The organism is Stenotrophomonas sp. SMYL20, from assembly GCF_036320045.1.
In the GTDB taxonomy this organism is placed as follows: domain Bacteria; phylum Pseudomonadota; class Gammaproteobacteria; order Xanthomonadales; family Xanthomonadaceae; genus Stenotrophomonas; species Stenotrophomonas maltophilia_A.
In genome coordinates, this window is sequence record NZ_JAWIRT010000009.1 from 56,994 (window position 1) to 114,664 (window position 57,671).

Here is a 57,671-nt window from a genome sequence, read left to right on the forward strand (position 1 = left end):
CAGCGGAACCTCGCGCAGCGGCGTGCGCTGGTACAGGTACTCGTAGTGGATCGGTTCGCCGGCAGGGATCCACCACGCGGTGGAATCCGGCGCGATGGCGAACTCGGTCAGCTCGTCATCGATGATGGCTTCGCGCAGGTTCGGCTGCTCGGGGAATACGTAGCGGAAGCCGAGGCCATCGTCGTAGACGCGGAACACCACATCCAGCCGGCGCTTGCTGCCGGTGGTCTCGGCCAGCTGCACGGTCAGTTCGTTGAAGTGGTTGCGGGTGAGCCGGCGTTCGCCCCAGGGCTGTTCCCAGTTGTCATCGACGCTGCGTTGCTGTTGGCCGAGCAGGGCGAAATCCCGGTCCAGGCGCCCATCGCGCAAGGCAAAGCCCAGCTTCGAATCTTCCACCACGGTCTCGCCGAAACGCTCGACGCGATAGCGCGCGGTGCCACCGTCCAGCACCAGGCTGACCTTGAGCACCTTTCCCGGTGATTCGACGCTGGCCACCTGCGGCGCGGCCTGCGCCAGCGTGGCCAGGCCCAGCAGAGCCAGACCGAGCAGGTGCGCGAACACCGCGCGTACAGCAGTGGGTGACATCGGCATTTCCCCTCCCAAGGCGCCGTTGGCAGACCCGGACCATAAGCCAGCGCGGCAGGCCCGCTACCGCGCAACGCCATGAATACGTATGCAGCTGGACGCAGCCGACAGCCCCGCGTCTACCATGGGGCCAAGGCACCTTGAGGGAGGGGCCGCGCCCGCCCGCCGGCAACGACGGTGCGGACCTACAACGCGTGCAGAGAGGGAGGGAGGCCGACGGGCGAAAGCCGGTCCGCCGCTTCGATGCTGAAGATCATTTGCCTGACCGCTGCCCTGGGGGCAGCGCTGGGATCGACCGCGCAGGCGGCCGACCTGCAATTCGACGGCCGCCATGCGCGCGCCGAAGCCGCTGCCAAGGGCAGCTACGTGCTGCATGCGCCGAAGGCTGAGGTGCGTATCGCGCCCATGCCGATGCGCAGCGAGACCGGCAGCGTGATGTTCGATGCACTGTTCGCGCTGGCCCAGCAGGAGATGGACCAGGACCGCGTGGATGCGATCCGCGATCCCGCGTTCGACGAAGGCCGGCCGGTGCCATGCGAGTGCTTCCAGACCGGCGCGCGCTGGCCCTACGTGTGGACCCGCGATGTCAGCTTCGCCGCCGATCTGGCGCTGGCGCGGCTGGACCCGCAGCGCACCCGGCAGTCGCTGCAGTTCAAGCTCTCGGCAGCGCGCGATGGCCATACGCCCGGCCTGTTCGTGGCGCAGGACACCGGTTCCGGCGGCAGCTGGCCAATCAGCAGCGACCGCGTGGTGTGGTTCCTGGCGGCACGTCACCTGTTGGAGGATCGCGCGTTTGCCGACGAGGTCTGGCAGGCGCTGCAGGGCACGCTGGCGCAGGACCGCGCGATGGTGTTCGACGCGCAGATGGGCCTGTACCGTGGCGAGACCTCGTTCCTGGACTGGCGCGAGCAGACCTATCCGGACTGGACCCGCGAGGACGTGCGCTTCATCGGTGATTCCTACGCACTGTCCACCAACGTGCTGCACTACCAGGCGCTGCGCCTGGCCGAACGCCTGGCTGGCCAACATGGTGATGCCCGCGCGGCTGACTACAAGGCGTGGGCCGATGCGTTGGCGCAGCAGATCGAAGCGCGCTTCTGGCGCGAGGACATGGGCCAGTACATGAGCTACATCGGCGAAGCCGCGCACCCGGTGCCGTACGCCAAGGTCGATCTGCTCGGCCTGTCGCTGGGCATCCTCGCCGAGGTGTTGCCGGCCGAGCGTGCGCGCCGTGCGCTGGCCGCTTACCCGATGGGGCCGGCCGGAAGCCCGGTGGTCTGGCCGCAGGAGTCGCAGCAGCCGATCTACCACAACCGCGCGATCTGGCCGTTCGTCAGCGCCTACTCGCTGCGTGCGGCGCGGCAGCTGGACGATGCGCCGCGCATCGCTGCCGAAATCCGCTCGCTGATGCAGGGCGCGGCGCTGGCCGGTTCCAACATGGAGAACTACGAGCTGGTCAGCCAGGCCGTGCATGTCGAGGAAGGTGCGCTGAGCGGCCCGGTGGTCAACTCCGAACGCCAGTTGTGGTCGGTGGCCGGCTACCTGTCGATGGTGCTTGAAGGTGTGTTCGGTGTGCAGGACGATGGCCGCGTGCAGCCCAAGCTGCCGGCCGTGCTGGTGCCGGAGCTGTTCGGCACGCACCCCCGCATCACGCTGGAAGCCAACGGCAGGCGCTATGTGCTGGAGCGCCCGCAGAACGTGGGCGATGGCCTGCTGGTGGCCGGCAGCACCATCACACGTGGCACGACTACCACGGTGCAGCTGGTCGCTGCCCCGGCAGCAACCGGTTTCGCTGCCACGACTGCGGATGCCAACGCGCGTGCGCCCGCAACACCGGCGGTACCGCAGGCCCTGCGCATGGGCACGGGCTGGAACGTTCCGGTGCAAGCCGAGCAGGTTCTGTGGAAGGACGGCAGGGCCCTCGTCGCCAGCAATGGCCCGGTGCACATCAGCGACGATGGCCTGCAGCACTGCCTCAGCCTGACCCTGCGCGAGGGTGCGCTGGAGTCGCTGCACAGCTCGACGCTCTGCGTCGGTCCGCAGCAGGTGCTGAAGGGCGAGGAACGCTGGCAGTTCACCGCGGCCCAGGCCGGGCAGGTGCGCCTGCGCCTGCAGTACCGCAACGCGAACGGGCCGATCAACACCGGCGTCACGGCTGCGGTCAAGCAGCTGGTTCTGCAGTGCCCGGGCCAGCCGTTGCAGCGGCATACGGTCACCCTGCCGCACAGCGTGGCGGTGCAGGATTCGACCTCGGCAACGTTCGCAGTGCCCAAGGGGCGGTGCACGGTCACGCTTGAAGATGGCTTCAATATGAGCGCGCTGCAGCACTTCGCGCACTACACCGGCGGCAAGGGGGGACGCGATGGCGTGCTCAACCAGGCCCAGGTGCAGGCGCTGAAGGTGGCGCCGGTGGCGATGGAAGAGGGCGCACGATGAGTCGTCCCGCCAAACCGCAGCTGTCGTTCTGGCAGATCTGGAACATGTGTTTCGGCTTCCTCGGCATTCAGTTCGGATTCGCCCTGCAGAACGCCAACGCCAGCCGCATCTTCGAGACACTGGGCGCGGACATGGATGCGGTGCCCGGGCTGTGGATCGCGGCGCCACTGACTGGCCTGCTGGTGCAGCCGGTGATCGGTTACCTGTCCGATCGCACCTGGACGCGCTGGGGCCGCCGCCGCCCGTTCTTCATGATCGGTGCGGTGCTGACCACGCTGGCGCTGCTGGTGATGCCGAATTCGCCGACGCTGTGGATCGCCGCCGGAACCTTGTGGGTGCTGGACGCCTCGATCAACGTGTCGATGGAACCGTTCCGTGCCTTCGTCGGTGATCAGCTGGCACCACGCCAGCGTCCGGCCGGCTATGCCATGCAGAGCTTCTTCATCGGCGTGGGCGCCATCGTCGCCAGCTTCCTGCCGTTCATCCTGGCCCACTTCGGCGTCGCCAATACGGCCGCCGCAGGGGAAGTGCCCGATACCGTGCGCTATGCGTTCTACTTTGGCGCGGTGGTGCTGCTGGCGGCGATCACCTGGACGGTGGTCAGCACCCGCGAGTACTCACCGACGGAGCTGGCTGGCTTCGATGATGCCGAGCCGCCGGCGCACCACGCAGGGGCTGCGATCAGTGGCCCCGCGCCGTGGACGCAGGTGGCGCTGTGGCTGGGGCTCGGCGTGGTGCTGGCGCTGTTGATCGCCTGGCGGCAGGGCGACAGGATGCTGTATGTGCTGGCAGGACTGTGCGCCGGCTACGGCCTGCTGCTGGCGGCCGCGCGTGCGTTGCCGGCCACGCATATGCTGGCCGCCATCGTCGGCGACCTGCGCGCGATGCCGGTGACCATGCGTCGTTTGGCGTGGGTGCAGTTCTTCTCGTGGTTCGCGCTGTTCGCGATGTGGATCTACACCACCGCCGCGGTGGCGGGTATCCACTTCGGCTCGACCGATCCGCAGTCGGCGGCCTACAACGAGGGAGCCAACTGGGTGGGGGTGCTGTTCGGTGCCTACAACGGCTTCGCCGCGTTGGCGGCAGTACTGATTCCGCCGATGGTGCGTGCGATCGGCCCGCGCTGGAGCCACCTGCTCAACCTGTGGCTGGGTGGCGCCGGCCTGGTCTCGCTGATGTTCATCCGCGACCCACACTGGCTGCTGCTGTCGATGGTCGGCGTCGGCTTCGCCTGGGCATCCATTCTTTCGCTGCCATACGCACTGCTGTCCGATAGTGTGCCGGCATCGAAGATGGGCGTGTACATGGGCATCTTCAATTTCTTCATCGTGATCCCGCAGCTGGTCGCGGCCAGTGCGCTCGGCTTCGCCCTGCGCGCCTGGCTGGGTGGCCAGCCGATGCATGTGCTGGTGCTGGGCGGCTGCAGCCTGTTCGTCGCCGGCCTGTGCGTGCTGCGGGTTCCGTCCCGTCCGGAGGTGGTGTGATGCGTGGTGCGCTGTCTGTTGCTGTTTCCCTGGTGCTGCTGGCCGGCCATGCGGCGGCCGCGCCGCGCCCGGACTACGTCGGCACCACTGAGCCGTTCGCCAGCGATGCGGTGTACTTCGTGGTCACCGACCGCTTCGTCAACGGCGACCCGTCCAACGACCATCGCGACCAGGGCGGCACGCACCGCACCTTCGATATCCCGGTGCCGTGCCCGGACAAGGTGGACGGCAATATCGGCTACCTCGGTGGCGACTTCCGCGGCGTGCTCGACAATGCGCAGTACATCCGCAACCTCGGCTTCGGCGCGGTATGGATCACGCCAATCATCGACAACCCGGACGAGGCGTTCACCGGCAGCAAGGCGATCAGCTGTACCAGCACGCTGACCGATCGCGGCAAGACCGGCTACCACGGCTACTGGGGCATCAACTTCTACAAGCTCGATGAGCACCTGCCCAGCAAGGACCTGGACTTCGCGGGGTTGACCAAGGGCCTGCACGGCGCAGGCCTGAAGGTGGTGCTGGACATCGTCGGCAACCACGGCTCGCCGGCCTGGACCATGCCGACACGGCAGCCGCAGTTCGGCCAGATCTTCGACAAGGACGGAACGTTGATCGCTGATCACCAGAATCTGCCACCGCAGAAGCTGGATCCGAAGCACAACCCGCTGCACGCGTTCTACAACAACATCGGTCCGGTCGACAGCAAGGACGGCTCGATCTTCGATGGCAACCTGGCTGAACTGTCCGACTTCAACCAGGACAATCCGGCGGTGATGGATTATCTGGTGGGCGCCTACCTGCAGTGGACTGCACAAGGGGTGGATGCGCTGCGCATCGATACCATCGGCTGGCTACCGCACCCGTGGTGGCATGCCTTCGTCAAGCGCATCCGCGCCGAGCACCCGGGCATGTTCATGTTCGGCGAAGCGTTCGATTACGATGCCGCGCGCATTGCCGAGCACACCTGGCCGTCCAATGCCAACGTAAGCGTGCTGGATTTCCCGTTGCGCGGCGCGCTGGAACAGACCTTCGGCACCGCCGGCAAGGGCTTTGAAACCCTGGCCGAGCCGCTGCACCTGAGCGGCGGCCCGTACGCCAATCCGTACGAGCTGATGAGCTTCTACGACAACCACGACATGCCGCGCCTGCAGGCCAGTGACAACGGCTTCATCGATGCGCACAACTGGCTGTTCACCGCACGCGGCATTCCGGTGGTCTATTACGGCTCGGAAACCGGCTTCATGCGCGGCCGCGCCGAGCATGCCGGCAATCGTGCCTACTTTGGCCAGCCGCGCGTGGACGTCGCACCGGAGAGTCCGATCTTCGCGCCGCTGCAGCGTATCGCGCGATTGCGCGAAGCCACGCCGGCGCTGCAGCGTGGCCTGCAGGTGAACGAGCGCCTGCAGGGTGATGAAGCGGTGTTCTTCCGCGTGCTGCAGCATGGCGACGTGGCGCAGACCGCGCTGGTGCTGCTGAACAAGGGCGACCGGACCAGGACCCTCACTGTGTCGCGTTACGTGCAGGCGGGCCGCTGGCGCGATGCACTGGACGGCGGTTCGTTGCAGGTGGATGCCTCCCTGAAGGCCGACGTGCCCGCGCACGGCGTGAAGGTCTACGTGCTGGACGCCGCCGTGCAGCAGCCGGCATTGCAGGCTGAGCTGGACAAGGCGATGGCCGACCAGAAGGCGCGGGATCAGCGGCTGGGGCGGTAGTGCCGGCCGCTGGCCGGCAACCCATGAATCCATGGCACCTTCAGGTGCCGGCCAGCGGCCGGCACTACCTGGTTTGCCTGCATCCGGCACAATAGGCACCCCTCACGCCCCGCCGTACCGCCATGACCGACCTCGCCCCGCAGACCCCGATCGAAACCCTGCTGAAGGCGGCGATGGACGGGGCGGTGCCGATCCGCGCCTTCATGGAGGCCTTCGTCGCCTCCGAAGTGGTGCTGCTGACCGGCAGCCTGGTCACCCCCGACGGCAGCGGCTTCGACCCGCTGCTGTTCGACAAGCAGGGCACCCTGCACGTGGCCGTGTTCACCGACCCGTCGCGGGTGGGCATCTACAGCCAGCAGGCCGAACACCAGATCCGCTGGCTGATGCTGGACGTGCTGCGCCGCGTGCCGGGTGGCTATGGCGTGGTGATCAATCCGGGCACTTCGCTGGGCTTTGAGATTTCGCCGAGCGGCGTGGGCGAGATCCTGAAGGACTTCGCCCAGGGCTGAACCGCCACCGCGCTATATTTGTAAAGTCGAGCCATGCTCGACTGCCTTTCGCACAGTGCCAGATCAGTCGAGCATGGCTCGACTCTACAGAACGCTTCCCCATCGAGGCATTGCCATGGAATTCAGGGTATTACCCGCCGATGCACCGGAACGGCAGCAGTTGGCCCGGTGGTACCACGCCGAATGGGGCCGCGACGCCGGCCTGTCGCTGGAACAGGAACTGCAGCGGCTGAACACACCTCAGGACGCCGAGGGTTTCCCGCACCAGATCGCCGCCTTCGATGGCGACCAGGTGGTCGGTGCCGTGCAGCTCAAGCGCCGGGAAATGCAGGCCTTCCCGCAGTACGAGCATTGGCTGGGCAGCGTGTTCGTGGCCGATAGTCATCGCGGGCGTGGGCTGGCTGGCGCGCTGGTCGAACAGGCCGCGGCGCAGGCGGTGCGGATGGGGGTTTCCGAACTGTACCTGCAGACCGAATCGTTGGATGGCGGCCTGTATGCGCGGTTGGGCTGGAAGCCGCTGCAGGAAGCCGACAACCGCAGCCACCGCGTGCTGGTGATGGTGCGCAGGTTGGCCGCATGAGCGCCGCAACGGCCCGGCACTCCCGCTCAGCACTGATCTTCCTGATCGCAGCCATCGTTGCCGCACTGGTCTCCATGCCCCTGCTGCGCGCGGTGGGCATGGTGCTGTGGCCGGTCTTCGTCATTGCCTGGCTGATCAACCTGGGCGCGGCCTGGCATCTGGCCCAGTGGGCGCGCCAGCAGGGCCGTTCGGCGTGGGCATTCGGGTTGCCGGCGGCGCTCGGCACCGTCGCCTCGATCGTGGTCTTCGTGCTGCTGGCGTTGCTGGGGCCGAAGGCGACGGTGCGCTGAAGCTTCGCGGTCACCGTGGGCAGTATGCCGAGCATGGCTCGGCACTACAGTAAGGCCGAGCCAAGCCCGCAGCTGTTGCGTGGAGCGCCGGCGGACAGGCCTGCGCCCCGTTGCCTCACATCGTCACCTTGCGCCTGTTGTCATCGCTTACCCGGTCGATCAGCTTGTTGTAGGGATCGAAGCCTGCTTCATCCGGCTTTTCATCCACCGTCACCGTGATCTTCGGCGCGGCACTGGTGATGTGGTGGCGCTGCAGATACAGCACCTTCTGGTCGCGTTCCTTGCCGGAGGGCCCGTTGGCGAACACGCCGATCTCGACCCAGTCATCCATCGTGCCGTCGCTCTCCTTGCCCTTGCCATCGGCGTACTGCTTGGCGGCGTGCAGGTCCAGGGTCACGTCGTAGCGACCGTCAGCACGCTTGCGGGCGCTGGCGGCCATCACCCGGTTGTCGTAGAAACTGATCTTCTCGAACAGGTCGGTGACCAGCTGCTGACGATCAGCCGGGGTCTCGGCACGGATGTAGCCCAGCAGTTCGCGTGAGGTGGTGTACGGCGGTTGCTGATAGCCCTTGTCCTGCAGGAAGCGCTTCAACGCGCGGTTCAGCGCCTGCTCGCCGATTTCCTCGCGCAGCCGGTAGAACACCAGCGAACCCTTCTGGTAGTGGATGTACTGCTGGTTCTCCACGCGCTCCAGCGGCTGCTCCTCGATGGCCTCGCCACCGCGTCCAGACAGGTAGCCGTCCAGCTCGCGCTTGAGGAACTGGCGCATGTGCTGGCGGCCGTACTCCTGCTCCATCACCATCAGCGCAGAGTACTGCGACAACGATTCGGAGAGCACCGTCGCGCCCTGCACGTTGGCACCGATCACCTGGTGCGCCCACCACTGGTGTGCGATCTCGTGCGCGGTCACGTAGAACACGTAGTCCACCTTGTCCGGATCGCGCAGGTCGGCGATGAAACCGATGGCCTCGGAGTAGGGGATGGTATTGGCGAACGACTGTGCGAAGCGCGCATAGCCCGGGAACTCGATGATGCGCACCTGGCGGTGCTGGTAGGGCGTGAAGTTCGCTTCGTAGTAGGCCAGCGACTTCTGCACCGCTTCGATCATCCGGTCCACGTTGTAGCCGTGCGCCGGGTCGAAGTAGACCTCGATCGGGATGTCCTTGTACTTCGCCCTGCGCACCTCCCAGCGTGCCGACAGGTAGGCGTAGAAGTTCAGCATCGGGCGGTCCATCGCGTAGCTGAAGCAACGCCGGCCGTTCACCGTGGTCTCGTGCTGCAGGTAGCCCGGGGCCAGCGCCACCTGGTCCGGCGCGGTGCAGACCGTGGTGCGGAAGTCGAGCCAATCGGCATCGTTGGAGATGTAAGTGTTGGCACGTGCGGCTTCGTCTTCCAGCTTGGGCATGCGCCGCGGCTCACCCAGGTCGCGCTTGCGCCGCTCGTTGCGGTCGCTGATCTCGGCGCCTTCGTTGTAGCCGAAGGAAGGCAGCACGCGGCTGTTGAAGAAGGTGCCGTTGTCGACGATGTTGCTTGGTGCCTGGCCCGCGGTGATGCCGTTGGGCTTCTGCACCACCCGGAAATGCACGCTGCGGGTTTCACCCGGTTGCAGCGGTTTCTGCAGGCGGTAGATGCGGTAGCCAAGGTCGGCGTCGTGCATCGACAAGGTCTGCCCACCCAGGTCAACCGCGACCAGCTGCTTGTCGTCGCCCATCGAGACATGCACGTCCTGGATCGGCGTGGCGTGGGTATTGCGCACCGTCCAGTTCGCATCGATCACCATCGACTGCGATTCCGGGAACAGGTCCACGCGGTTGTCCACCGCCACGATGCGAGGCTGCGGCAGAGTGCGGTACTTCGACAGCTCGCGCTCGTAGCGGGCCTGCAGATCCAGCTGCTGGTCGGGCGAGATGAACTCGTTGCGGATGTTGGTGCTCCAGTACAGCCAGCCGCCCACGCCGATGAAGGCCAAGGCCGCTACTCCAGCGAAGACGCCGGTCGGACCGCGCAGGCGGCGGCCGGCCAGGGCCAGTCGCTGGCGCAGCCCTTGGCTGACGCCACGTACCCAGAATGCCGATGCCAGGCACATCAACGTCAGCAGGAACAGGGCCCAGTAGCCCTGGAACGCCAGCTGCCCGGTCAGGAAGTGGCCGTAGCCGTTCATGTCCGAATAGGGCGCGTTGGGCCAGCTGCCGAAGTTGTACAGGTTCTGCGTGTAGTCGAGCAGGCCGAGCACGCCCTGGCCGATCATCACCACGATCAGCAGCGCATAACCGACGAACTTGTTGTTGGTGAGCACCTGCAGCACCAGCGCCAGGCCCCCCATCAGGATGTAGACCACCGAATCCAGGGCCAGGCTGCGCAGGTACAGCAGCGGCTCAAGATGCGTGTAGCCCTTGGCCAGCTGCACACCCATCGCCGCCAGCGCGCCGGCGGCCTGGAAGCAGACGATCACCGCCAGCAGTGCAGTGAACTTGGCCAGCAGCGGCACCCAGTTCGGCACCGGCATGGCATCGGTCACTTCATTGATGCGCGCGCTGCGTTCCTTCCAGACCAGCTCACCGGCGAAGAACAGCACGATGATCACCAGCAGCCAGCTGAAGGCGCCCTGCAGGCCCATGATCATCTGCGAGGTGACCGGCCAGATCGAGGTGCCGTACAGGGTCTGCCGGAACAGCGCGCTGGGCAGGAAGTTGGCCAGGCCCAGCACCAGCAGCACGATGAACGGCACGCTGCGCAGGACGCCACGTGTATCGAAGCGGACCTGGCGCAGGAACTGCTGCCACGCCGTGGTGGTAGTGAACGCCGGTACCACGCGCGGCAGCGTTGCGCGGGTGGGGCGGACGGCGCCGGCATCGGCATCGGCAACCGGTTGCGCCTGCCTGCGGCCCCAGCGCCGACGGCCACTGCCGCTGCGTTCGGTGCGGAACAGCGCGAAGGTGGCGGCGAACAGCGCGGCAGCCACGCCCAACCACAGGGCGCGATTGGCCAGCAGGTAACCGGCCAGCTCGGGAATCCCGTTGTTGCGTTCGGCGGTGGACCAGTAGCGGATCGTGCGGCCCAGTGCGCGCATGCCCAACGGTTCGCTCAGCACCGCGATCCACGTGTTGTCGATGTCGCGCAGCAGGGCCGCGCTGGCGCCGTACAGCACCAGGTAGGCCACCAGGCCGATGTAGACCCACAGGATCGAGCGCGTCAGCGCCGCCAGCAGCGACAGCAGCGCGGTGGTGAACAGCAGGTTCGGAATGACGATGACCGCGAACGTCCACGCATAGCCCTGCCAGCTGATCGGGCCCATGCGCTCGGGATCGACCCACGGCATGAACGGCGCCAGCCACAGGCCGAACGCGATCAGGACGTAGACCAGCAGCCCGGCCGCCAGGGCGGCAGCGATGCGCCCGGCCAGGTAATCGCGGCGCTTCACCGGACTGGCGAAGATCAGTTCGGCGGTGCCGAGTTCGAAGTCACGCAACAGCGCATTGCTGACGAACAGTGCGGTGACCAGCATGCCGAGCAGGGTGAAGATACCCAGCATCTGCGCGATCACGGTGGGCGCGTTGCTGTGCACGTTGCCGCTGCCGCCACCGATCTGCACGGCGTCGCTGGAGGCCGCGGCGAAGGCGAGCAGGGCGAACAGCCCGGCCAGCAGCCACAGCAGCGGGGAGCGCAGCTGCTCGCGCAGCTCGAAACGGAAGAAGTTGAGGATCATGGCGTGCTCCGCTCAGGCTGCCGCGCGGGCACGGGCCTGCAGGCGCAGGCGCTGGAAGTACACGTCCTCGAGGTCGGGAGCCACGGCTGCGAAGCCGTCGCCGGGGTCGTTGGCGCTGTGCACGTGGATCACCGGGCGACCACCGACCAGGCGGGTGGACAGCACCACGTAGCGTGCCTCGTGGTCGGCCAGTTCCGAAGGATCAACCTGCTTGCGCCAGACCTGGTGCTGCAGGGCGTCGATCGCTTCGGCAGGACGGCCGGTCAGCAGCACCTGGCCCTTGTTCATGATCGCCATCGTCGGGCACAGATCGGTTACGTCCTCGACGATGTGGGTGGACAGGATCACCGCCACGTTCTCGCCGATGGCGGCCAGCAGGTTGAGGAAGCGGTTGCGTTCTTCCGGGTCGAGGCCGGCGGTGGGTTCATCGACGATAACCAGCCGCGGGTCACCCAGCAACGCCTGGGCAATGCCGAAGCGCTGGCGCATGCCGCCGGAGTAGGTGCCCAGCTTGCGCTTGCGGGCGTCCCACAGGTTCACCTGCTGCAGCAGCCCATCGACCACCTCGCGGCGCTGCGCGCGCTGGGTCAGGCCCTTGAGCACCGCGAAATGCTCCAGCAGGTCCAGCGCGCTGACTTTCGGGTACACGCCGAAATCCTGCGGCAGGTAGCCGAGCCGGCGGCGCACCGCGTCCTTGTCGCGCAGCACGTCGATCGGTGTCTCGCCGGGGATGGTGAGCACGGCCGTGCCGCTGTCGGCCTCCTGCAGGGTGGACAGCGTGCGCATCAGCGACGATTTGCCGGCGCCGTTCGGGCCGAGCAGGCCGAACATGCCGCGCGGGATGTCCAGGTTGACGTTGTTGAGGGCATGCACGCCGTTGGCGTACGTCTTGGACAGCGAATCGATCTTCAGCATGCGACGTACACCTTTCAATGGGCGATGTCTGCGCGTTATCCGCGCATCAGCCTCCGTGCGCATCCGCCGTTGGTCATGGGGGGAGAATTCCGCCGTCGCACGTTGGGGCGTGGGGCGGTGGCCTGGCAGCGCTTACCCGCGCAGCGAAGATTCCCGCACCACCAGCTTCACCGGGATGCTCTGGCTCTCCACCGGTTGCCGGCCGATCAGTGCCAGCAGGCGCTCCACCAGCAGTTGCCCGGCCTGCTTGGTGTCCTGCTGCACGGTGGTCAGCGCGGGGGATACCGATGCTGCCAAGGGGATGTCGTCGAAGCCGGTCACCGCCACGTCCTGCGGCACCCGCAGGCCGGCTTCGCGCAGGGCCCGCATCGCGCCGATGGCGATCAGGTCGCTGGCCGCGCAGATCGCATCGATCGGTTCACCGCGCGCCAGCAGCGCCTGGCAGGCCTCCTGGCCGGAGGCTTCGGTGGTGATCGCATCGTGCTGCAGCGCCGGCTCCGCAGCCAGGCCGTGTTCCTGCAGGGCCGCGACATGGCCGCGGTAGCGCTCCTGGAACTCGGGGTAGTGGCTGGAGGCATGACCGAGGAAGGCGATGCGGCGGCAGCCCTGCTGCAGCAGGTGGGTGGTGATGTCGTGCCCACCCTGGAAGTTGTCGCTGCCGATCGAGACGCCGGGTTGGCCGGGCAGGGCGGCGCCCCAGCGCACGAAGTGCGTGCCCTGTTCGACCAGCCGCTGCAGGCGGTCGCGCGATTCGTGGTAGTCGCCGTAGCCGAGCAGGATGATGCCGTCGGCCTTGTTGCTGTCCTCGTAGTCGGCCTGCCAGTCGGTGGACAACTGCTGGAACGAGACCAGCAGGTCCTGCCCGTGCAGGGCGCAGGCGCGGGTGATCGAGCCCAGCATCGAGTGGAAGAACGGGTTGATCAGCGAGTCGTCGTTGGTCGGGTCTTCGAAGAACAGCAGGGCCAGGGTGCCGGCGTTGCGCAGGCGCAGGCTGGAGGCGTTCTTGTCGACCTTGTAGTTCAGCTCGCGGGCGATGCGCAGGATGCGCTCGCGGGTCTCGGCGTTGACCATCGGGCTGCCACGCAGCGCCCGCGACACGGTCGGCTGGGAGACCCCGGCCAGGTGGGCGATGTCCAGGGAGGTGGCTTTGCCTTTGATCGTCATGGGAACGGATAGGGAACGTGCAGCGATCATGATGCCATGAGGCTGGCCCTCCGCTCGCAGGTGCGCTCCTGTCTGGATGAACGGGATTGATGTTGAAAAATGTGACCAATTTGTCACTTTGACCTGATTTGCACAAAAGCGCATTCAGCAGATGGACAGCTGCCATGGCATGGCCCTAGAGTCCGCGCACCAGGGGACAACAAGGCAGTTGACGTGGGCAGTAACGGATCAGGGATCGATCTGCAGGAGTCACTGTGCGTGGACGATGGAGGCGCGCTGGCGTGCTTCGTCGCCCTGTTGGGGTTTCTGGATCGGCCTGCCGACCCCGACCAGCTCCGGCACCAGCTGGGCCACCCCGAAGGCCGTATCGATACACAGGATCTGTTGCGCCTGGCCAAGCGGATGGACGTCAAAGCACGCGTGGTACAGGCGCGGGTAACCGCGCTGCGCGACCATCCGCTGCCCGCCATCGCCTGCCTGGCCGACGGGCGCTATACGCTCGTGCTCAAGGCTGACGCCGAGAACGTGTTGTGCTTTGACGCGGCGGCCGACGGACGCCCGGTCACGCTGTCCCTTGGCGAGTTCTCGCAGGAGTTCGATGGCCGCCTGTTGCTGATGACCACGCGTGAAAGCGTGGCCGGCGCCGTGAGGCGCTTCGATGTCGGTTGGTTCATTCCTGCCCTGGTGAAGTATCGCCGCCTGCTGCGTGACGTGTTGGTAGCCTCGTTCTTCCTGCAGTTGATGGCACTGATCACGCCGCTGTTCTTCCAGGTGGTGATCGACAAGGTACTGGTGCACAAAGGCATCACCACGCTGGAAGTGCTTGCCCTCGGCCTGCTGGTGGTTTCGGTGTTCGAAGTGCTGATGGGCGGACTGCGCACCTACCTGTTTTCGCACACCACCAGCCGCGTTGATGCCGAACTTGGCTCGAAGCTCTTCTCCCACCTCACGCATCTGCCATTGGCCTATTTCCAGGCGCGTCGGGTGGGCGATTCGGTGGCGCGCGTGCGCGAACTGGAAACCATCCGCGAGTTCCTCACCTCTTCGGCGCAGACGGTCGTGCTGGACCTGTTCTTCGCCATCGTGTTCCTGGCCGTGATGTGGCTGTACAGCCCTGCATTGCTGCTGATCGTACTGATCACGCTGCCGCTGTACGCGGTGGTGGTCATGGTGGTCGGGCCGATGCTGCGGCGCCGCCTGGATGAAAAGTTCGTGCGCGGTGCCGAAAACCAGTCGTTCCTGGTCGAAGCAGTGACCGGTGTGGAGACCATCAAGGCGCTGGCGGTCGAGCCGCAGGCGCAGAACCGCTGGGACAAGCAGCTGGCGGGTTACATCCAGGCCAGCTTCCGCGCCAGCATGCTGGCCAACTGGGGCTCGCAGGCGGTGCAGCTGATCCACAAGCTGGCCACCGTGGCACTCCTGTTCTTCGGCGCGCGGCTGGTGATTGACGGCAAGCTGACCGTGGGCGAACTGGTGGCGTTCAACATGCTTGCCGGGCAGGTTGCCGGGCCGGTGCTGCGCCTGGCGCAGTTGGCGCAGGACTTCCAGCAGGCGCGCATTGCCGTGGAGCGGCTGGGCGACATCCTCAACTCCCCTACCGAACCGGCCAGCTCACCCTCGCGTGCCAGCCTGCCGGCAGTGGATGGCCGCATCGCGCTGGAGCACGTGTCGTTCCGCTATCGGCCTGAGGGGCAGGAAGTGTTGTCGTCGGTCAGTCTGGAGATTGCTCCGGGTGAGATCCTCGGCGTGGTCGGGCCCTCGGGATCCGGCAAGTCGACCCTGACCAAGCTGATCCAGCGCCTGCACACCCCGGAGCGCGGCCGTGTGCTGGTGGATGGTGTCGATCTGTCCATGGTGGATCCGGCGTGGCTGCGGCGACAGGTGGGTGTGGTGCTGCAGGAAAACCTGCTGTTCAACCGCAGCGTGCGCGAGAACATCGCCATGGCCGACCCGGCGATGCCGATGAGCCGGGTGGTGGAGGTGGCCAAGCTGGCGGGGGCGCACGACTTCATCCTGGAGTTGCCCGAGGCCTACGACACGCGCATCGACGAGCGCGGCGGCAACCTCTCCGGCGGGCAGCGTCAGCGCCTGGCGATCGCTCGCGCGCTGGCCATCGACCCGAAGATCCTCATCTTCGACGAAGCGACCTCGGCGCTGGATGCGGAGAGCGAGGAAGTCATCCAGGACAACCTCAAGCGGATGTCCGCTGGCCGCACCGTGATCATCATCGCGCATCGTCTTTCGGCGGTACGCCAGGCCAACCGCATCGTGACCCTCGAACGTGGCCGCATCACCGAGACCGGCACGCACGAGGATCTGCTCCGCGCGGGAGGCCGTTACTCACTGCTCTACACCAAACAGATGGGCCTGCCCGCCGTGGCGGCCCCGCTGAACTGACCACCGCGGGCCCAGCCAAGGACAGCACGCATGTTGAAGGGACTGAGGCATCACCTGGGCATCCTGCGCGAGAGCCTGCGCGCGGAGCGTGCGCAGCCGGACCAACGCGACTCGGCGGCGCCGGACTTCCTGCCGGCGGCGCTGGAGATCCTGGAAAAGCCCCCGAACCCGATCGGCCGCACCGTTCTCTGGCTGCTGATCGCCTTTCTCGCCATCGCATTGGTCTGGTCGTGCCTTGGCCGCCTGGACATGGTCGCGGTGGCCGAAGGCAAGGTGATTCCGCGCGGCAACGTGAAGGTGATCCAGGCTGCGGACCAGGGTGTGGTCCGTGCGATCCACGTGGTTGAAGGGCAGTCGGTGAAGGCCGGCACGCCGCTGCTCGAACTGGACCCGACGGTCAGCCATGCCGAAGTCGAGCAGGCGCGCCAGGCGTTGCTGACCGCGCAGATCGATGTGGCACGGGCGCAGGCCGTGGTTGACCACGTTGCCGGTCGGGCCGGTCGCTTCATCGCACCGGAGGGAGCACCTGACAGCATCATTGCCATCCAGCAGGCACTGGTGGCCGCCAAGCAGCGCGAGTTCGATTCCACTGTGGGTGGCTTGCAGCAGGAGCGCAGCCAGCGCGATGGCGAGCACGGCATGATCCTGGCCGAGATCGCCAAGCTGGAAGAGCAGCTGCCGCTGGCTACCGACCAGTTGAACAAGCTGGAGGAGCTGAGCCGCGACAACTATGTGCCGCGACTGCAGGTGGCCGAAGTAAAGGAGCGTGTTGTCGGCATGCGCCAGGACCTGGCGATCCGTCGCGAAGAGCAGCGTAAAGCGACCGCTGCGCAGCTGGCGGCCAGCCAGCAGATGAGCAAGAGCCGCAGCGAGTTCGCACGTGAAGCACTGGACGCCCTGACTGAGGCGGAAGCGGCACGCGCGTTGCGAGGCGAAGAATTGAAGAAGGCCCATGACAAGGCTGGGCACACGGTATTGCGCGCACCCGTGAATGGCGTCGTGCAGCAACTACAGGTGCACACCATCGGCGGCGTGGTGAAGCCGGCTGACGCGCTCATGGTGCTGGTGCCGCATGACGGCGAGCTGGTGGTCGATGCGATGCTGCCCAATCGCGATGCCGGCTTCGTCCGCGACGGGCAGCCGGTGGAGGTGAAGCTGGAGGCCTATCCGTTCACCCGCTACGGTGTGGTGGATGGCGTGGTCGAGACTGTGGGCCGTGATGCGGTGCAGACCGAGAAGGAAGGGTTGCGCTATCCGGCGCGCGTGCGCCTGCTGCGGCCCTGGATCGAAGTGGATGGCCGGCGCCGCGCGCTGGCGCCGGGCCTGGCCGCAACGGCGGAAATCAAGACCGGTGACCGCCGCATCATTGAATACCTGTTGTCGCCGCTGTCCAGGCGCGTGCAGGAAGCGGGGAGGGAGCGATGAGGAGAATGCCGTTCTGGCAAATCCTGGGCGCTTCAGTCCTTTGCCTCACTGCGGCATCCCCGGCAAACGCGCGGGAGCGTCACGTCTGGGCAGCATCCGAGCTGGAGAAGATGCTTATCGCATTGGTCCTGGAGCAACCGCGCCACGGTAGTTGGCGTGGCGTCGAACGCTCGGATGTCGAGCGAAGATTCGGTGTACATCTGTCATCTCTGGATGTCAACTCGAGAACGATTCAGTCGAGGCTGCTGACACGTGAAGGGTGGTCCGCCGCAATCAAGGTGGAGTACAGGCGGGAAGGTCGCGCGGTGAAATTCGACGCATTGGCGTCCCGCCGATTCAACGATCTTGAACGGCCATGCACGTTCAAGGCTGACGCAATGACGTCTTCAATGCTGGCTGCGGGATTCCATGGAGGAAGGAACGCCGCGCCGCTCAGCCCGGATACCCGAACCTACTCTCGGGGTTCCGTCTCTGTCCATATCACGACGTTCGACGCGGCCATCAATGCCGCGCTGCCTGAACAGTGTGTAGATACCCTGACCATAGCCCCGCCGGAGCATGACAATGTCTGAACTTAGCATCAGGTTGAACACCTTGCTGGACCAGTTCGCATCGCGAAATGCGGATACGCGTACCGCAGCGCAGAGGCTACGTCAGGCAATTTCCTCGTCACCAAGCTTGGTCAAGCGCTTCGAATCGGCTATTGCCGAGGGCAAGTTGAAAACGATTGAGTTGCTGCCTAGATCGGCGACCGAAAGAGCTCATATGTCGGACGAGGGAGTGCTCGCGATAGGCCGGGATGCCGTCGTGGGCAACGCGACCACTGAGTTCATGGACCAGCTCCGCGATACCTTGGGGCACGAGATCGCGCATGCGCACTATAAAGGCTACGACTTTGCCTTGAATGTGCTGAGTGAAGAAGTAGAGAAGCTGGCGTTTGAGAGAACAGAGACTCGCAATTACACCGCGGTCCTCCAGAATTTCCTTGCTGCCGCACGAAGGAATGAGGCTGTCGCAGCTATCGGAGGCTGGAACGCCAACATTTCCAAGATGATCGCAGACAGTGGAGGCCGTCCTCTAGACCGAGCCGCAGTTCTGGAGAGGATGGCCCAAGTTAATCCGCGATGCGTCATCGAGGTCAATGGCGTCTATCAGATGGCTGCCGGAATCGTGCTGAATGCCGATCTCACTGCAAATGTTTCAGATCAATCCGTTGAAGCATTCGCAAAGTGCTACTTTGATGGCAGCAAGGGAAGCCTGGGGCCTCAAGGAAAGTCTTCCTACACCGATTACTACTTGTCCTACGGCGTCAGCCTGATTGTGCGCATGGAGCGCTACAACAACCAGTACGGGGATCCCGACAGGGCACTGGTACAGATCAATCTTGCCGCTCTGGGAACGACAGAGGCAGCGCTGGAGGTCGCGGGTCTGACATTCCAGGGCAAAGGAGATATCTTCTTCTATACCGACCTTGGTGGTGGCCCGAACAACGGCTTCCAGCGCAGCGGAACCACGACGGGGCCGCGATTTGATCCGGACCAATGGAATGCCTTCTTCGATCGTACGCGCCTGCAGCAGATTGCCCAGGCGGGTGCGCTTGGTGGGGTGATTGGTGGCGCAATCTCTTCTGCCCTGAAGTTGAATGACCCGGCATGGCAGGTCATTTCCTCGGCAACGCTGTCGACCATCGGAGAGAACTTCGCCGAGGCGATCTCGGCCAGGGGCCTCGGGGTTCGGCTGTCCAGTGGGGACTTCAGCAGCATTCTTGCCGATCTTCCTGAGGAGTTTCAGGCCAATCTCAGGAGCGCAGGGGCTGGAGCTGTCTCTTCCTACCTGACCGCAGAGCTGTTCAGGACACTGGGTATCGAAGGGACGCTCGGTGAAATTGCACAGACCGCTGCTGGTGCAGCACTGAGTCAAGTTATCCAGAATGCGAACCTGATCGCCGATGGTGCCAAGATCAGCGTGTTCGAAGGTCTGGGTGAAACGCAGATATTCAACGCAGTCGGTGGCTACGTTGGCGCACGGCTGGGCGCTAGTTTGGTCAAGTTCGATACGGTCGGAGGGCAAATCGGTGCACAGGTTGGTTCGGCGATCGGCGCCTATGTCGGTGCGTCCGTTGCGACCACCTGGGCTGCAGCAGGTAGCAAGGTCGGAGGTGCCGCGTATGGCGCAATCGGAGCGGCAATCGGTGCGCTGGTGGGCTACATCCTGGGCGGGCTCGTTGGCTCGTTCTTCTCAAGTGGCAAGCCGCGTTCGTGGGCGTCGGTCAGCTGGGAAGAGGCATCGGACGGCTTCGTGGTCACCGGCATTCGTTCCCGATCGGGTGGCTCCAAGGCTGGGGCGAGGGTTCTTGCCAATGCCGTAGCGGACAACCTCAACGCGGTGCTGAAGATGTCGGGAAGCCGTGTGGCTTCGGGGGCCAGCATCGATGGCGGTACCTACGGTACCTACGGAAAGGACTATCGATACTGGTCTGCAACGCCCGTCGGGTTTGCGACGGCTGAGGAGCTTATCGGTCACGGCTCTGCGCTGGCTCTGGCGGGGATGGCGGACAAGATGGTTGGCGGAAACATCTATATCAAGCGGGCCATCGTCCAACATCTGGGTATGTTGCCTTCGCCTCGCGGTTTCAATGTGACGTCAATGATTGGCGACTTGGCCATGGCTGCTGATTATGGTCAGTATGTAATGGATCCTTTCCAGGTCAATTCGCTCATCGCCGGTGCGCCAGACAGCGGGTTGGCAGCTCAATGGGCGATCACGCTTGCGCGTGCGATCGAATTGGGCCTCAACAAGCGCGCATCGACCGATTGGACAGGGGGATTTGCAGCGTGGATGGACCAGCTTCCTGACGGTGAGCTGGACGGGCGTGGCTTGAACGCCGCGAACGTCAGTGCGCGATACAATGCCATTGATGGCAGAAAGTTCGTCCTGACTGGCGGAAGCGACGAAGAGCTCTTCTCGATCAGCGACACCATCGTCACCGCGGATAAGGATCGCATTCTCGGTGGCATCGGCAACGACAGCATCATCGTCAATGGTGCCACGCTGTCCAGCACCACCGGCCTGCTGATCAATGGCAAGGCCGCCCCGGCCACCCATCGCATTGGCATCGCTGCGGTCATTGATGCCGGTGCTGGCGACGATCTGGTCCGCGGCGGAGACCTCGGCAACGATCTGCTCGGCGGCAGCGGCAACGACACCCTGGTGGGGGGCCTGCTCGATGACTGGCTGCTTGGCGGTGACGGCAACGACGTGCTGTTCGCCGGCAATGTCACCAATGTGAACTTCGCCATCGGTGATGCCAGCGCACAGGCGCTGGCGATCGCCGCGCGTGGTGGCAACGGCAACTACCTCGACGGCGGTGCCGGCGACGATCGCCTGTATGGCGGCACCGGTTCGGACTGGCTGGAAGGCGGCGCCGGCAACGATCTGCTGGTGGGTGGCGAGGGCGGCGACATCATCGCCGGTGGCGCCGGCGATGATCGGGGTGCCAATGGCGAAGCACGCCTGTTCGGTGGGGGCGGCGCGGACCAGTACCTGTTCCGGCTCGGTGACGGCCGCGACGTGATCTACGACGAAGAGGGCGCAGGCGCCATCCGTGGCAGCGGCGACAGCTTGAATGATCGCCTCGCCAAGATCGCCAATGGACAGCTGGCGCGCAACTGGGCCGGTGGCGGCGAGTACGAGGTCAACGGTTCGGTGAAGGGCGGTGAGGACGCGATCGTGTTCGGCACCGGCCTGTCGCTGCAGAACATCCAGATGCGCCGCTCCTCGGCCAGCGGTGCCGGCAACGACCTGATCATCGCCCTGGTCAGCTATGACGCCGCCGGCAACGCGACCCTCACCGGCGATGAGCTGACCATCAAGGACTGGTTCGAATCCTCGCATCGCGTGGAGTGGCTGCGGTTTGCCGATGGCGAGGACATCCGCATCGGCGACATGACCTCGTACATCATCGGCACCGGTGGCTCGGATGTGATCCTGGGCACCTACGGTGCGGACTTCCTCTATGGCGGCGCCGGCAATGACGAGATCCGGGGCCTGGCCGGCAATGACTTCGGCAATGGTGGCTCGGGCGACGATTTCGTTGCTGGCGATGGCGACCAGGACTGGGTGATGGGCGGCTCCGGCAACGACCAGGTGCTGGGCGGCGCGGGCAATGACACGGTGTTTGGCGATGATGGCAATGATCGTGTGTATGGCGGTACGGGTTCGGACCTGGTGGTCGGCGGCCGTGGCAACGACGAAGTGGTGGGCGGTGAAGGCGATGACGTCTTCCGCTACCAGCGCGGCGATGGCGACGACATCGTCATGGACGACTATGTCGACAACTGGGATCTGGTCTGGGAAAGGGGCGCCTATGTCAACGGCTATGTGCGCAATGCCGATGGCACTGTCAGCAAGGATGGCGTGGTCTACTTCGATGGCTCCACCTGGATCAGCCACAACGACTGGAATGATGAGGCGCAGGTGCTGCGCCGGCACAAGGGCGCGCTCAATGGCCTGATTGCGCGCAACGCGGGTGTTGATTCGCTGGAGTTTGGCGTTGGCATCGACATCCAGGATGTGATGTTGCAGCGCGATGGCAATGACCTGCGCCTGGTGATCGGCCGCGATGGTGAGAAGGAGCGCCTCTCGGCGTCCAGTGACCGCATCACGATCAAGGACTGGTACGCGCTGGGTGGATCGATCGAGAACATGGTGTTTGCCGCGACCGGCCGCCATGCGCTCACCGACATGACCCTGCTGGGGGGCGGCGATGGCAATGACACCATTGCCGGTACGGCCGGCAAGGACTGGTTGACCGGCAACGGTGGCGATGACGTCATCGACGGCGGCGCGGGCAATGACCTGCTGATGGGCAACGAAGGCGACGATACGCTGCGTGGCGGTGCGGGTGACGACATCCTGTACGGCGGCCAGGGCGATGATCTGCTGCACGGCGGTGCCGGCGCGGACACCCTGTTCGGCGGCGGTGGCGTGGACATCGCCTCTTACGCGGGAAGTGCGGCGGTGCGCGTTTACCTGGAAGGCACGTTCGCCAATACCGGCGACGCCAAGGGAGATGTCTACAGCAGCATCGAGGGTATTGAAGGCAGTGCCGGTGCCGATCGCCTCGGCGGCAGCATCGGCGCGGACGTGCTACGCGGTGGTGGCGGCGCGGATGCGCTGTACGGCGGTGAGGGCGACGATGCCTATGAGTACAACGTCGGCGACGGTAGTGATGTCATCTATGAAGGCGCCTTCTATCTGGATGAGGTGATGTCCAGCTCAGGGACGTTTGGATCAGCCTACACGGCGTCCTGGGAGTATCTGGGCCTTGGCGAGACAACGGCGGGCAACAAGCATCAGTATCGGTTGACGGTCAAGGAGATCGCATCCGGCACCGTTGTCTACCAGAGCGTGGACAAGGTGGACTTCCTGTTTGACGCCCCAGTGGCGAACGCGCCAGCCTCCACCACGTGGCCATCGGCGCAGGGGCAGTTCCGTTCGTCGACCTGGCGAAACGGGCCAAATGGGCAACAGATCGTGCGCGAAGTGTTCCAGGCCACCGACGGGGGCCAGGATACGCTGGTACTGGGAGCAGGGCTCAGCCTCTCAAATCTTCGGTTGGCGCTGAGCGGGACGACGCTCCAGGTGGATGTCTTCGCCGCACAGAACGGTACGATCAAGCTCGCCAATCATACGAATGCCCAGCGTCGCGTCGAGTTCATGCAGTTGAAGGACGGACTGGTGCTGGATCTGCGCCAGTTCCGCCAGCTTTCCCAAGGCGGTAGCGCGAGTGACGATGTATTGTTCGGGTCCGATGGCGCGGACACGCTTACGGGTCTTGCAGGTCACGACGTGCTGGCGGGTGGAGATGGCAATGACACGCTGCGGGGCGGCGACGGCGACGACACGCTGGAGGGCGGCGCCGGTGCCGACATCCTCGACGGCGGCAGCGATCGCATCAGCCTCGGCCAGGCCGCGGTGGCGGGTGAAGCCTATGGCGATACCGTCCGATACGTGACCTCCACTGCGTCGCTGGTGCTGGACCTGGCTGCGGGTACTCTGTCGGGCGGGCACGCCGATGGCGATACTCTGGTTGCAGTCAACGGCGTCAGCACGCTGGAGAACGTAGTTGGCAGCGACGGCTTCGCCGATACGATCAGTGGTGATTCACGCGCGAATCGCCTGATCGGGCTGGGTGGCAACGACTGGCTGGATGGGCGGGGGGGCGACGACGTGCTCATCGGTGGTGATGGCAATGACACCCTGATGGGCGGCGACGGCAACGACGCGTTGTCCGGTGATGCCGGCGATGACCGGCTTGAAGGTGGCGGGGGCAACGATGTGCTGGCCGGCGGCGCCGGTGCCGACGAGCTTTACGGCGGGCTGGGCGACGACCAGATCAGCGGCGATGTGGGCAACGACAAGGCTTGGGGCGGCGAAGGCAATGACACCCTGGGGGGCCAGGACGGAGACGATCAGCTCTATGGCGAGGCCGGCAACGATACCCTGGTGGGCGGCGCAGGCGACGACCTGCTGGATGGCGGCACCGGCAACGACACCCTGGCCGGTGAGGCCGGCAACGACCTGCTGCGGGGCGGGGATGGCAATGACACCTACCTGTTCGATCGGGAGGGTGGCAACGACCGCATCGAAGACGCACTGGGCGTCAATCGCATCGTGCTGCAGAACGTGGCCAACCACGAGGTCTGGCTGCAGAAGGTGGGCAACGATCTGCTGGTCAGCGTGATTGGAGGCAGCACTCGGATCACCATCGCGGGCTATTACACCGGCGCCAGCCGGATCACCGAGATCGCGACCGGTGCAGGCTCGCTGTTCCTCGCCCACGCCGAGCCGCTGCTTGCGGCAATGGCGGCAGAGTCGGCGTCCGTGCCGGCTGGGATGTCCTCCAGCTTGCAGGGCATGCTCGGCAGCTACTGGCAGAACTCGAGCAAGCCGGCACCGCTGGTCGAAACGCAGTACCTGGCCACCGACGAGGACGTGCCGCTCAGTGGCAGCGTCAATGCCGTCGACCATGACGGGAACATCACCGGGTACACGGTGATCACCGCCCCCGGCATGGGGACCGTCACGCTTAATGCGGCCACCGGCGCCTGGGTCTACACGCCGGCGGCGGACCGCCACGGCAATGACCATTTCGTGGTCCGGGTCACCGATGCCGACGGCAATACCGCCGACCAGATCGTCGATCTGGAGGTGCGCTCGGTCAACGACGCGCCCAGCGACATCCTCGCACCCGGTCCGCTGGCCGTGGACGAGAACGCCGCCAACAACCTGTCGCTGGGCCGCTTCGGCCATGTCGATCGCGACGGCGCGGAAGATACGGCCAGCTTCACCCTGATCAATGATGGCGGCGGCCGCTTCAAGCTCACCGCCGATGGCACGCTCAGCGTTCGTGATGGCACCAAGCTGGACTATGAGACCGCCACCGCGCACACCATCCGGGTGCGCGTGACCGACGGCGCCGGCGCGTGGTTCGAGAAGGACTTCAAGATCGACGTCCGCAACGTCAACGAGGCGCCGTTCACGCCGACCCGGCCACCGAACACTGCGGCCGTACTGGCCGGCGAGAAGACCGGGGCCGGTACGGTGGTGGGCACCTTCGTGATCGGGGACCCCGACAAGACCACGCCGACCCTGCAGCTGGTGACCAACCCGGGTGGCCTGCTGGAAGTGGTGGGCAACCAGGTGCGTGTGCGTGCGGGCGTTGCGATCGACTTCGAGACGCTGGCCGCCGCGCAGGGCGCGACCCTGGTCGATCTGGATGGCGATGGCATCAAGGAGGTGCTGCTGACCGCCAGCGTGAGGGCGTACGACGGCAGCCTGGCATCGGCCTCGACGCTCAGCTTCACCTATGCCATTGAAGATGAGAACGAAGCGCCGACGGCGGTGGTGTTCGCGGCCACCACCACCAGCTTCAGCGAAACCGATCGCGTTCCCACCGGAACCGCGCTGCCGGCGATCCTGCTCGGCACGCTGTCGGCCACCGATCCAGACACCACCGCCGGCAGTGATTTCGCCACGATGGTGTTCAGCGTGTCCGACAGCCGCTTCGAGATCATCAACGGCAACCAGCTGCGCCTTAAGGCCGGTGCGATCGTTGACTATGAAGCGGGAGGCAACGTCACCGTGACGGTCACCGCGACCGATCGCGGCGGCGCCGGATTGAGCGTCAGCAAGCAGTTGGTCTTCACCGTGGTCAACCGGGATGACTACCTGTACGGCACTGCCGCTGGCGAAACGCTGGTCGGCCAGGCCAACCGGGACGTGATCCAGGGGCTCGGCGGCAACGACATCATCAACGGCGGCGGTGGCAACGACGACCTGTACGGCGGCGATGGCGATGACAATCTGCGCGGTGAGGCTGGCGACGACAAACTGTGGGGCGAGCTGGGTCGCGACACGCTGTACGGTGGCGCAGGCGTCGACGAACTGCGTGGTGGTGATGGCGATGACAACCTGTATGGCGAAGACGGTGATGACCGCCTGTACGGCGACGCCGGCAATGACATCCTCGATGGCGGTGCCGGCAATGACCTGCTGGAAGGGGGCATCGGAAATGACACGCTGCGCGGCGGCGTCGGCAACGACATCCTGCGCGGTGGCGATGGCGACGATATCCTCGATGGCGGCGTCGGTGCCGACACCCTGTCCGGAGGCGCCGGTGTCGATACGCTGACCTACGCCTCGGCGACTGCGGGCATCGTGCTGAACCTGGCTACCGGAACACATGGCGGGGCGGCTGCCGGCGATGTGCTGGAAGATGCGTTCGAGCGCGTGATCGGCAGTGGGTTCGACGACGTCATCACTGGTGGCGCGGGGGATGATTACATCGAGGGTGGCGCGGGCAACGACAAGCTCTACGGCGGCGCTGGCAATGACACGCTGTATGGCGGTGATGGTGACGACCTGCTCGATGCGCAGGCAGGCAATGACACCCTGTATGGCGGCGCCGGTAACGACATCCTGATTGGTGGCGATGATAGCGACGTCTACTTGATCGACCGCAACTCCGGTGCCGACGAAATCCGCAACTACGACTCCAGTGGCGACGATATCGACGTCATCGGCTATCGCGACATCAGTCGCAATGATCTGTGGTTCAGTCGAACCGGCGACGATCTGGTGATCTCGGTGATTGGTACCAGTGTGGTGACCACGATCAAGGGCTGGTACACCACCACCAACGCCAATGATCGCGCCAACTACAAGATCGATTTCTTCCTGGCCGGCGAGCACGCCAGCAGCACGATCAATGCAGAGGCACTGGTCGCGTTGATGGCCGGCCGCACCAGGCCCGCCACGGTCGCGGCCTATCAGGCATTGCATGCCGACGGCACGTTCGAGAACCAGTGGCGGCACTACTGGGATGGCAACGGCCTGCCGTCGATCAGCATCGTGCCGGATCAGTCGATCAACGAGGATGGCCAGGTCGCCCTGCAGTTCACCGTCGGTGATGACCTGACCCCGGCGTCCGGGGTCACCGTACGTGCCGTGGCGGTGGATGCCACTGACCTTACGACGGTGGTGGCCTGGATGAATACTCCGACCATCACTACGGGGGCCAACGGCGAGCGCACGGTGACGCTGGTGCCCAAGAGCAACGCCAGCGGACGCGTTGCGATCAAGCTGATCGCAACCGATGCCGGTGGGCTGGTGACCGAGCGCGTGTTCTTCATGAATGTGGCGCCGGTAGTGGACGCGCCGGTGATTACCCGTGCCGTGCAGGTCGGCAAGACACTTGATAGTGGCACGCTGACGCTGGATGTGCAGGCGGCGCTGTCCGATGCCGATGGTTCGGAGACCCTGGAGATCCGCATCTCGAACCTGCCGACCGGGCTGACCCTGAACAAGGGCACGAACCTGGGCAACGGCGTGTGGTCGCTGACGCCGGCGCAGCTGGCCGGTCTAGCGCTGGTCGGTCCGGCCACGTGGTCGGCCGACCTGACCGGCACTGCGGCGCTGACGGTGACTGCCATCGCCAAGGAGACCGCGACGGGCAAGACCAGCAGCAAGACGCAGACGCTGTCGGTCACCATCAATGCGCGTCCGACCGACATCACTGTCGACCGCGCGTTGAGTACGGTCGAGTCAACCGCGGATGCACCGGTGGCCAATGGCACGGTGCTCGGCAATTTCGCCCGCGTCGATGCGGACAACGATGGCTTCACCTTCAGCCTGACCAACAACGCGGGCGGCCGCTTTGCGATTTCCGCAGCCGGTGTGCTGACCGTGGCCAATGCCAGCCTGCTCGACTACGAGGCCAACACCTCGCACCAGATCGTGGTGCGGGTGACCGACTCGGGCGGGTTGACCCGCGACAAGACCTTCACCGTCGCGGTGACCAACGTCGATGAAGCCCCGGCAACACCGACCGTCTCCAGCCAGCCGGTGGCAATCGCTGCGGAGAACGCGGCCTTGGGCGGCGTGGTGATCGCCAGCCTTTCCTCCAGCGGAGGCAATGGCAGCTACAGCTATGTGCTGGAAGGGGACTCTCGCGGCTGGTTTACCCTGGTCGGCAACCAGCTGAAGTTCCGCGATGGCCTGGTGCTGGATTTCGAGGCGCTGAAAGCCGCAGGCCTGACCCTGAGTGATGCCGATGGTGATGGCCGCCAGGAGGTGGTGTACTCGGTATCGGTGAAGGCCGTGTCGGGTGGGCTGACCTCGGCGGGGGCGCGCACCATCACCGTGCGCCTGGAAGACGTCAACGACGCGCCGCATGGCATCACCGTCGATCGCACGCTGAGCATCGCGGAGAATACCGCCAACGGTTCCGAGGTCGGCAAGTTCAGCGGCCAGGACCAGGACGTTACCGACGGCCTGACCTTCACACTGGTGAACAATGCGGGAGGACGCTTTGCCATCACCGCTGCCGGGGTGTTGAGCGTGGCCAATGGCGGGCTGCTGGACTACGAGGCCGCCACCTCGCATTCGATCACGGTGCGGGTCACCGACACTCATGGTGCCAGTCGCGATCAGGTGTTCCAGGTCGGCGTGTCCAACGTCAACGAAGCACCGCGCACGCCTGACGTCGTCCAGCATGTGGCGCTCACCTCGGAGAATACCGGCGTGGCCGGGCAGGTGGTGGCTACGTTGTCCTCATCTGATCCGGATGGCACCGCGCCCTCTTATCAGATCATCAACGATCCCTTCGCCTGGTTCGTCATTTCCGGAAACCAGCTCAAGTACAACGTCAGCAGTTTCGATTTCGAAGCGGTTGCACCGTACCTGCAGCTGATCGACGGCGACGGCGACGGCCAGCTGGAGGCTTACTACAACGTCACGGTCCGTGCCACGGATGGTGCGCTGGTGTCGGGCAATCGCGAGATCACGGTACGCATCGAAGACGTCAACGAGGCACCGACGACCTGGGGCCAGAGTCTGACGCTGGCCGAATCGGCGCCGGGCGCGGGCCAGACCGTGTTCCAGTTCACCAACTGGTCCGACCCCGACAGCCAGTGGTACAACCGCGACCACCGGTTCGCCATCACCGGTGGTGCCAGCAACCTGTTCGGCATCAACGCCACCACGGGACAGATCGCGCTGCACGGGCAGCTGGACTATGAAACCGCGCAGAGCCACCAGATCCAGGTGACGGTCACCGATCGTGGTGGCCTGTCCAGCAGCACCTGGGTGACGATCAATGTGCAGAACGTCAATGAGCGGCCGACGGTCGTCCAGACGCTGGATAGCAACTACGTGTACGTGCTCTGGGGAAGTGACCAGGAGGACATCTTCAGCCGTCTGGTGATCACCAGTGCGGTGGAGCTGGTGAGTACTACCGGCCAGTACTGGGACACCTACACCAACGAGACATCGTTCTTTGACTATGGGACCACGTCGAGGGCCATTTCCGGTGATGGCTTCCTGAACGGCTATTACTACAACGGCACGCTTGCCACGCGGATCGTGAATCGTGGAAACCGGCGCCAGGTGAATGACGGAAACTGGGGCGATCCGCGCGGAAGCGGCGCGGGCTACTACCAGGAGACCTACTACGACACCTACTATGAAATCGTCATCCAGAGCGTGGACAGCGCTGGTCTCTGGAGTGATCCGCTGAAGTTTGTCGTCAACGAGTTCGGTGCACGCCTCGGTCCGGTCGTGCTTGACCTGGATGGCGACGGCGTGGAGACCGTGGGCTGGGCGCAGAGCGCCACGCGCTTTGACATGGACGGTGATGGCGTGCGTGATCTGACCGGTTGGGTCGGGCCGCACGACGGTCTACTGGTGCTCGACCGCAACCGCAACGGCACGATTGATTCCGGCGCCGAAATCTCGTTCACGATGGATCTGGAGGGGGCCCATTCCGACCTCGAAGGTCTGGCTGCCTATGACAGCAATGGTGATCGGCGTCTGGATGCCAATGACGCCCGCTTCGGAGAGTTCCAGGTCTGGCGTGACGCCAACCGCGATGGCATCAGCCAGGCGGGTGAGCTGTTGACGTTGCAGCAGGCCGGCGTGGCGTCGATCAACCTCGATGCGCGCCGTACCGGGCAGATGCCGGGTACATCGGCGGACAACACCACCTATGCCAACGGTCAGTACACCCGTACCGATGGCACCCAGGCGGCGCTGTCGGACATGTTCTTCGCTTTCGGCGAGCGCGATGAGGAGGGCAACGGTGGCGGCCTGAACCTGAATGCTGGCGCCGGCAAGGGCGGACGCGACCTGGGCAGCGGTGATGCTGCCTCCGGCCGGGTCAACCGTCGAGGCGGCGATCCACGCTTCGCGCCTGCAGCTGACCTGTCGCAGGCCCCGGTGGCGCAAGCAGTGACGGAAACGGGGGATCGTTTCGGTGGCGTTGAGCCCACAGCCGCCGAGCGGATGCAGCAATCGGCTCGTTCGGAACATCGTGCTCCCATCGACGAAAGCATTCCCTCCGGCCAGGCATCACAGCGCTCAGCCTTGCATGACAATCTGGCGCTGGCACAGAAGAAGCGGTTCCAGATGATCGAAGCGATGTCCACGTTCGACGCCCAGCCCTATGCCCAGGGCATCAGCACAGCGGCGCGCGATCCGGCCACCATGGAACTGTTGACCGCCATTCCCGACTACAGGATTTCCCGTTCATGATCACGTCCACGACCGCCACCGCCACCACCACCCCCGACGGGGCGCCGCGCACCGTTGCCGAGGCCCTCGGCCAGATCGTCTGGCTGCTTTCACAGTCGCCGCTGCACCGTGAGATGCAGTTGAAGGACCTCGAATGGTCATTCATGCCGCCGCTGCTGAAGGAGCAGTTCCGGGTGTTCCGTTTCGGCACCCTGCCGCCGTTGCCGGGCATGCAGGAGGCCGGTGCGGCCTTCGCCGGGGTGACCCAGCAGGCGCTGGAACAGTTGCCGCTTGGAGTTGCAATCTGGGCCAATTTGTCAGAGGAGGCCGAGCGCAAGCTGGAAGCCGGCGAGCGGCTGGAACTGGACGACTGGAACAGCGGCGATCGCCTGTGGCTGATCGAGTTCATCACTCCCTTCGCCCAGCCCGGCAACGGCCTGGCCGAGGCCATGCTGGGCGATCTGCTGACCGGGCCGTTCGCGGGGCGCAGTCTGTCCATGCACCGGACCGATCCGGCCACCGGCCGGCGTGACAAGGTGACCCTGGGCGGCGTGCCGTCGCAGGCGGCCTGATCCGGGAGAGGTGAACGTCCGCCCCGGTCGCCACGCTGGCGGTCGGGGGAGTAGAGGCAAGCCCGGTGGGCCGGGGCTCGATGATAGAATGCAGGGTTTCTGGCAGTGCCCACCCATGGGCGGCCGGGTATCGGCAACTCCGGCTGTGTGCTATGACAGGCACCAGCCCCCGGACAATGGAATCACTTACCTATGGCGCGCGGCATCAACAAAGTCATCCTGGTCGGCAACCTCGGCAACGACCCGGACGTGAAGTACACCCAGAGCGGCATGGCGATCACCCGCATCAGCCTGGCCACCACCAGCGTCCGCAAGGACAAGGATGGCAACCAGCAGGAACGTACCGAATGGCACCGCGTGGTGTTCTTCGGCAAGCTCGGCGAGATCGCCGGCGAGTACCTGCGCAAGGGCAGCTCGGTCTACGTCGAAGGCAGCCTGCGCTACGACAAGTACACCGGCCAGGACGGCGTGGAGAAGTACTCCACCGACATCGTTGCCGATGAAATGCAGATGCTGGGCGGCCGTGGTGACGGCGGCGGTGGCGGTGGCAACTACGGCGGCGACCGTCCGCAGCGCCAGCAGGCGCCGCGCCAGGAGTACGGCGGCGGTGGCGGTGGCCAGCGCGGCGGCCACGGCGGTGGCTATGGCAACCAGGGCGGCAATCAGGGCGGCGGTTACGGCAACCAGGGTGGCAACCAGCGTCCGCAGCCGCAGCAGGCGCCGCCGATGGATGACTTCGCTGACGACGATATTCCGTTCTGATCGAACGCTCGTTCGCAGCAGAAAAGAAAGCCCCGCTCATGCGGGGCTTTTCTTTATCCGGAATCCCTTCGGAGTTGTGCCCCGCAGCATCGGTTTTCGTGCACCGCGACTTGCAAACAGACAATTTCCTCCCCTATGGTGCAATCGATTGCATTGCTGTGAATCGTTGCGTTTGATACCGGTTGGGAGGCCGGCAGGTGGATGTCCATCCATTCGATCAGACCGGCCCCGGCGACGGGCCTCACGCGGCGCGATGCGTTGCGCATGGCGGTTGCTGGAGGCGTAGCTCTGGGTACTGCGGGTACGCTGCCCGCATTCGCCGCCACGGCGCCGCTCAAGGGCAACCTGAAGCATTCTGTCGCCCGCTGGACCTTCCCGCAGCTGTCCGTCGCCCAGCTCTGCGCGACGGTGAAGGACATCGGCTTTGCCGCGATCGACCTGGTCGGCCCGGAGGACTGGCCCACCCTGAAGGCGAATGGCGTGTACAGCTCGATGTGCAACGGCGCAGAGCTGGGCCTGACCAAGGGCTTTGCCGGCCGCGAATTCCACGACCAGCTGGTGGAGCGCTACACGCAGCACATCGACCTGGTGGCTGACGCCGGCTACCGCAACCTGATCTGCTTCTCCGGTAATCGCAACGGCATGGACCCCGCCGAAGGCATGGCCAATGCCGAGGCCGGCCTCAAGCGCATCCTCGGGCATGCCGAGAAGCGCGGGGTGGTGCTGGTGATGGAACTGCTGAATTCCAAGGTCGATCATCGCGACTACCTGTGCGACCACTCGGCCTGGGGCGTGGAGCTGTGCCAGCGGCTCGGCTCGGACAACTTCGGCCTGCTCTACGACATCTACCACATGCAGATCATGGAGGGCGACATCATCGCCACCATCGGCAAGCATCACGCCTGCTTCAAGCATTACCACACCGCAGGCGTGCCCGGCCGGAACGAGATCGGAGACCAGCAGGAGCTCCACTATCCGGCCATCTGCCGCGCGATCCGCGACACCGGTTTCAAGGGATATCTGGCGCAGGAGTTCATGCCTGCAGCGCCCGATCCCGTTGGCTCATTGCGCGAGGCAATCCGCCTCTGCGACGTCTGAAACGATATCCACCCAGGTGAGAAACCCATGGCAGATAATCACTACGACGCCATTGTTGTTGGCTCGGGAATCAGTGGCGGTTGGGCAGCGAAGGAGCTGACCGAAAAGGGCCTGAAGGTCCTGATGCTGGAACGCGGACGCAACATCGAGCACGTCAAGGACTACGTCAACGCGATGAAGGAGGCGTGGGACTTCCCGCACCGAAACCGGCCAACGCAGGCGATGAAGGCCGACTTCCCGGTGCTGATGCGCGACTATGGCCTGGCCGAGAACCTGGAAGGGATGTGGGCCAACGAACAGGACTCGCCCTACGTCGAGACCAAGCGCTTCGATTGGTTCCGCGGCTATCACGTCGGCGGCCGCTCATTGTTATGGGGCCGGCAGAGCTATCGCTTCTCCGACCTGGACTTCGAGGCGAATCTCAAGGACGGCATCGCAGCCGATTGGCCCATCCGCTACGCCGATATCGCGCCGTGGTACGACTACGTGGAGAAATTCGCAGGTATCGCTGGTACGCGCGAAGGGCTGGACGTGTTGCCGGATGGCGAGTTCCTGCCGCCGATCCCGTTGAACATCGTCGAGAAGGACGTGGCCGCACGGATCAAAAAGGCATTCGGCGGCACCCGGCACATGATCCACTCGCGCACTGCCAACATCACAAAGCCCATGCCAGAACAGGGCCGCGTCAACTGCCAGTACCGCAACAAGTGCATCCTGGGCTGCCCCTTCGGTGCCTACTTCTCGACCCAGGCGGCGACGCTGCCAGCGGCGATGAAGACCGGCAACCTGACCTTGCGGCCGTTCTCGATCGTCAAGGAAGTGCTCTACGACAAGGACCGCAAGCGTGCCCGCGGTGTGGAGGTCATCGATGCCGAAACCGGCCAGACCTACCAGTACACGGCCAAGGTCATCTTCCTCAACGCATCGTCGTTCAACTCGACCTGGCTGCTGATGAACTCGGCTACCGACGTCTGGGACGGCGGGCTGGGCTCATCGTCGGGCGAGCTCGGGCACAACGTGATGGATCATCATTTCGGTGCAGGTGCCTCGGGTCGGGTCGAGGGCTACGAAGACAAGTACTACTTCGGTCGTCGTCCCTGCGGCTTCTACATTCCGCGTTTCCGCAACGTCGCGACCGACAAGCGCGGCTACCTGCGCGGGTTCGGCTACCAGGGCGGTGCCAGCCGCACCGGCTGGTCGCGCGAGATCGCCGAGCTGAACATCGGTGCCGATCTGAAGGAGGCGCTGACCGTGCCCGGTGACTGGCGCATCGGCATGACCGGGTTCGGTGAAATGCTGCCGCACCACGACAACACGATCCGCCTGGACCGCGACCGCAAGGACAAGTGGGGTCTGCCGGTGCTGGCGATGGACGTTGCCATGCGTGCCAACGAACTGGCGATGCGAAAGGACATGGCCGCCGATGCCGCCGAGATGCTGGAGGCGGCCGGCGTCAAGGACGTGAAGATGCACGACAACGATTACGCCCCGGGCAAGGGCATCCACGAAATGGGGACCGCGCGCATGGGACGTGATCGGAAGAGCTCGGTGCTGAACCAGCACAACCAGGTCTGGGATGCACCCAATGTCTATGTGACCGACGGTGCCTGCATGACCTCCAGCGCCTGCGTGAATCCTTCGTTGACCTACATGGCGCTGACCGCGCGCGCGGCCGACCACGCCGTGCGCGAACTGAAAGCGGGGAACCTGTGATGGATCGCCGCGAGCTGTTGAAGATGATCGTCGCCGCCACCGGTGCGGCCATGGTTGGATTGCCTGCCCTTGCGCAGGGTCAGGCGCCGGCGGGCGCTACCAAGATTCATTTCTCCGATACCGACGTCGCCACGCTGGACGAGATCGCCGAGACCATCCTGCCGCGGACCCGGACACCAGGGGCGAAAGACGCGGGCGCTGGTCTGTTCATGGCGACCTTCGTCAGCGACTGCTACACCGCCCGGCAGCAGGCGACCTTCCGCGCAGGGCTGGCCGATATCGACAAGCGCGCCGGTGGCCGCTTCGTGTCGCTCGCGCCGGAAGCCCGCACCGAATTGCTGCGCACGCTGGATGCGGAAGCAAAATCACACACGGCCGAGGTCACCGAGACCGGTACGCCTGAAGAGGGCGAGGCGATGCCGCACTACTTCACGATGCTCAAGCAGCTGGCCATCTTTGGCTTCTTCACCTCGAAGGTCGGCGCGACCGGGGTGCTGCAGTACGTCGCCGTGCCGGGGCGCTACGACGGCGATCTTGCCTATGTTCCCGGCACGCCCGCCTGGGGGACCAGCTGATGGAGCGCAACAGGATGATCAAGCCGCTGCTGATCGCGGCCACCGTGCTGGCCGCCGCACCCGTGTTCGCGCAGAACGGTGCCGACGCCGCGCGCGACCCGAAGAAGACCGAGGTGTGGACGCCGGTGCCTGCGACCGTGGCCACGCCGCCAGGCAGGGCCCCGTCCGACGCAATCGTGCTGTTCGATGGCAAGGATGTCTCCGCGTGGGAGTCGGAGCAGGGCGGAGGCGTGCCCTGGAAGGTTGCCGATGGCGCCATGACCGTCGTGCCCGGCAGCAAGGGCATTCGCACCAGGCAACGCTTCTGCGACGTCCAGCTGCATGTCGAGTGGCGCACGCCTACCGACACGAAGGGCTTCGACGGGCAGAACCGCGGCAACAGCGGCATCTTCCTGCAGGAGCTGTATGAGCTGCAGGTGCTCGACAGCTACAACAACCCGACCTATGCCAATGGCCAGGCGGGCTCGATCTACAAGCAGGCCATGCCGTTGGTGAACGCCTCGCGCGCACCAGGTGAGTGGCAGGCCTACGACATCCTCTGGAAGGCGCCGCGCTTCTCGCAGGGCGGTGGGCTTGTGTCGCCCGCGCGCATCACGGTGCTGCACAACGGCGTGCTGGTGCAGGACGACACTGTGCTGGCGGGCAAGACCGAGTACATCGGCGCGCCTTCCTACGCGCCGCATGCGTGTGCGCCGCTCTATCTGCAGGAACATGACTCCAGGGTCAGCTACCGCAACATCTGGGTGCGCGAGCTGTAGGGGCACGCGGCCAGCGTGGTCGCCGGCCGCTTACTTCGCCAGGTAGCTGGCGATGTCGTTGATCTCCTGCTGTGACAGCTGGGAGAAGGGCGGCATCAGCCCACCGCCCTTGCTGATCTTTTCCTTGATCTGTGCGGGTGCCATGCGCTTGCCGATGTCGGTGAGCGCCGGGAATGCGCCCGGCATGCCCGCACGATCCACACCATGGCAGGCCAAGCAGTTCGCGGTGTAGAGCTTTGCACCCGCAGCCGGATCGTCCTTGCACCATGCTGCTGTCGCAACGCTCATGCCGCCCAGGGCCACGGCCATTGCCAGGATCATTTTCATGTGGGGCTCCTTGATGCGTCAGCGCTGCGCATGGGCAGGCGCATTCGTGGTCAGGTGTTCACGCAGATAGTCCGCACCGGTCTGGATGATCCTGGCCGGATCGCGTGGCTGGTCGTGCTCGATGATGTACCAATGCACGCCGGCGGCTGCCGCAGCAGGCAGGATCGCGTTCCAGTCCAGCACGCCCTGGCCCACCGCGGCGAATCCGCCTTCGTCCTGGGCCTGGCCCTTCGGTGCATTGTCCTTGGCGTGTACCGCGAACACGTGGCCGCGGAACTTTGCCAGCATCACTGCCGGGTCCAGGCCTGCACGCGCGACCCAGGCCAGGTCCAGCTCGGTCTGCAGGTCTGGACCGGCGGCGGCGAACAGCAGCTCCAGTCCGGTCCTGCCGTCGAAGTCGGCCAGTTCGAAGTCGTGGTTGTGGTAGGCCAGGCGCATGCCCTTGCCGCGCACCTGCTTTGCGATGCGGCCCAGTTCCTGGCCCAGGGCGGTCCAGCCGGCGGCATCGCCCGGGCGATCCTTCTTGTCCAGGTACGGCACCACCAGCGTCGTGTTGCCGATCGACCGGTTGAAGGTCACCACCCCATCCAGGTTGCTGCGCAGCTCGGCCAGCGGCACATGCGATGAAATTGCCTTGATCGAATACCGGTCCAGCAGCTGCTTGAGCTCGGCGGCGCTGGTGTTCTGCGTGCCGACCGTTTCCACCGCATGGACGCCAGCGTCGTGGACGATCTTCAGCTGCTGCTCGAGCGAGCCGGCATCGCGCAGGGTGTACATCTGTACCGCGATCGGCTTCTGCGTGCTGACAGCTTCGACTGCAAAAGCGGGCAGGGCAGCGAGCAGCAGAATGAGGCTTGCAGTTCCATGGACAAGGGCTTTCATCAACAGATCCTCCCGGGTTTCAACCGATGGTGGTCCAGGCACGCGACCTGGCTGATGCAATGACACGATCGACGATCTGCGCCGAGCGCAGGCCGTCCTCGAAGGTGGGCAGGCCCTGCGGCCGCTCGCCCTCGATGGCGCGATAGGTGTCGGCGACAAACGCTTCGAAGCACTGGGCGTAGCCCTGCGCGTGGCCGGCCGGCAACACCGACAGCCGGCGCTGTTCGGCACCGCCGGCGCCCGGTCCGCGCACGAAGATCTCCTCGCGCTGGTCGGGCAGGCCGATCCACAGGCGCTCGGCATCCTCCTGGTTGAAGGCCACACTGGCGTTGGCACCGTCGATCTCGAACCAGAGGCGGTTGTGGCGTCCGGCCGAGACCTGGCTGACCGTCAGAGATGCCAGCGTACCGGCGCCGGTCCTGAACATCGCCGCAGCCACGTCCTCGCTCGTTACCGCCTGCATTGCGCTGGCCGCGGTTGGCGTGCTGAAGCTCTGCCCGCTGACGGCGCCGCGCTCGGCGATGACCGTAGAGAACACCGCGCTGACCTCGGCGAAGCGTTCGCCGCTGACCCATTCCACCAGGTCGCACCAGTGCGAGCCGATGTCGGCGAATACGCGCGATGCGCCACCCAACGCCGGGTCCACGCGCCAGTTGTTGCTGGCAGGGTCCAGCAGCCAGTCCTGCAGGTAGCTGCCGTGGATCAGGTGCAGCGGCCCCAGATCGCCTTCGGCGATGCGTGCGCGTGCCTCGCGCACCACCGGGTGGTAGCGGTAGACGAAGGGGACCGTGGCGACGAGTCCGTTCGACGTGGCCAGCGCCGCCAGCGCCTGCGCATCGTCCAGCGTGGTCGCCAGCGGTTTCTCGCAGATCACGTGCTTGCCGGCTTCCAGTGCGGCCTGCGCCATCGCGCGGTGCAGATGGTTGGGCGTGCAGACATGCACGACCTGCACCTGCGGATCGGCGATCACCTCTTCGATATCCCGATAGGCGCGCGGGACATTCCACAGCTGCGCCATCTCACGCGCGCGCTGCGCTGACGAAGCGGCAACGCCGCGTACCTCGGCACCGGCGAGCAAGGCCGCACGGCGGTGCACGGCGCCGATCATGCCGGCGCCGACGATGGCGATTCCAAGCGTTGGCATCGGCTCGAATCCTCAGGGTGTGGAAGATGCGGCGGCGACGGCGGGCCGGTCGCGGAACAGCAGCAGGAAGGCGATCAGCACCACCAGCGCGACAGCGGCCGGGAACAGCCATATCTGCTGCCAGTCGGGGCCGGCTTCGGTGGTGAAGTGCTCCACCACCGCGCCGGACAGGAAGGTGCCGATCAGCATGCCCACGCCGTACGTGGCCAGGGTGATGAAGCCCTGCGCGCTGCTGCGCACGGCGGGGCCGGCATGGGCATCGGTGTAGATCTGGCCGGTGACGAAGAAGAAGTCGTAGCAGATGCCGTGCAGCACGATGCCGATCACCAGCAGCGAGAAGCCGCTGCCCGCATCGCCGAAGGCGAACAGGACGTAGCGCACCACCCAGGCCGCCATGCCGACCGCCAGCATCGTCTTGACGCCAAGGCGAACGAACAGGAACGGCATGGCCAGCATCAGCAGCACCTCGGAAACCTGGCCCAGCGACTGCAGGCCTGCGGCGCCGCGCACGCCCAGGTCGTTGAGATATGGATTGGTGAAGTTGTAGTAGAACGACAGCGGGATGCAGATGGCGATGGACGCCAGGAAGAACACCAGGTAGGCACGCGACTTCAGCAGCCGCAATGAATCCAGCCCGAGGATCTGCCCCAGCCCGGCATCGCGCTGCTGTGCCAGTGGCGGCGTGTGCGGCAGGGTGAAGGCATACAGGCCCAGCGCCAGCGAGGCCACCGCCGCCATCTGGAAGGTCAGCTCCAGACGATGCGCCTGTTCCCAGCCCAGCCAGCCGATCAGCACGCCCGCTACGATCCAGCCGATGCTGCCGGCCACACGTACCAGCGGGAACTGTTTCTCGGGCGACTGCATGTGCCGCATCGCCACGCTGTTGGCCAGTGCCAGCGTGGGCATGAACAGCAGCATGTAGCCCATCACGCAGGCCGAGAACATACTGAAGCTGGTGGCGGTGGACGCCAGCCACATCAGTACCGCGCCGGCCAGGTGCAGCACCGCGAGGATGCGCTGCGCGGCGAAGTAGCGATCGGCGATCAGGCCGACCAGGAACGGCGCCACGATCGCGCCGATCGACTGGCTGAGGAAGGCGGTGGCCACCTGGCTGGCGCTGGCCTGCAGCGGGCCCTGCACCAGATACGTCCCGAGGGTCACGAACCACGCTCCCCAGATGAAGAACTGCAGAAACATCATCGCGCCCAAGCGCGACATGGCGTGCGACATGGCTTGCCCTCCCGGGGCGGTAATGGCTCAGATTCCCAGCATGCGGTGCAGTGATGCGGCGTCCGTGCCACTGTCGGCAAAGTCATCGAAGGCGCGCTCGGTCACCCGGATGATGTGGTCGCGGATGAAGGCGGCACCTTCGCGTGCGCCGTCCTCCGGGTGCTTCAGGCAGCACTCCCATTCCAGTACCGCCCATCCGGGGAAGTCGTACTGGGCGAACTTGGAGAAGATCGCCTTGAAGTCGATCTGGCCGTCACCGGGCGAACGGAACCGGCCCGGACGATCGATCCAGTCCTGGTAGCCGCCATACACGCCGCTGCTCGCGCTGGCGCGATACTCCGCGTCCTTGACGTGGAAGATGCCGATGCGCGCGTGGTAACGGTCGATGAAACCCAGGTAGTCCATCTGCTGCAGCAGCAGGTGGCTCGGGTCGTACAGGATCTTGGCGCGGGGGTGATGGTCCACCACATCGAGGAAGCGCTCGAAGGTCGCGCCATCGTGCAGGTCCTCGCCGGGGTGGATCTCGAAGCACAGGTCCACGCCGCAGGCGTCGAACGCATCGAGGATCGGGCGCCAGCGGCGGCCGAGTTCGGCGAAGGCTTCCTCCACCAGTCCCGGTGGGCGCTGCGGCCAGGGATAGAAGTAGGGCCAGGCCAATGCGCCGGAGAACGTGGCATGCGCGGTCAGCCCCAGGCGCTGGCTGGCTTTGGCGGCCAGCAGAAGCTGCTCGACTGCCCAAGCCTGGCGGGCAGCCGGATCGCCGCGCTTGTCCGCCGGCGCGAATCCGTCGAACAGGCTGTCGTAGGCCGGATGCACCGCGACCAGCTGCCCCTGCAGATGGGTGGACAGCTCGGTGATCTGCACGCCATGACCGGCCAGCATGCCGGCGACGTCGTCGCAGTACGCCTGGCTGCGCGCGGCCTCGGCCAGATCGAACAGGTGGGGCGCGCCGGTGGGGACTTGTACGCCAGAATAGCCCAGACCCGCGGCCCATCCGGCCAGCGTGTCCAGCCGATCAAAAGGAGCTGTGTCGCCGATGAACTGCGCCAGGAACAGCGCTGGACCCTTGAGCGTCTTCAACGTGATTCGCCCTCGATGCAATCGATTGCATTATCCTAGCAGGGGCTCACGCAGGACCTGTTGTGCACTGCACAGCAGACAGGAGAACTAACGCCATGGCCACCATCTACGACATCGCAAAGCACGTCGGCGTCTCCGCAGGCACGGTGTCGCGGGCGCTTTCCCGGCCGGACAAAGTGCTGCCGGCTACCCGCGCGCGTATCGAGCAGGCTGCCGCCGCACTGGGCTATGTGCCCAACACGGTGGCCCGCACGCTCAAGACCCAACGCAGCGGCAAGATCCTGGTCACCGTCCCGGACATCGCAAATCCGTTCTTCGCGCAGATCCTGCAGGGGGCGGAGGACGCCGCACAGGCGGTCGGCTATGCGGTTCTGCTCGGCGATACCCAGCATCAACCCGACCGCGAGGAGCGCTATGCGCAGATGCTCCGGCGCAACGAGGCCGACGGCATGATCGTGCTGGGGCACCGCCTGCCGCCCACGGCGCGCGAGATCGTCCAGCAGCGCGGTGCCGCCGCGCCGGTGATCAACGGCTGCGAGTTCGACCCCGCACTGGGCATTCCCAGCGTCCATATCGATAACGCCGCGGCCGCGCGCGTGGTGATGGAACATCTGTATGGGCTGGGACACGAGCGGATCGCCGTGGTCGGCGGACCGCCGGACAATCCGCTGCACCAGCAACGGCTGGAAGGGGTGCGGGCGGCTGGCAAGGCGCGTGGACGCCTGCGCCAGCTGAACATCGTGCCGGGTGACTTTTCGGTGGAATCCGGCCATGCGGCTGCCATGGCGCTGCTGGACGGCATGTCTGCGCCAACGGCGATCTTCTGTTTCAGCGATCAGATGGCGCTGGGCACCCTGGCGGCCTGCCGCGATCTGGGCATCCGCGTGCCGGAGGACCTGTCCATCGTCGGCTTCGATGATCTGGCATCTTCCCGCTACCTCACGCCGCCGTTGACCACCATCCGGCAACCGATGCGGGAGATCGGTGAGCGCGCGGTCAACCTGCTGCTTGCCATCATCGAGCACATGGATGTGCCGCTGCAGCAGACGCTGGATTTCAGCCTGATGCTGCGGGGTTCAACGGCGCCACCCAGGCGTGGGTGAGGCAGGGTAACCGCCGTGAATCCTTGATCCCGAATTGACGCAGAGCTGTCAGACTCACCAGAGGCCGCCCGGCAAGGGCGTGCGATCGCGCAAGGGGGTCGGCAATGCCGTTCTTGACGGACTCGACGGAAGTCGCGGTCGAAGGCATCGGCGCGGCACGTCGCATCGGCTGGATGCGCTTCGTGGGCAATGGGCTGGGCGCGATTCCCATCGCCTCGATCATTCTTGAACGTCAGGACGGCCCGTGGGCCTGGGTGTTGCTGCTGCTCAACGCGCTGGCCTGGCCGGCGCTCGCGCTGGTGCTGACCCAGCGCTCACGGCAGCCTGCGGTGGTCCAGTTCCGTTGCATGGTGGTTGATTCCTTCTTTGGCGGTGGCTGGATCGCCTTCATGGGGCTCAGCGTGGTACCCAGTGCGTTGTTCGCCGCGCTGCTGGTCGCCGACAAGATCGCCGCCGGTGGGGTGAAGCTGGCGGTACGGGCCACACTGGCACTGGTAGCGGGATTCGCGCTCACCTGGTGGGGGCTCGGGTTTCCTTACCAGCCGGTGTCATCGCAGCGCACGATCGTGCTCAGCGTGCCGTTCCTGTTCGTCTACGGCATCGGCCTCAGCATCCTCAGCTGGCAGCTGGCGCGGCGGGTGAAATCGCAGAACCGCCAGTTGAAGCGGCTGAGCCGCATGGACCCGCTGGTGGAGCTGGCCAACCGCGGCTTCCTGATCGTCCGTGCGCAGCAGGCACTGGACAAGGCGCAGGGGCAGGGTGGTTTTGCCTGCCTGCTGATGCTTGATGTGGATGACTTCAAGCGCATCAATGACTCGCACGGTCATCGCGCCGGGGACGAAGTGCTGCGCCATATCGCCTCCACCTTGCGTGCCTTCGCCCGGCCCGGCGATACCCCTGCGCGTCTGGGAGGCGACGAGTTCGTCGTGCTGCTGCAGGACTGTGCGCCCGTCGATGCGATGCATGTGGCAGAGCGGGTTCGGCTGCAACTTCTGGAGGCAGCACGGCAGGCAACCCCGGGCATCGAGTTCAGCGTCAGCATCGGAATCGCGGCGACGCCGCGCGGTGGCAGCGTCGAGGACTGGCTGGCACTGGCCGACCGCGCGCTGTACCACGCCAAGCGCCAGGGCAAGAACAACGCCAGCTATGGCGAATGAGGTGTTGCCAGGTCTCTGGCGCAGGCCAGCAGCTGGGCGGCCGTCGCCGGAGGCTTGCAGCGCACCGCCAACTGCAGCGTAGTGGTCGGCATGCCCAGTTCCAGCGCAACAAAAGCCAGGCCGCTGCGGTGCATGCTCTGCATCGAGGCCGGCACGATGGCGATGCCCAGGCCGGCAGCGGCAAGGTTGATCGCCGAAGCCACCTGCGGCGCTTCCTGCTGGATGGTAGGCGCAAAGCCCTGGCTGCGGCAGGCAGCGACGACGTCTGCACTCAGGCCCTGGCCCGATTTCCGCGAGAACAGGATGAAGCGCTCGTCGCGCAGCTCGATCAGCGCGATGCTCGTCCGGCACGCCAACGGGTGATCGGCCGGCAGTACTGCCACCAGTGGCTCGGCACTGAGTTGCTGTGTCATCCGTTCACCGGTATCGGAAAACGGCGGGCGCACGATCACTGCATCGAGCTCGCCATCATCGAGGCGCCGGACCAGCGATTCACTGCCATCTTCGACCAGCTGCACCTGCACCGCCGGATGTGCCCGCTGGAAGCTGCGCATCAGCGCGGTGACCGCCTCGTTGTAGGTCGCCGATTCGGTCAGCCCCAATGTCAACGTACCGACCTCGCCGCGTGCGGCGCGCAACGCCTCCTCCTTGGCCTGGTCGACGCGCGCGAGGATGTCCTCCGCGGCTTTCCAGAATACCTGGCCAGCATCGCTGAGCACGATGCCGCGTCCCTGCCGGTGGAACAGCGGTGTGCCGATCTCTTCCTCCAAGGCGCGGATCTGCTGCCCGAGCGGCGGCTGGGCGATATGCAGGGCCTCGGCGGCCTTGGTGAAGCTCTGCAGCTGGGCAGTCATGACGAAGTAGCGCAGGTGCCGCAGTTCCATTGGAACCTCAAACGTTCTGGTGCTGTACGAACACGGTATTGGACGGTCGCCGCTGGCGGCAACATCATCGGTATCCCACGGCAGATGTCCAACGACAAGGGAGACCACATGAAAAAGACACGTCAGTTGCGCGATCTGCTCCGCCAGGGCAGCGTGATTGCGCCAGGTGCATTCGATGGATTGTCGGCACGCCTGGTGGAGCTGGCCGGCTTCGATGCGGTCTATGCCAGCGGCGGCGCCATCGCACGTTCGGCCGGCGTGCCGGACATCGGCCTGCTCGGCCTCAGCGAAGTGCTTGCGCAGGTTGAACGGATCGTCGATGCCTGCGATCTGCCGGTGATCGCCGACGCTGACACCGGCTTCGGCGGCACCGCGAATGTTGAACGCACGGTGCGCGCGTTCGAAAGGGCAGGGGTTGCCGCCCTGCATATCGAGGACCAGGCCTTCCCCAAGCGCTGCGGACACCTGGATGACAAGACGCTGGTCGACGCGGGCGAGATGTGCACGAAGATCCGTGTCGCCTGCCAGTCGCGGATCGACCCGGAGTTGATGATCATCGCGCGTACCGATGCCATCGCCTGCGAAGGCCTGGATGCGGCGATCGAACGGGCGCAGGCCTATGTGGACGCGGGCGCGGACATGATCTTCGTCGAGGCACCGGAAACGCTGGAGCAGATCGAGGTGATTTCGCAGCAGGTTCCCGGGCCGAAGCTGATCAACATGTTCCACAGCGGCAAGACGCCGCTAGTGCCGGTGGCGCGGCTGGCCGAACTCGATTACCGGCTGGTGATCATTCCCTCTGACCTGCAGCGCGCTGCGATCCGGGCCATGCAGCGCACCCTGCAGGAGATCGCAGCGACTGGCGACAGCGGGCGTGTTGCCGGCGAGCTGGCCAGCTTCGGCGAGCGTGAGACGATCGTGCGCACGGCGCGGTATCTGGCACTGGACCGGGTGTGATCCGGGCGTGATTGCGGACGTGCCGATGGACGGAGAAGGGGCGGCGGAATCCGCGTGTGTTGCCTGTTCATCCTGCACCCGGAATCATCGCCGCCAATCCTCTACCATGGGCCACCCTGCCCGGACGTGCCGCCCATGCAAGACGCCCTCGTTGCCCAGCCCAAGCCCCCCGTCCCGAGGATCGCGGCCTGGCTGATGATGCTGCTGGGCATGTGGCTGGCGTTGAAGCTGGGCCTGGTGGTGACCCTGCTGTCGGGCCTGCTGGTGTTCCAGCTGACCCACCTGCTGGCCTCCACCGTGGAGGGCAAGCTGCCGCCAGGCCGGGCGCGGGCGATCGCGGTGATCGTGCTGTCAGCGGTGATCATCAGCGCGCTGGTGCTGGCCGGGATCGGCGTGGCGTCATTTTTCCGCAACGAGACCGGTGGACCGGACGCATTGCTGGCGCGGCTGATGGAGATCCTCAATTCGTCGCGGCACCAGGTGCCGGCGCTGCTGCAGCCGTACATCCCCGAGGACATGCCGGCGCTGCGCACGGCACTGAACGACTGGGCCGCCGAGCATCAGCGCCAGCTGGGCGTGGCCGGTACCTCGGTGGTGCAGGTGGGCGTACGCGTACTGATCGGTATGGTGCTGGGCGCGATGATCGCGCTGTATGACGAACTGCCGCTGCCGAAGATGGGCCCGCTGGCGCAGGAGCTGATCGGCCGCACCAGCCGCCTGGCCACCGCGTTCCGCCAGGTGGTGTTCGCGCAGGTGAAGATCTCGCTGCTCAACACCGTGTTCACCGCCATCTTCCTGCTGGGCGTGCTGCCGTTGTTCGGCGTGCACCTGCCACTGTCCAAGACCCTGGTACTGATCACCTTCATCGCCGGCCTGCTGCCGGTGGTGGGCAACATCATTTCCAACACCATCATCACCATCGTCGCGCTCTCGGTCTCGTTCTACGTGGCCGTGGCGGCGCTGCTGTACCTGATCGTGATCCACAAGCTGGAGTACTTCCTCAATGCGCGCATCGTTGGCGGCGAAATCCAGGCCCGCGCCTGGGAGCTGCTGTTGGCGATGCTGGTGATGGAAGCGGCGTTCGGCCTGCCCGGCCTGGTGGCGGCGCCGGTGTTCTACGCCTACGTGAAGCGCGAACTGGTCGACCAGCGCTGGATCTAGTACGGCAGGGTGTGACGCATTCGCCTCAGCCCGGCGCGGGGTGAGACCTTGCCGGCGCGTTCGCGGTGGCTGCGGTATACCCATGGTCACGGTTCGCGCGGCACTGGCTTGGCGCTGCCGGGACCGGCGGCTACAGTGATCCGCACTTCAGGGGAAATTTGCATGGCCGGCAAGGCATCGCCCATCGGACTGCGGACCTGGGTCTGGATCCTGGCGGGGTCGTTCGTGGTCTGTACGCTGCCGTTGATGGCCATCGCGCTGGTCCAGGGCACGCTGCGCTACAGCGCTGCCGAGGACAACCTGGTCAGCCTGCGCCAGCTGCGCCAGACCTTCGACCTGGCCAACCTGGTCTCGGCCGAACGCGGCCCGGCCAACAGCCTGCTCGGTGCCGACCCGGCCGATGCCAGCGAGCATGCGCGGCTTACGCTGCAGCTGGCGGTGGTGCGCAGGCGTGTGGACACCGCGCTGCAGCAGCTGGATGCCGTGTTCACGGCTGATCCGGGCGTGGTGGATGAGCATGGGATGCTGGCAGACGCGCAACGTCGCCTGCAGTCGGCACGCGCGGGCGTGGACCGGGTGGCAGCGCAGCCGCGCGACGCACGACGTGTCGAAGACGTGGAGCGCGCGATCAGCGGCATGTTTGCCGTGGTCGACCGCCTGCACCTGCTGACCTCGGCACAGATCAACGTACTGGTCCGGGCCGACCGCGAAGCGGCGATTCCAGCCATGCAGGGCCAGGTGCTGATCGACCTGCGCGAACACGGCGGGCGTCTGGCCTCCAACGTGATGGCGCCGGTGGCGGTACCCGGTGCCTGGCGCAACGAACAGGTGCGCGCGGCGCTGCAGACCGAGGGCCGCCTGCTGGAACTGTGGCGGCTGGCCGGCAGCCACGAATCGGTGTTCCGCAGTGATCCGACGCTGTCCTGGCATTGGGATATGGCGCGCCGGCAGTTCTTCGGCGAGTCACTGCCGATGATCGAACAGCTGATCGACGACGGACGGCGTGGCCTGCCGCCGCCGTGGACCGCTGCCGAGTTCACCACGCGCTACGTGCCGACCCTGCAGTCGCTTGAGGCGCTGCGTGACGGTTACCTGAGTGTGTCCATCGCCAGGTTCGAGCACACCCGCAACCGGGAGGCCACGCGGCTGGCGGTACTTCTGGCCACCGCGCTGGGAACCCTGGTGGTACTGGGTGTGGCGCTGCGTATCGCGCATCTGCAGATCCTGCGACCTCTGCTGCAGGCACAACGGCAGGTGATCCAGATTGCCTCCGAAGCGCCTGGGCCCGAGCAGCATGTCACCCATCCGCTGGCCGAGATGCAGCGCCTGTTCGATGCGATTGAAGTGCTGCGCGAGAAGTCGCGCGAACGCTCGGCGCTGACCAGCGAGCTGCGCCAGCTGGCCGGCACCGATGAATTGACCGGACTGCTGAACCGTCGCGCGCTGGAGGAACTGGTGCAGCAGCGCCACGACGAGGGGCGGATGAGCGCAGTGGTGATCCTGCTGGACGTTGATCGCTTCAAATCGATCAATGATGGTCATGGCCACGATGCGGGTGATGAAGTGCTGGTACAGGTGGCGCAACTGCTGCAGCGCCATCTTCGCCGCAGCGACAGCATTTCCCGCTATGGTGGCGAGGAGTTCCTGGTGCTGCTGGCCGACGGTGACCTGGCCGCTGGCCGACAGCTGGCCGAATCGCTGCGGCTTGCGCTGCAGCAGCTGGACATCGTGGTGGCCGGCGGTACCGTGCTGCGGGTGACCGCCAGCTTCGGCGTGGCCCGCGGTGCTACCGACGCCTTGGGCTGGCGGACCCTGCTGCGTGCCGCCGATGCGGCCATGTACCAGGCCAAGGCGCAGGGTCGCGACCGCGTGCGGGTCGCCGGTGGTGGGCGCATTCCACGCTGAAACATCATGTTCATCGCTGGCGCACGCATGGCTGCCTAGACTGGACCTTCGACCATTTGGCAGGAGCGCATCATGACCGTTCGCCCCGTCGTTGCTGCAGCGCTGCTGGCCGGGATGCTGGCCGGCTGTACCTCCACTTCGTCGCAGACCGCTGCGGATGCGCCACGCCACCCCTCGGTTGCCGCCGACCTGAGCCCGGTGCCGGCTTTCACCGGCGGCGGTGCGGGTTGGAGCATTGAGATCGCCTCCACCGGCCAGGGCAACCACGATGCCAGCCTCAGCGCTGACGGCCGTACCCACAAGGGCACGCTGCGCTATCCGGGGCAGCCGGCCGATGCACCGAGCTCGCTGATCGTGCTCAACGGCGAGCTTGGCCAGCAGCCCGCCATCGTCGAGATCAAGCGTGAGTCGTGTCGCACTGCCGAAGGTGTGGACACCCTGGCCAGCGTGCAGGTGACGATGGAAGGGCAGCCGCAGCGCCGCGGTTGTGGCCACCTGGCCGTGTACTGATCCTGTGCGCCGTCGTGCTTGAGATTCCAACCCTGCACACCGTGCGCCTGCGGCTGCGTCCACAGCAGTTGGATGACTTCGGCGTCTATGCCGCGTTCCTGGCCTCGCCGCGTGCGCGGGGCATGGGCGGGCCGTTCGGTGAGGTGGCGGCGTGGGGGCAGTTCTGCCATGACCTCGCCAGCTGGCATCTGTTCGGCCATGGCGCGTTGATGATCGAGCGTGCCGATACGGGAGCCTGCATCGGCCAGGTCGGGATCAATCATGGCCCGCTGTTCCCGGAAAAGGAACTGGGCTGGCTGCTGTATGACGGCCATGAAGGGAAGGGCTTCGCTACCGAAGCGGCCGGCGCGCTGCGCGACTGGGCCTTCGTGGTGGCGCAGCTGCCGACCCTGGTCAGCTACATGGCATCGGACAACCTGGCGTCGCAGGCCGTTGCACAGCGGCTGGGCGGCGTGCTGGACGATCACGCCGTGCGCAGTGATGCCGATGATCTGGTGTATCGCTACCCGCGCTGACGCCTAGCTGCCCGTGGCCGGGGCCTGTACCGTGCGGCCGAGCGCCTTGGCGACGCCTTCGCGCTTCTCGATCAGGAATTCCATCAGGGCGCGCACGCGTGGTGGCATCTGCTCGCGCGAAGGCACGTACAGGTAGAAGCCGGGGAACGGTGCCGACCACGCCGGCATCAGGCGGACCAGGCGCCCATCGGCCAGCATCGGCTGCAGTGACAGATCGATATGCTGCATCACGCCCAATCCCTGCAGCGCGGCGCGGATCATGCCCTCATCGTCGTTGGTGACATAGCGTCCGCGCGGTTCCACTTCAAAGTCATGACCGGGCTGGCCCGGCGTGCTGAATTCCCAGGCATAGACCCCGCCGCTGCCGGTCTGCCGGTAGCCCAGGCACTCGTGGGCGGCCAGTTCGGCGGGCGTGGTGGGCGTGCCATGGCGGGCCAGGTAGGCCGGCGAGGCGACCACCACCATTTCCAGCATCGGCGTGACCGGCACGGCGATCATGCCTTCGGCCAACCGCTCGCCAAGGCGGATGCCGGCGTCACAGCCGTCGGCAACGATGCTGGACAGGCCGTCGTCCATCACCAGCTCTATGCGCAGCTCGGGGTAGCGCGCGAAGAACTCCGGTAGATGCGGTTCGATCAGCGTCTTGGCAGTCAGGCGCGCGGTGTTGATGCGCAGCAGGCCGGACGGAGCGTCATGGCTGGCGCGCAGGTCGCGTACTGCGGTTTCGATGGTGCTCAGCGATGGCCGCAGTGCGTCGAACAGGCGCTGGCCTTCCTCGGTGAGCGACATGTCACGGGTGGTCCGGTGCAGCAGGCGTACCCCCAGCTGTTTCTCCAGGGTCTTCAGGCTCTGCGACAACGCCGGGCGCGAGACCCCCATCTCAACGGCCGCTTTGGTGAAGCTGCGGTGGTGGGCGATGTGGGCAAACCAGGCCAGCTGGGGCAGCAGGGCCGGGTTGATCGGGCTGGGGGCGCTCATGGGGCTCGGTCGGCAGGACGGCGGGAGAAGATGGCGGCACAGGTTGTCGCTATTTGGTAATTGCAGCTTACTACTTTGGTTGTGATTAGCCGCTTTTTCGGCCCCAATCCCGGGTCTATCGTGCTTGCAACGGCGACACCCGTCGCCTCCCGCCGCTATCGAGGAGCCGCAGCATGGAAACCATCAACATCCAGAATCCGGACATGGCCTGGCCGATCGCCGCCGACCTGCATTTCCCGCCGGACTTCGACCGCAACCGGGTCTATCCCGCGATCATCAGCATGCATCCGATCGGCAGCTGCAAGGAGCAGACCGCCGGCAACATCTACGGTGAGGCCCTGGCTCGCGAGGGCTACGTGGTGATCGCCTATGACGCCAGCTTCCAGGGCGCCAGCGGTGGCGAGCCGCGTCGGGTCGAAGACCCGACCCAGCGCGTGGAGGATGTACGCCGCGTGGTCGACCATCTGGTCACCCTGCCGTACGTGGATGCCGAACGCATCGGCGTACTGGGCATCTGTGGCGGTGGTGGCTACGCGATCAACGCCACCATGACCGAGCGCCGCATCAAGGCGGTCACCAGCATCACCGGTGTCAACTTTGGCCGGCTCAGTCGTGAGGGCTTTGGCGGATTCGATCCGATCGGCACGCTGGAGGCCATCGCTGCCCAGCGCACCGCCGAGATGCGCGGCGGCGAGGCCCGTGTGGACCTGTTCCTGCCGCCTTCGGTGGAACAGGGGCGCGCCGCCGGCATCACGGATATCGATGTGCTGGAGGCCACGGACTATTACCGCACGCGCGAGCCGCAGCCCAACGGCGTGGTCAGTGCGCTGTTCTCGCATCGCGGTGCAGCGGTGGGCTGGGATGCCTTCCACCTGGCCGAAGTCCTGCTGACCCAACCGTTGCTGGTGGTGATCGGTGACAAGCCGGGTGGCTTTGGTGCCTACCGCGATGGCCTGGAGATCCATGGCCGTGCGGCGTCGAAGCACAAGCAGTTGAAGGTGGTGGAAGGCTGGTCGCATTACGACCTGTATGACAAGCCGGAGCCGGTGCGCGAGGCCCTGTCAGCGGTCGTTCCCTTCTTCAAGCAGCACCTGTGAGCTGATGTGGCAGGTGGTGCCGGCCACGGGCCGGCATCATCTGTACGCGGAGTACTCCGCCCAGTCATCGAGATCGGCCAGTTCCGGCGCCAGCGCATGTTCGACCGCGCGGCGCAGCAGTGCCGGCGCGACGTAGTGCCGGTGCGCGGCATCGATCAGCGCCATGTACAGGCGGCCGAACGCATTGCGGGTCTGCACGCGCGAGCCGAGGCTGATCTCGACGTGGCCATCGGCACAGCGCTGCACCCGCACGCTGCTGCGGAAGCGCAGGTGGCGATCATCGGCACCGAGCAGCACTTCGGCGCAGGTGTCCCCGTCATCGATGTGCGCGTCCAGCACCGGGTAGCGACCGGCGAACAACCGGCTGCGGTCGGTCGACAGCAGTGACGATACAGGGCAGCCGAGCGGCGACGTACGCAGCCGCAACGGCGCCACGAGGCGGTTACGCAGTGCCATCAGGTGGCCCACGCCGGTAGGCGGATTGCGCAGGAAGCCTTCCAGTACATCGGCCAGCAGTACCGACGCGGAGTGATGCGCGACCTGCGCGCTGTCCAGGCACAGCGTGGTCTGGTCCTGGTAGTGGCTGTGCGGCAGCGCAGTGGCCAGCAGCCCGTCGCTGTGTGGTGCCTGCGACTGGACCGGGTAGGCCGGTGTGGCGCGTTCGACGAACCCGCGCAGCGGCCGCAGTGGAATCCGGCGCAGCGGACCGAGCAGGGCACGGGTACGCGCACACAGCCGGGCACGCAGGCTGGGGGGCGCAGCCTGCAGCGACAGCTGCAGCAGTGGCGCTGCCGAGAGTGCCGTGGCCGATGGCCAGTGGGTATCGGGCAGTACCTCGGTCAGGCTGGGGATATCGGCCGCATTGCGTTGAACCTGTGCACGGGCGTGCTCATCCATCGCCCCGGCCAGCTCATTGCTGTGGCAGGACAACGCGAACAGCGCCGGATGTGTGCGATGGTTCGATGCGAACTGGTGCCACGTGCCGCCGCCGAAGCGCACGGTGAACAGGCAGTCCGGTGGAATGCGGATGCGCCGCAGCGTGCGTGCGAAGGCAGCGGGATCGCGCGCCAGCTGCGCGTCGGAGGCGGTGGCGAAGCGCAGCTCGGCGCCCGCGCTTCCGGCGATGGCGGTGAACGTGCGCGGGCCTGCATGGCGATGAAACGGGTGACCACCGGCACCGACGGTGAAGCTGTACAGCGAGGAGGCGTCGCCCTGCTGCAGATGCATGCCGCCCAGTCGCGCCGAAGGCTCGTCCAGCGCATCGATGAAGGCCGGGTGGTGGCGCTGGCGCTGGCTGGCGTCGGTCACCAGCGCATCACCGGCACCGATGCCGAGCTGCGCGATCAAGGTGACTTCGGTCGGGCTTCCGCCCTCCTGCCCCGGAAGCTGCACCCCTGGAAACGAACGGCGGTCGCGGGTCGAACCAGGCATGGTCATGCTCCTTGGCGGGGCGGTTCAGCGGGCTGGGGACTTGCGGCGCGCGCGTGCTTCGCGCTTCAGCGGGCCGCCGACCGGACACACTTCGGCTGCCCAGGAAAACAGCGTGTTGGCCAAGCGGTCGGGCACCTGCCGGAAGTAGACGAACTGGCCGCGCTTCTCGCGTTCGATCAGGCCGGCTTCCTCGAGGATGCGCAGGTGGCTGGACAGCGCCGGCTTGCTGAAGTCGAAGCGTTCGGCCAGCTCGCCCGCGCTCAGCTCACCGGCGCTGAGATAGGCCAGGATCTGGCGGCGGGCGGTGGAGGCGAGGGCTTCGAAGATACGGTCCATGGCGAGCTAATTAACTAATTCGTTAACTGATACTCCTCCCGCCAGCGGCGGCTGTCAAGCCATGACCCGTTGCGCGTGGCGCCCGGGCTTTGCCATCCTCCCTGCTGTTTTCCGTAGCGTGGAATCCCGATGCGTCCTGTGTTCTGGCTGGCTTTGGCCCTGCTGCCCACCCTGGCGGTGGCGCAACCTGCGCGTACTGCAAAGGCCAAGGCCCCTGCGCAGGATCCCTTCAGCGAGCTGTTCGATACTGCCTGCATGCAGCACATCGGTGCCCCGGCGCGGTTGCAGTCGCTGATGGAATCCAATGGGCTGTCGCCGTTGCAGCCCGCCGAAGCCGCGACGCTGTTGCAGGGGCAATCGGGCGTGGCCTGGATGGTGCCTCTGGCCAGTGGCCGCTATGCGGTGAGCTGGGCTGACGATGGCACGTGTACGGTCTACGCCGAAAAGGCCGACGCGGCGGTCGTGCAGAAGGGATTCGCCCGGTTGGTGCAGGCCGCACCGAAGCCGTTGCAGGTGCGGTCGCTGCCAGGGCGTGGGCCGCTGTCGGCCGATCAGGTGGCCATCCAGTACGGCTGGGCCACGCCGGGGCAGGGCAAGCTGCAGGTGCGATTCCGCCTGGTCACACGGCAGGCGGCCGAAGCCGGCGTGCAGGCGATGGCCTCGGCGGCCCCGGGCGAAGCGATGCTGGCGCAGGGCGCGCCTGGGCCCTGAAGGGCCCACGCTCGCGATTCAGCCTTTCACGCGGCAAGTGGTATATCGTTTATCGATAAATCCACCCGGGGCGGCGAGGCCACCCCAATGCCGGAGGCCGCTTGACCGCTCGTCCCGCCCGCGCCAGACCCGCGCGAGGCTTGTTCACCCTGGCCCAGGCCGCCGTACAGGCGGTGCGGGCGATGTGCTGGCTGGGCATCCTGGCCGCACTGCTGGCCGTGCCGCTGGTCGCCCACGACCGCAGCTGGCTGCTCGACAGCATCCACGACGCTGATGCCGCTGCCGTGCATGGCAGCGACCTGTTCCTGCATTTCTGCCTGGGCCTGGGCGCGATCGTCGCGCTGCTGGTGCTGTGCCTGATGTTCCTGCGCCACCTGCTGCGGCTGTTGAAGTCGGCGGCGCGCGAGCGGCCGTTCACCCACGCCAATGCACAGCGCCTGCAGCGCATGGCCTGGCTGATGCTGTCGATGGAGGTGCTGTCGATCCTGATCGGCGCCTACGCCGCCTGGATGGGCCCGGACTTCACCTGGATGGAGGTGGGCGGCGGCATGTCGATCACCGGTCTGGTCGCGGTGCTGATGCTGTTCGTGCTGGCACGCGTATTTGCCGTGGGTGCGGCAATGCGCGATGACCTCGACGGTGTCATCTGATGGCGATCGTCATCACCCTGGACCGCATGCTGCAGGAACGGGGCATGACCCTGTCCGAGCTGGCCGGGCGCATCGACATCACCCTGGCCAACCTGTCGATCCTGAAAACCGGCAAGGCGCGCGCCATCCGCTTTTCCACACTTGATGCGATCTGCCGTGAGCTGCAATGCACGCCCGGTGACCTGCTGGGGCATGACCCGACGCAGGCGCAGGACGCTGACTGAGTGTTTCCCCTTCTCCCTTACCTACTGACGAAACGGACCTGAAATGGAATGGTTGGCTGACCCCTCGATATGGATGGGCCTTGCAACCCTGGTCGTGCTGGAGATCGTTCTCGGCATCGACAACCTGGTGTTCATCGCGATCCTGGCCGACAAACTGCCGCCGCACCAGCGTGACCGCGCGCGGGTGATCGGCCTGGCGCTGGCCCTGCTGATGCGGCTGGTGCTGCTGGCCGCGCTGGCATGGATCATGAAGTTGACCGAACCGCTGCTCACGCTGTTCGACCACAGCTTCTCCGGGCGTGACCTGATCCTGCTGGGCGGTGGTCTGTTCCTGCTGTTCAAGGGCACGATGGAACTGCACGAGCGGCTGGAGGGCCGCGAGCATCACGAGGATGGCAAGAAGGTCTACGCCAGCTTCGCGATGGTGGTGGCTCAGATCGTGGTGCTCGACGCGGTGTTCTCGCTGGACTCGGTGATCACTGCGGTCGGCATGGTCGACAACCTGGGCGTGATGTATGCCGCGGTGACCATCGCGATGGTGCTGATGCTGGTGGCCAGCAAGCCGCTGACCCGTTTCGTCAACAAGCATCCTACGGTGGTCGTGCTGTGCCTGGGCTTCCTGTTGATGATCGGTTTCAGCCTGGTGGCCGAAGGCCTGGGCTACAAGATTCCGAAGGGTTATCTGTACGCGGCGATCGCCTTCTCGATCCTGGTTGAAGCCTTCAACCAGTGGGTGCGCTTCAATCGTGAGCGCAACGAGCGCCGCCAGCCCTTCCGCCAGCGTACCGCCGACGCCGTGCTGCGCATGCTGGGCGCGCGCCCGGCCAATGGCCACGACGACGAAAACGCTGACGAACACGTCGATGCCGAAGAGCGGTTGCAGCCGGCCGAGCACGAGATGATCCGCAGCGTGCTGGGCCTGGCTGATCGCCCGGTGTCGAGCGTGATGACCGTGCGTGCCGACGTGCAGTGGATCGACCTGGCACGTGGGCAGGAGGATGTGGTGGCACGCCTGGTGGCATCGCCGCACACCCGCCTGCTGGTGGGTGATGGCGACCTGGACAGCCTGCGCGGCGTGGTGCAGAGCCGCGACCTTCTGGCCGACCTGCTGCAGGGCAGGCCGCTGCAGCTGGAGGGCAACCTGCGCGAGCCGCAGTACGTGCTGTCCAGCGCCAGCGCACTGCAGGCGCTGGAACTGATCCGCCAGCACCCGGTGCCGTTGGCGGTAGCGGTGGACGAGTACGGCAGTGTGGAAGGCCTGGTGACCGCCAACGATCTGCTGGCGGCCATTGCCGGTGACCTGGTCGACACCCAGGACGAGCGCTATGGCGTGGAGGCGCAGGGCGAGAACCAGTGGGAGGCCGACGGTGCGCTGACCCTGGACGACCTGCAGCGCCTGGCCGGCGTCTCGCTGCCACGCAGTGCCGACTACATGACCATCTCCGGTCTGGTGCTGGAGCGTCTGGGGCGCCTGCCGGACATCGGTGACACGGTGGAGATCGCGGATGTACGCATCACCGTACTGGCAATGGAGAAGCGTCGCATCGCCCGCCTGCGGGTGGAACGCATCGGGCTTTCGTAGAGTCGAGCCATGCTCGACTGGCCCTCTGTAGAGTCGAGCCATGCTCGACTGCTTCCTGAGCAGCCGGGTACGGGCCCGGCTCTACACAACACTGCCGGCAACCGTCACCATGGCGGGCCCGCTTTCTTTCCAGGATGGTTGCAGTGCTGAGTACGATCGGTTTGTTGATGGGCCTGTATGTGGCCTGGCGCCTGTTCTGGCCACTGCGCATGCCCATCTGGATGAAGGTCGTGCTGTCGCTGCTGCTGGTGAGCGTTGCCGTGCAGCTGCGCATCGTCGCCATGTTCTGGGGCACGATGGCCTCGCCGGAAATCCCGAAGCTGGCCATCGCCTCGTTGGCCACGGGTTCGACTGCCGTACTGCTGCTGGCGCTGTTCCTGCTGGTGCTGGACGCGGGCCTGTTGGTGTCGCGCATCCTGCGCAGGCCACGTGCTGTATCGGCGTTGCGCGCGCCGAAGCTGCGCCCGGCGGCGGGTGTACTGGCGCTGCTGGTCAGCGCCTATGGCGTCAGCCAGGGAATGGCGGTGCCCAAGCCCAGGCAGATCGAGGTGAGCATCGCCGGGTTGCCGGCCGGGTTCGACGGCTATCGCGTGCTGCAGCTGACCGACATCCATGCCAGTCGCCTGCTGACCGGCGACTGGGTGCGCAGGGTGGTGGAGGAGAGCAACGCACTGAAGCCGGACCTGATCGTGATCACTGGCGATCTGATCGACGGCAGTGTCGAGGCCCGTCGCGACGACGCGCGTCCGTTGGCCGATCTGCAGGCGCCGGATGGCGTCATTGCCATCACCGGCAATCACGAGTACTACGCGCAGTACCAGGACTGGATGCAGGCGTTCCGCGCGCTGCACATGCAGGTGCTGGAGAACAGTCATCTGCAGGTACGACGCGGTGACGCGGCGCTGACCATTGCCGGCGTCACCGACCCGGTGGCCGCACGCTACGGTCTGCCGCTGCCGGACCTGGAGGCCGCGCTGGCTGGCGCCGATCCGGGCGCGCCGGTGATCCTGCTCGACCATCGCCCGCGCAACGCACGCGAGGCTGCCGCGCGTGGGGTGAAGCTGCAGCTGTCCGGGCATACACATGGCGGCCAGATCATTGGCATGGACCAGCTGGTGAAGCGCGCCAATGGCGGTTATGTGTCCGGGCGTTACGAGGTGGATGGCATGACACTGTACGTGAGCAATGGTGCTGGCCTGTGGGCCGGTTTCCCGGCACGCATCGGCGTTCCTTCGGAGATCACCCTGATCACCCTGCGCCGCGCCCTGTGACCCCTGACAAACCACAGGGAAGGAACCATGTCCCATCCCCGCGCACCCATGGAACGACTGATCCGCGCCAATGCGGACGAGATCAATCGGCTGCGCCAAGCCATCCGCGAAGCCGCTGGCGCGCGCTGGCGTGGCCCGGAAGAAATGCAGCGGCACACAGCAGCCTGCGCGGAATACAACCAGCGCTATGAACAGCTTGCTTTCCCGGGTGGCTACGCCAACGCGCTGAAGAAACTGGCTGAGCAGGATCCGAATACGGTGGATGTCGTGCTGACCTTCCTTGAGGTGCGGCCCTACTTCTTCCGTTCCGGATACATGTGGAAGACGCTGCTGAAGCGTGTGCAACGGGCACCGATGGGTGTGAAGCAGCAGGCCCGGATGCAGAAGATCCTCGATGCCTACGCTGCCTATCGCGCCACACGTGACGGCTGATGGGGACGACATGATGGGGTCAGATCCCTTCGCCTTTGGCAAAGGGATCTGACCCCGGCCCGTCAGGCCGCTCGCAGCGGCGGCCGCGCATGCGCACTTCGACGCAGCGCTTGCGCCCGCTTGGCGATCCAGCGCACCACGAAGGCGGTGAACAGCAGCGCCGACGGCACCGCATACCAGAAGTTGCCCGGCACGCGCTTGAAGTACGAGTAGGTGAAAACCGCCGCGATGATCCACATGCCGGTGACGTGCAGGCGACGCCAGGCCGTGGGTCCCATGCGCCGGGCGAGCCCCCGATGCGAGGTGATGGCCAGCGCCAGGATGGCGATGTAGCCCACCGTGCCCGGGA

At 65.8% G+C, this 57,671-nt stretch carries 45 protein-coding genes (2 of these 45 cut by a window edge); 30 read left to right on the plus strand and 15 right to left on the minus strand.

All coding sequences use genetic code 11. The features are described from left to right. Positions 1–591, minus strand: the beginning of a protein-coding gene (locus tag V3B48_RS08680) for a glycoside hydrolase family 97 protein (RefSeq protein WP_329893537.1). Its footprint begins 1,461 nt before the window's first position; only the first 591 of its 2,052 coding nucleotides appear in the window; it begins with the start codon at positions 589–591; its stop codon lies beyond the left edge, outside the window. 237 nt (positions 592–828) lie between these two features. On the opposite strand from V3B48_RS08680, the gene V3B48_RS08685 reads away from it, so the two are divergent. The 6 genes from V3B48_RS08685 to V3B48_RS08710 all read left to right on the plus strand — a co-directional run bounded on the left by V3B48_RS08685 (position 829) and on the right by V3B48_RS08710 (position 7,599). After that, entirely contained in the window at positions 829–3,021 is a 2,193-nt protein-coding gene (locus V3B48_RS08685; RefSeq protein WP_329893538.1) for a Six-hairpin glycosidase-like protein, read from the plus strand. After that, positions 3,018–4,505: an MFS transporter gene (locus V3B48_RS08690; protein ID WP_329893539.1), complete on the plus strand. Its 1,488-nt coding sequence runs from the start codon at positions 3,018–3,020 to the stop codon at positions 4,503–4,505. The genes V3B48_RS08685 and V3B48_RS08690 overlap by 4 nt, the downstream gene beginning before the upstream one ends. Continuing rightward, the gene (locus tag V3B48_RS08695; protein ID WP_329893540.1) at positions 4,505–6,220 is read left to right on the plus strand and encodes an alpha-amylase family glycosyl hydrolase; all 1,716 of its coding nucleotides are present in this window, start codon (positions 4,505–4,507) and stop codon (positions 6,218–6,220) included. The genes V3B48_RS08690 and V3B48_RS08695 overlap by 1 nt, the downstream gene beginning before the upstream one ends. Positions 6,221–6,342: 122 nt before the next feature. Beyond that, positions 6,343–6,729, plus strand: coding sequence for an SseB family protein (locus V3B48_RS08700; protein ID WP_049462191.1), 387 nt, complete (start codon positions 6,343–6,345; stop codon positions 6,727–6,729). Positions 6,730–6,844: 115 nt separating this feature from the next. Beyond that, positions 6,845–7,309 carry a GNAT family N-acetyltransferase gene (locus V3B48_RS08705; protein WP_329893541.1) on the plus strand — a complete coding sequence of 155 codons (465 nt, stop codon included), beginning with the start codon at positions 6,845–6,847 and terminating at the stop codon, positions 7,307–7,309. Continuing rightward, a complete protein-coding gene (locus V3B48_RS08710; protein ID WP_049398843.1) occupies positions 7,306–7,599 on the plus strand; it encodes a hypothetical protein in 294 nt (97 codons plus the stop codon). Before V3B48_RS08705 ends, V3B48_RS08710 begins: the two co-directional genes overlap by 4 nt. Before the next feature lie 115 nt (positions 7,600–7,714). Here the strand turns inward: V3B48_RS08710 and V3B48_RS08715 are convergent, their stop codons facing one another. From V3B48_RS08715 to V3B48_RS08725, 3 genes are all read right to left on the minus strand, one after another. Further along, entirely contained in the window at positions 7,715–11,305 is a 3,591-nt protein-coding gene (locus V3B48_RS08715) for an ABC transporter permease subunit (RefSeq protein WP_329893542.1), read from the minus strand. Between the two features lie 12 nt (positions 11,306–11,317). Further along, positions 11,318–12,220 carry an ABC transporter ATP-binding protein gene (locus tag V3B48_RS08720; protein WP_134950937.1) on the minus strand — a complete coding sequence of 301 codons (903 nt, stop codon included), beginning with the start codon at positions 12,218–12,220 and terminating at the stop codon, positions 11,318–11,320. A gap of 132 nt (positions 12,221–12,352) precedes the next feature. Beyond that, a complete protein-coding gene (locus V3B48_RS08725; protein ID WP_329893543.1) occupies positions 12,353–13,384 on the minus strand; it encodes a LacI family DNA-binding transcriptional regulator in 1,032 nt (343 codons plus the stop codon). Positions 13,385–13,642: 258 nt separating this feature from the next. Between V3B48_RS08725 and V3B48_RS08730 the strand changes: the two genes are divergently transcribed. From V3B48_RS08730 to V3B48_RS08740, 3 genes are read left to right on the plus strand one after another with little or no spacing between them, the layout of a single operon-like run. Next, positions 13,643–15,781, plus strand: a complete 2,139-nt coding sequence (locus V3B48_RS08730; RefSeq protein ID WP_235202901.1) for a type I secretion system permease/ATPase — start codon at positions 13,643–13,645, stop codon at positions 15,779–15,781. Positions 15,782–15,811: 30 nt separating this feature from the next. After that, positions 15,812–17,206, plus strand: coding sequence for an HlyD family type I secretion periplasmic adaptor subunit (locus V3B48_RS08735; RefSeq protein ID WP_100437498.1), 1,395 nt, complete (start codon positions 15,812–15,814; stop codon positions 17,204–17,206). Positions 17,207–17,211: 5 nt separating this feature from the next. Beyond that, positions 17,212–17,778 carry a hypothetical protein gene (locus V3B48_RS08740; RefSeq protein ID WP_125893701.1) on the plus strand — a complete coding sequence of 189 codons (567 nt, stop codon included), beginning with the start codon at positions 17,212–17,214 and terminating at the stop codon, positions 17,776–17,778. Between the two features lie 628 nt (positions 17,779–18,406). On the opposite strand, the gene V3B48_RS08745 is transcribed toward V3B48_RS08740, so the two are convergent. Continuing rightward, entirely contained in the window at positions 18,407–19,276 is an 870-nt protein-coding gene (locus V3B48_RS08745; protein WP_329893544.1) for a hypothetical protein, read from the minus strand. A 768-nt stretch (positions 19,277–20,044) separates the two neighbouring features. On the opposite strand from V3B48_RS08745, the gene V3B48_RS08750 reads away from it, so the two are divergent. The 7 genes from V3B48_RS08750 to V3B48_RS08780 all read left to right on the plus strand — a co-directional run bounded on the left by V3B48_RS08750 (position 20,045) and on the right by V3B48_RS08780 (position 35,755). Next, positions 20,045–30,298, plus strand: coding sequence for a cadherin domain-containing protein (locus V3B48_RS08750; RefSeq protein ID WP_329893545.1), 10,254 nt, complete (start codon positions 20,045–20,047; stop codon positions 30,296–30,298). Beyond that, on the plus strand, positions 30,295–30,849 hold the full coding sequence (locus V3B48_RS08755) for a toxin-activating lysine-acyltransferase (protein ID WP_121503961.1): 555 nt from the start codon (positions 30,295–30,297) through the stop codon (positions 30,847–30,849). Before V3B48_RS08750 ends, V3B48_RS08755 begins: the two co-directional genes overlap by 4 nt. 192 nt (positions 30,850–31,041) lie before the next feature. Further along, positions 31,042–31,611: a single-stranded DNA-binding protein gene (locus tag V3B48_RS08760; protein ID WP_329893546.1), complete on the plus strand. Its 570-nt coding sequence runs from the start codon at positions 31,042–31,044 to the stop codon at positions 31,609–31,611. 201 nt (positions 31,612–31,812) lie between these two features. Further along, positions 31,813–32,709: a TIM barrel protein gene (locus V3B48_RS08765; RefSeq protein ID WP_329893547.1), complete on the plus strand. Its 897-nt coding sequence runs from the start codon at positions 31,813–31,815 to the stop codon at positions 32,707–32,709. A 27-nt stretch (positions 32,710–32,736) separates the two neighbouring features. Continuing rightward, positions 32,737–34,422, plus strand: coding sequence for a GMC family oxidoreductase (locus tag V3B48_RS08770; RefSeq protein ID WP_329893548.1), 1,686 nt, complete (start codon positions 32,737–32,739; stop codon positions 34,420–34,422). After that, entirely contained in the window at positions 34,422–34,997 is a 576-nt protein-coding gene (locus V3B48_RS08775) for a gluconate 2-dehydrogenase subunit 3 family protein (protein WP_049422744.1), read from the plus strand. Before V3B48_RS08770 ends, V3B48_RS08775 begins: the two co-directional genes overlap by 1 nt. Before the next feature lie 14 nt (positions 34,998–35,011). After that, positions 35,012–35,755 carry a DUF1080 domain-containing protein gene (locus tag V3B48_RS08780; protein WP_232528269.1) on the plus strand — a complete coding sequence of 248 codons (744 nt, stop codon included), beginning with the start codon at positions 35,012–35,014 and terminating at the stop codon, positions 35,753–35,755. Between the two features lie 30 nt (positions 35,756–35,785). On the opposite strand, the gene V3B48_RS08785 is transcribed toward V3B48_RS08780, so the two are convergent. The 5 genes from V3B48_RS08785 to V3B48_RS08805 are packed head-to-tail and all read right to left on the minus strand — an operon-like array spanning position 35,786 to position 40,418. Continuing rightward, a complete protein-coding gene (locus V3B48_RS08785) occupies positions 35,786–36,082 on the minus strand; it encodes a cytochrome c (protein WP_329893549.1) in 297 nt (98 codons plus the stop codon). Positions 36,083–36,100: 18 nt separating this feature from the next. Beyond that, positions 36,101–36,964, minus strand: a complete 864-nt coding sequence (locus V3B48_RS08790) for a sugar phosphate isomerase/epimerase (protein WP_329893550.1) — start codon at positions 36,962–36,964, stop codon at positions 36,101–36,103. A 19-nt stretch (positions 36,965–36,983) separates the two neighbouring features. Beyond that, entirely contained in the window at positions 36,984–38,108 is a 1,125-nt protein-coding gene (locus tag V3B48_RS08795) for a Gfo/Idh/MocA family oxidoreductase (protein ID WP_329893551.1), read from the minus strand. Between the two features lie 12 nt (positions 38,109–38,120). Next, positions 38,121–39,338 (minus strand): nucleoside permease, encoded by a 1,218-nt coding sequence (locus tag V3B48_RS08800; protein ID WP_134950930.1) that lies wholly within the window; start codon positions 39,336–39,338, stop codon positions 38,121–38,123. A gap of 27 nt (positions 39,339–39,365) precedes the next feature. Next, positions 39,366–40,418 (minus strand): sugar phosphate isomerase/epimerase family protein, encoded by a 1,053-nt coding sequence (locus V3B48_RS08805; protein WP_182267408.1) that lies wholly within the window; start codon positions 40,416–40,418, stop codon positions 39,366–39,368. 95 nt (positions 40,419–40,513) lie between these two features. Between V3B48_RS08805 and V3B48_RS08810 the strand changes: the two genes are divergently transcribed. Continuing rightward, positions 40,514–41,521 carry a LacI family DNA-binding transcriptional regulator gene (locus tag V3B48_RS08810; RefSeq protein WP_049422751.1) on the plus strand — a complete coding sequence of 336 codons (1,008 nt, stop codon included), beginning with the start codon at positions 40,514–40,516 and terminating at the stop codon, positions 41,519–41,521. 104 nt (positions 41,522–41,625) lie between these two features. Continuing rightward, positions 41,626–42,678 carry a sensor domain-containing diguanylate cyclase gene (locus V3B48_RS08815; RefSeq protein WP_032127639.1) on the plus strand — a complete coding sequence of 351 codons (1,053 nt, stop codon included), beginning with the start codon at positions 41,626–41,628 and terminating at the stop codon, positions 42,676–42,678. On the opposite strand, the gene V3B48_RS08820 is transcribed toward V3B48_RS08815, so the two are convergent. Beyond that, a complete protein-coding gene (locus tag V3B48_RS08820) occupies positions 42,666–43,562 on the minus strand; it encodes a LysR family transcriptional regulator (protein ID WP_329893552.1) in 897 nt (298 codons plus the stop codon). The two genes, V3B48_RS08815 and V3B48_RS08820, sit on opposite strands and share 13 nt — an antisense overlap. 108 nt (positions 43,563–43,670) lie before the next feature. Between V3B48_RS08820 and V3B48_RS08825 the strand changes: the two genes are divergently transcribed. From V3B48_RS08825 to V3B48_RS08845, 5 genes are all read left to right on the plus strand, one after another. Next, the gene (locus tag V3B48_RS08825; RefSeq protein WP_049398866.1) at positions 43,671–44,519 is read left to right on the plus strand and encodes an isocitrate lyase/PEP mutase family protein; all 849 of its coding nucleotides are present in this window, start codon (positions 43,671–43,673) and stop codon (positions 44,517–44,519) included. Between the two features lie 135 nt (positions 44,520–44,654). Next, positions 44,655–45,680 (plus strand): AI-2E family transporter, encoded by a 1,026-nt coding sequence (locus V3B48_RS08830; protein WP_012510371.1) that lies wholly within the window; start codon positions 44,655–44,657, stop codon positions 45,678–45,680. Positions 45,681–45,842: 162 nt separating this feature from the next. Continuing rightward, on the plus strand, positions 45,843–47,585 hold the full coding sequence (locus V3B48_RS08835) for a GGDEF domain-containing protein (protein ID WP_032127635.1): 1,743 nt from the start codon (positions 45,843–45,845) through the stop codon (positions 47,583–47,585). 72 nt (positions 47,586–47,657) lie between these two features. Continuing rightward, positions 47,658–48,095, plus strand: a complete 438-nt coding sequence (locus V3B48_RS08840; RefSeq protein WP_032127634.1) for a hypothetical protein — start codon at positions 47,658–47,660, stop codon at positions 48,093–48,095. A 14-nt stretch (positions 48,096–48,109) separates the two neighbouring features. Continuing rightward, positions 48,110–48,610 carry a GNAT family N-acetyltransferase gene (locus tag V3B48_RS08845; protein ID WP_032127656.1) on the plus strand — a complete coding sequence of 167 codons (501 nt, stop codon included), beginning with the start codon at positions 48,110–48,112 and terminating at the stop codon, positions 48,608–48,610. A 3-nt stretch (positions 48,611–48,613) separates the two neighbouring features. Here the strand turns inward: V3B48_RS08845 and V3B48_RS08850 are convergent, their stop codons facing one another. Continuing rightward, positions 48,614–49,588 carry a LysR family transcriptional regulator gene (locus V3B48_RS08850; protein ID WP_049443813.1) on the minus strand — a complete coding sequence of 325 codons (975 nt, stop codon included), beginning with the start codon at positions 49,586–49,588 and terminating at the stop codon, positions 48,614–48,616. Between the two features lie 173 nt (positions 49,589–49,761). Here V3B48_RS08850 and V3B48_RS08855 point away from each other — a divergent pair, with 173 nt between their 5' ends. Further along, entirely contained in the window at positions 49,762–50,685 is a 924-nt protein-coding gene (locus V3B48_RS08855; RefSeq protein ID WP_032127632.1) for an alpha/beta hydrolase, read from the plus strand. Between the two features lie 36 nt (positions 50,686–50,721). Here V3B48_RS08855 and V3B48_RS08860 read toward each other — a convergent pair whose 3' ends face one another. Then, positions 50,722–52,116: a DUF2867 domain-containing protein gene (locus V3B48_RS08860; RefSeq protein WP_329893553.1), complete on the minus strand. Its 1,395-nt coding sequence runs from the start codon at positions 52,114–52,116 to the stop codon at positions 50,722–50,724. A 24-nt stretch (positions 52,117–52,140) separates the two neighbouring features. Continuing rightward, positions 52,141–52,452 (minus strand): metalloregulator ArsR/SmtB family transcription factor, encoded by a 312-nt coding sequence (locus V3B48_RS08865; RefSeq protein WP_004147836.1) that lies wholly within the window; start codon positions 52,450–52,452, stop codon positions 52,141–52,143. A 129-nt stretch (positions 52,453–52,581) separates the two neighbouring features. Between V3B48_RS08865 and V3B48_RS08870 the strand changes: the two genes are divergently transcribed. From V3B48_RS08870 to V3B48_RS08895, 6 genes are all read left to right on the plus strand, one after another. Next, the gene (locus V3B48_RS08870) at positions 52,582–53,163 is read left to right on the plus strand and encodes a hypothetical protein (RefSeq protein WP_049398870.1); all 582 of its coding nucleotides are present in this window, start codon (positions 52,582–52,584) and stop codon (positions 53,161–53,163) included. A 182-nt stretch (positions 53,164–53,345) separates the two neighbouring features. Next, positions 53,346–53,813 (plus strand): DUF2975 domain-containing protein, encoded by a 468-nt coding sequence (locus V3B48_RS08875; protein WP_032127655.1) that lies wholly within the window; start codon positions 53,346–53,348, stop codon positions 53,811–53,813. Next, complete coding sequence (locus tag V3B48_RS08880; RefSeq protein ID WP_010483459.1) at positions 53,813–54,037, plus strand: helix-turn-helix transcriptional regulator; 225 nt, start codon at positions 53,813–53,815, stop codon at positions 54,035–54,037. The genes V3B48_RS08875 and V3B48_RS08880 overlap by 1 nt, the downstream gene beginning before the upstream one ends. 43 nt (positions 54,038–54,080) lie before the next feature. After that, positions 54,081–55,619 carry a TerC family protein gene (locus tag V3B48_RS08885; RefSeq protein ID WP_180837924.1) on the plus strand — a complete coding sequence of 513 codons (1,539 nt, stop codon included), beginning with the start codon at positions 54,081–54,083 and terminating at the stop codon, positions 55,617–55,619. Between the two features lie 134 nt (positions 55,620–55,753). Continuing rightward, positions 55,754–56,890 carry a metallophosphoesterase gene (locus V3B48_RS08890; RefSeq protein WP_329893554.1) on the plus strand — a complete coding sequence of 379 codons (1,137 nt, stop codon included), beginning with the start codon at positions 55,754–55,756 and terminating at the stop codon, positions 56,888–56,890. Positions 56,891–56,917: 27 nt separating this feature from the next. Beyond that, positions 56,918–57,322, plus strand: coding sequence for a hypothetical protein (locus V3B48_RS08895; protein WP_329893555.1), 405 nt, complete (start codon positions 56,918–56,920; stop codon positions 57,320–57,322). Positions 57,323–57,384: 62 nt separating this feature from the next. Here V3B48_RS08895 and V3B48_RS08900 read toward each other — a convergent pair whose 3' ends face one another. Beyond that, a protein-coding gene (locus V3B48_RS08900; protein ID WP_329893556.1) for a ferric reductase-like transmembrane domain-containing protein crosses the window boundary here: on the minus strand, positions 57,385–57,671 show its final stretch. It continues 352 nt past the right edge of the window; the window shows 287 of its 639 coding nt (coding positions 353–639); its start codon lies off the right edge, out of view; the stop codon is at positions 57,385–57,387.

Bases quoted from the DNA above. Each gene is read 5' to 3' on its own strand.
- V3B48_RS08765 (WP_329893547.1), top strand. From the start codon at position 31,813: ATGTCCATCCATTCGATCAGACCGGCCCCGGCGACGGGCCTCACGCGG.
- V3B48_RS08775 (WP_049422744.1), top strand. From the start codon at position 34,422: ATGGATCGCCGCGAGCTGTTGAAGATGATCGTCGCCGCCACCGGTGCG.
- V3B48_RS08780 (WP_232528269.1), top strand. From the start codon at position 35,012: ATGATCAAGCCGCTGCTGATCGCGGCCACCGTGCTGGCCGCCGCACCC.
- V3B48_RS08815 (WP_032127639.1), top strand. From the start codon at position 41,626: ATGCCGTTCTTGACGGACTCGACGGAAGTCGCGGTCGAAGGCATCGGC.
- V3B48_RS08875 (WP_032127655.1), top strand. From the start codon at position 53,346: ATGTGCTGGCTGGGCATCCTGGCCGCACTGCTGGCCGTGCCGCTGGTC.
- V3B48_RS08810 (WP_049422751.1), top strand. From the start codon at position 40,514: ATGGCCACCATCTACGACATCGCAAAGCACGTCGGCGTCTCCGCAGGC.
- V3B48_RS08820 (WP_329893552.1), bottom strand. From the start codon at position 43,562: ATGGAACTGCGGCACCTGCGCTACTTCGTCATGACTGCCCAGCTGCAG.
- V3B48_RS08870 (WP_049398870.1), top strand. From the start codon at position 52,582: ATGCGTCCTGTGTTCTGGCTGGCTTTGGCCCTGCTGCCCACCCTGGCG.
- V3B48_RS08840 (WP_032127634.1), top strand. From the start codon at position 47,658: ATGACCGTTCGCCCCGTCGTTGCTGCAGCGCTGCTGGCCGGGATGCTG.
- V3B48_RS08700 (WP_049462191.1), top strand. From the start codon at position 6,343: ATGACCGACCTCGCCCCGCAGACCCCGATCGAAACCCTGCTGAAGGCG.
- V3B48_RS08710 (WP_049398843.1), top strand. From the start codon at position 7,306: ATGAGCGCCGCAACGGCCCGGCACTCCCGCTCAGCACTGATCTTCCTG.
- V3B48_RS08715 (WP_329893542.1), bottom strand. From the start codon at position 11,305: ATGATCCTCAACTTCTTCCGTTTCGAGCTGCGCGAGCAGCTGCGCTCC.
- V3B48_RS08800 (WP_134950930.1), bottom strand. From the start codon at position 39,338: ATGTCGCACGCCATGTCGCGCTTGGGCGCGATGATGTTTCTGCAGTTC.
- V3B48_RS08860 (WP_329893553.1), bottom strand. From the start codon at position 52,116: ATGCCTGGTTCGACCCGCGACCGCCGTTCGTTTCCAGGGGTGCAGCTT.
- V3B48_RS08770 (WP_329893548.1), top strand. From the start codon at position 32,737: ATGGCAGATAATCACTACGACGCCATTGTTGTTGGCTCGGGAATCAGT.
- V3B48_RS08855 (WP_032127632.1), top strand. From the start codon at position 49,762: ATGGAAACCATCAACATCCAGAATCCGGACATGGCCTGGCCGATCGCC.
- V3B48_RS08750 (WP_329893545.1), top strand. From the start codon at position 20,045: ATGGACCAGCTTCCTGACGGTGAGCTGGACGGGCGTGGCTTGAACGCC.
- V3B48_RS08740 (WP_125893701.1), top strand. From the start codon at position 17,212: ATGCCGTTCTGGCAAATCCTGGGCGCTTCAGTCCTTTGCCTCACTGCG.
- V3B48_RS08880 (WP_010483459.1), top strand. From the start codon at position 53,813: ATGGCGATCGTCATCACCCTGGACCGCATGCTGCAGGAACGGGGCATG.
- V3B48_RS08795 (WP_329893551.1), bottom strand. From the start codon at position 38,108: ATGCCAACGCTTGGAATCGCCATCGTCGGCGCCGGCATGATCGGCGCC.
- V3B48_RS08890 (WP_329893554.1), top strand. From the start codon at position 55,754: ATGGTTGCAGTGCTGAGTACGATCGGTTTGTTGATGGGCCTGTATGTG.
- V3B48_RS08760 (WP_329893546.1), top strand. From the start codon at position 31,042: ATGGCGCGCGGCATCAACAAAGTCATCCTGGTCGGCAACCTCGGCAAC.
- V3B48_RS08690 (WP_329893539.1), top strand. From the start codon at position 3,018: ATGAGTCGTCCCGCCAAACCGCAGCTGTCGTTCTGGCAGATCTGGAAC.
- V3B48_RS08835 (WP_032127635.1), top strand. From the start codon at position 45,843: ATGGCCGGCAAGGCATCGCCCATCGGACTGCGGACCTGGGTCTGGATC.
- V3B48_RS08830 (WP_012510371.1), top strand. From the start codon at position 44,655: ATGCAAGACGCCCTCGTTGCCCAGCCCAAGCCCCCCGTCCCGAGGATC.
- V3B48_RS08895 (WP_329893555.1), top strand. From the start codon at position 56,918: ATGTCCCATCCCCGCGCACCCATGGAACGACTGATCCGCGCCAATGCG.
- V3B48_RS08885 (WP_180837924.1), top strand. From the start codon at position 54,081: ATGGAATGGTTGGCTGACCCCTCGATATGGATGGGCCTTGCAACCCTG.
- V3B48_RS08755 (WP_121503961.1), top strand. From the start codon at position 30,295: ATGATCACGTCCACGACCGCCACCGCCACCACCACCCCCGACGGGGCG.
- V3B48_RS08865 (WP_004147836.1), bottom strand. From the start codon at position 52,452: ATGGACCGTATCTTCGAAGCCCTCGCCTCCACCGCCCGCCGCCAGATC.
- V3B48_RS08825 (WP_049398866.1), top strand. From the start codon at position 43,671: ATGAAAAAGACACGTCAGTTGCGCGATCTGCTCCGCCAGGGCAGCGTG.
- V3B48_RS08790 (WP_329893550.1), bottom strand. From the start codon at position 36,964: ATGAAAGCCCTTGTCCATGGAACTGCAAGCCTCATTCTGCTGCTCGCT.
- V3B48_RS08705 (WP_329893541.1), top strand. From the start codon at position 6,845: ATGGAATTCAGGGTATTACCCGCCGATGCACCGGAACGGCAGCAGTTG.
- V3B48_RS08785 (WP_329893549.1), bottom strand. From the start codon at position 36,082: ATGAAAATGATCCTGGCAATGGCCGTGGCCCTGGGCGGCATGAGCGTT.
- V3B48_RS08695 (WP_329893540.1), top strand. From the start codon at position 4,505: ATGCGTGGTGCGCTGTCTGTTGCTGTTTCCCTGGTGCTGCTGGCCGGC.
- V3B48_RS08735 (WP_100437498.1), top strand. From the start codon at position 15,812: ATGTTGAAGGGACTGAGGCATCACCTGGGCATCCTGCGCGAGAGCCTG.
- V3B48_RS08725 (WP_329893543.1), bottom strand. From the start codon at position 13,384: ATGACGATCAAAGGCAAAGCCACCTCCCTGGACATCGCCCACCTGGCC.
- V3B48_RS08720 (WP_134950937.1), bottom strand. From the start codon at position 12,220: ATGCTGAAGATCGATTCGCTGTCCAAGACGTACGCCAACGGCGTGCAT.
- V3B48_RS08850 (WP_049443813.1), bottom strand. From the start codon at position 49,588: ATGAGCGCCCCCAGCCCGATCAACCCGGCCCTGCTGCCCCAGCTGGCC.
- V3B48_RS08685 (WP_329893538.1), top strand. From the start codon at position 829: ATGCTGAAGATCATTTGCCTGACCGCTGCCCTGGGGGCAGCGCTGGGA.